The sequence below is a fragment of the Microbacterium saccharophilum genome, assembly GCF_007992455.1.
GTDB lineage: Bacteria > Actinomycetota > Actinomycetes > Actinomycetales > Microbacteriaceae > Microbacterium > Microbacterium saccharophilum.
Genome location: NZ_BKAH01000009.1, coordinates 1 through 54,125 on the forward strand (window position 1 = coordinate 1; position 54,125 = coordinate 54,125).

Sequence of the window (54,125 nt, forward strand, 5' to 3'; positions counted from 1 at the left end):
CGGCGCGGGCGAACGGCGGCGCCCCGGCTCGCGCCCACGCCACCGCCACGCCGCCGCCGCGCCACCGCGCCACCGCGCCACCGCGACAAACGGCAGGGATGACGAAGCCCCGCCCGATCGTGACCGGGCGGGGCTTCGTGACGTACGTCAGATGCGGGCGGGTTCGCCCTGCGGGTTGGCGTCCGTGGCGGGCGCGGGCGCCGTCGCGGCGACCGGCGCCGCTGCGACGGCATCCGTCGTCTCGTCGTCGTCGCCGGAGTCGTCCGCGAACGGCTCACCGTCGCGCGGGGCGTTGTACAGGTCCTGGTTCAGGATGCCTTCGCGCTTGGCCACGATCGCCGGGACGAGCGCCTGCCCGGCGACGTTGACCGCGGTGCGGCCCATGTCGAGGATCGGGTCGATCGCGAGCAGCAGGCCGACGCCCTCCAGCGGCAGGCCCAGGGTGGACAGGGTGAGCGTCAGCATGACCGTCGCACCCGTGGTGCCGGCGGTCGCCGCCGACCCGACGACGGAGACGAGCGCGATGAGCAGGTACTGCACGAGCGAGAGCTCGATGCCGAAGAACTGCGCGACGAAGATCGCGGCGATGGCGGGGTAGATCGCGGCGCAGCCGTCCATCTTGGTCGTCGAGCCGAGGGGCACCGCGAACGAGGCGTACTCGCGGGGCACGCCGAGGTTCCGCTCGGTGACGCGCTGCGTGAGCGGCAGGGTGCCGATCGAGGACCGCGAGACGAACGCGAGCTGCACGGCCGGCCACACGCCGGAGAAGTACTGGCGGATGGAGAGGCCGTTGGTCTTCAGCAGCACGGGGTACACGACGAAGAGGACGAGTGCGAGCCCGAGGTAGATCGCGACGGCGAACCACAGCAGGGTCGTGAGCTTCTCCCAGCCGTAGGTGACGACGGCGGACCCGATGAGGCCGAGCGTGCCGATCGGCGCGATGCGGATGATCCACCACAGCACCCGCTGGATGACCTTGAGGAACGATTCGGTGAACGCGACGAACGGCTCGGCGCGCGTGCCGAGCTTGAGCGCGGCGATGCCGACGGCGACCGCGATCACGATGACCTGCAGCACGTTGAAGCCGACCGTCGAGGTGATGGCGCCGGCCGGGTCGGCGGAGCTGGAGACGGTGAGGCCGAGGAAGTTCTGCGGGATGAGTCCCTTGAGGAAGTTCCACCACGTGCCGACGGTGTACGGGTCGCCGGTCGCGAGCTGCGACTGGTCGACGCGGTTGCCCGGCTGCACGGTGACGCCGAGGACGATGCCGATCGTCACCGCGATGAGCGCCGTGATGCCGAACCAGAGGAGAGTCTGGCCGGCGAGGCGGGCGGCGTTGGTGACCTTGCGGAGCTGGGTGATGCTCGCGACGATCGCGGTGAAGATGAGCGGGACGACCGCGACCTTCAGCAGCGTGACGTAGGCGCTGCCGATGGTGGAGAGCGTCGCCGCGAGGCCGTTGGGGTTGCCGTCGGCGTCCGGCCCGAGTTGGCGGGCGAGCAGGCCGAGAGCGATGCCCGCGATGAGCGCGATCGTGATCTGGAACCCGAATGACCGGTAGAACGGCTTCTTCGGCTTGACGGTGCGCGCGCCGACGGGCGCGGTGGGGCGTGTGGAAGTCACGGGAGGGTCTCCTGGGGGGATGGCGATCGCCGGATGGTTCGTGTGCGCCGCAGCGCGTGTGTCGACGGTAGACGCGGGGATGGATGCCGCGGGCCGATGTGACCTCGTGTGACAACGGCCCGTGGGGCGGGATTTGTTCCCACCGCCTCGAGATTCCTTCCGCGAGCCGGTGGGGAACCCGGGCGGAAACGCCGATGAGCGCCGCCCCTCGGTGGGGACGACGCTCATCTGGTGGCGGAAGTGACAGGATTTGAACCTGCGAGGCGAGTTACCCCGCCTACATGGATTCCAGCCATGCTCCTTAGGCCGCTCGGACACACTTCCAACGGACGATCCTACCAGAGCGGCACCGGCGCGCTTCTCGCCCGTCCCCTTCATGCTGCACGCCTCATGCCTCATGCCTCGCGCCTCCCGCCGCGCGCCTCATGCCGCGCGCCAGCCACCGCGGTCCGGCGGCGGATCCCACGCCCAGCGCACCGGCGACTTCGAGCGGAGGGCGACGGTCTCCCCCGACCCGCCGGGCGGATGGAGGACGAACGGCCCGGTGCCGTCGCGGCTGATCTTCCAGCCCTGGTTGTGCAGCAGCAGGTGATGGAAGCGGCAGAGAAGAACGCCGCGGTCGATGTCGGTGCAGCCGTGGTCTTCCTCCCAGTGATCCGCGTGGTGCGCTTCGCAGTACGACGGCGGACGGTCGCACCCCGGCCAGAGGCATCCGCCGTCGCGGACGGCGAGCGCCATGCGCTGCTTCCCGGAGAAGAGTCGCTGCTCCCGTCCGACGTCGAGCGGGTTTCCGCCTCGGTCGACCGTCACGGTCACCGACCCGGTGTCGCACAGGGCGCGGTCGAGCACGGCGCCGGGAAGGGCCTCGCCGCCGTCTTCGAGGTTTCCGACGGCGAGCAAGCGCCCGAACGGATCGCGCGGGCCCACGGCATCCTTGACGACGACGAGCCGGACGCCCGGCTGCCGCGCACCGAACACATCCTCCGCGGAAGCCAGGGCGCCCGCGCGCAGGACGTCCATCATCAGGTCGTACGCGAGCTGCTCGTTCGTGCGCGGATCCCGCACGAGCTCGTCTGCCTGCGCCCTCTCGAGGTCGGTCATGAAGCGCGGGCCGCCGCGGCGGGGCCGCAGGGCGGCATCCGTGATGGACTGCACCCACGCGAAGGTCTCGTCGTCGAAGTCGATGCGGGCGTGGTGGACGCCGTCGGCATCCGTCCATGTCCGGAAGGCGCGGCCCGCGTATCGCTGCGCGAAGCGCTCCCCGGCACCCACCGGGTCGAGGGCGTCGCGCACGGCGCGGGCGCGCTTCCCCAGCTCCTCGACGGGCATGCCGGGCGCCTCGCCCACGAGCTGCTGCGCGGCGATCGCCCAGACCTCCGCGGCGCCGTCGCACTCTGCGGGATCGCCGAGGCCGCGCCGGATCGCGTCATGCTGCGCCGCCGTCACCGCCCCGCCCAGCATCGCGTCGCGGAGCCCGGCGTGCCACACGAACACCGGCGTAGCCGGCTCCGCATCCGGATGGGGATCGGGCGCAGACGGCGGACCCTCCAGAAGCGCGGCACCCACTCGGACCGTGCGGCTCGCCTCGCCCCTGGATCCGCCCGTGATCTCCTGCACGAGCGTCACCGGCGAGCGATGCCCGAGCGTGCCCGCCAGTCCCCCATGCGGGGCGGCCGATCGCTCCGCGACCACCCCCGCGGCCGCGACTTTCAGCCGCTCTGCGCAGCCGATGAGCGCAGACGCCTCCTCGAGGAGCGCGACGACCGCGTCATCCGGCATCCTCCGCAGCACCGCCGGCAGCGACGCCGGCTCGACATCGAGAGCATCATGGGCGGCCACGGCCCGTGCTCTCGAGGCGACCTCGGCGAGGAATGTCATACCTGCATTCTGCTCCCACCCTCGGACATTTGTTCGAACGCGCGGATCATCCTGTGGACGACATTCCGCCGGTCCCGCTCGTGGAGGAGGCGGCGTGCGGGAGCACGCGCCACGCCGCCGACCCAGCCGAACTAGGCTCGACCCGTGACCTCCGCAACGCCCCTGGTCCTCGTGGCCAACGCCGGTGACGGCTCCATCAGCACGTTCCGCCTCGCCGACGGCGCGCTCGAGCGTCTCGCCGTGACCGACGGCCTCCCGGGCACCTCGACATTCGTCGTCGACGCCACGCGCGACCTCGTCTACGCCGCCGTCAAGGGCGACGTCCCCGGCATCCGGACCCTGGCCCTCGACCGAGAGTCGGGCCGCCTCACTCCGCGCAGCACGACCGACCTCCCCCGCGGCGGCATGAACTACCTCGCGCTCACCCGTGACGGGACCGCCCTGCTCGGCGCGTCGTACGGCGGCGGGTACGGCATCCTCGCCCCCATCGTCGACGGCGTCGTCGGCGAACCGGTCAGCACGATCGCCTACCCGCGACTGCACTCCGTGCTCCCCAGCGCCGACGGACGCTTCGCGTACTTCGTCTCGCTCGGGGCCGACCTGGTCGCGCAGTACGCGATCGGCGACGACCTCACCCTCACCCCGCTCGACCCTCCGACCGTCGCATGCCCCGCCGGCAGCGGCCCGCGCCACCTCGTCCTGAACGACGCGCAGGATGCCGTCTACGTCCTCACCGAGTTCACCGCCGAGGTCCTGCACTTCGCGCGGAACACCGAGGACGGCACGCTGACCCCGCTCGACAAAGCCACCGCCTACGACACGACGAAGGGCCTCCAGCGCAGCGTCATCGATGAGGACCCGCTCGCGCACCACTACATCTGGGGCGCGGACCTCCACATCGGTGAGGACGGGCGCCGGCTCTGGGCGTCCGAGCGCACCGAGAGCACGCTCGGGGCGGTCGGGGTCGCCGCGAGCGGGTCGGTTCTCGCCGCCGACCGTTTCACCGTCACCGAGACGCAGCCCCGCGGCTTCGCGGTGAGCCGCGACGGCGCGTACCTGGTCGCCGCGGGCGAGAAGTCGACGACCGTCTCCCTCTACCGCGCGGATGCCGACCGGCTCGAGCTCCTGCAGCAGGCCGAGACCGGCACGGGCGCGAACTGGGTCCGCTTCGTCGACTGAGGCCTCGCCCGAGGTGCGTCGCCCACCGTGCGTCGCCCGTCAGCGCCGGCCCGCGTCAGTGCCCTGCGCCGCCGGGACGCCGCTGCAACCGGGTCTCCTCCTGGTCGAGCATGACCTGGGCCTCCGCGAGGATGCGCGAGGGGTAGACGCCCGCGGCGCGAAGCTCGAGCATCTTCTCGCGCTCCGCGGCGACGATGGTGAGGCGCAGCTCGCGGTAGATGCGGTGCGGGGTCTCGCTGTCGGCCCCACCACGGCCGGCGCGTTCCCACGCCGCTTCCGTGTTGAGGAAGGAGGCCTGCCGCGCACGCTCCACGACCTCGGGGTCGAGGGAGTCTCCGCGCGCGGAGATCTCCTCGTCGAGCGCGTCCAGCCCCGCGCCGCTGAGCGTCTCGAGCAGTTGGGCGAAGTCCTTGCGGTCCTCCCTCGCGTCGATGCCCTGCACGCCCAGCAGCTTGATGAGCCACGGCAGGGTGCCGCCCTGCAGCAGGATGCTGACGACCGCGACGGTGAACGCGATGAGGATGAGCTGCGGGCGGTACGGCGTCTCCTCCGGGAGGGACTGGGCGGCGGCGAGCGTCACCACGCCCCGCATCCCCGACCAGCCCAGCACGACGCCCCCGCGCCAGTCGATGTGCTCCTGCCGCTGCGTCTCGAGGTCCGCGCGTCGACGCGTGTAGTCCCGCTCCAGCCGGTTGCGCGCGAGCGCCTGACGCCGCGACTTCATCGGATGGCTCCGGAAGTAGTAGAGCGCCAGCAGCGAGCGGTACGTCTGCTTCTCGGCGTGCCGCGCGCGGCGGCCGAGCGCGTAGACGAGAGGCCCGATCCACAGATACCGGATGACGACGAGCGCCACGGTCGCGAGCAGTCCGATCCCGATGGAGTCCCACACCCCGAGCACGGTCGGGTCGACGTCGCCGATGAGGGTGCGGATCTCCAGCCCGATGAGCAGGAAGACGCCGTTCTCCAGCAGGAACTGGATGGTGCGCCAGTTGATGCGATCGCTGATCCGCGACTGCGGCGAGAACTTCGCCGGTGCCGCGTGCCCCGTGTAGAGTCCGGCGACGACGACGGCGAGGACGCCGGAGGCGTGCAGCTGCTCGGCGGGCACGAACGCGATGAAGGGCACGGCGATCGACAGGGCGGTGTCGAGCACGGGGTCGGACAGCTTCGACCGGACCCAGACGGTCACCCAGCCCGTGACCAGCCCGATGACGATCGCGACCGCGACGGCGTAGAAGAAGTCCGCCACGCCCGCCCAGGGCGAGGCGAGTCCGCCCGCCGCGGCCGCGACCGCGGAGCGGAGGAGGACCAGGGCGGTCGCGTCGTTGACGAGACCCTCGCCCTCGAGCACGGTGAGCAGGCGGGGCGGCAGGCCGAGGCGCCGCCCGATGGAGGTCGCGGCGACGGCATCCGGCGGGCTGATGATGGCACCCAGCGCGACGGCGGCGGCGAAGTTGAGGTCGGGGAGCAGAAGGTACAGGAGCCCGCCCGTGGCGAAAGCGGTGACGATGACGAGCACGACGGAGAGGCTCGCGATCGGCGCGAGGTTCCGGCGGAAGTCGATGATCGGGACGCTGATGGCGGCCGCGTAGAGGATGGGCGGCAGGAGGCCGTCGAGGATGATCTCGTGCGGCACCTCGATCTCGGGCACACCCGGCAGATACGACAGGGCGACGCCGGCGACGACGAGGACGATGGGGGCGGCGACACCGAGCTTCTTGGAGAACGCGGCCACGCCGACGATGATGGCGACTGCCACCACCGCATACACCCCGAGTTCCATCGATGCAAGACTATCGGGCGGCGGTGTCAGGCCCCGCGGGCCTACCTCGCCGCGACGGCATCCGATCGAGGACAATGCCCCTCATGAAGCCCCCGTGGACGCCGCTGTCGATCGCCTACCTCGTGCTCGCGCTCCTCGGGCTGATCGGCACGTTCCTCTTGAATGTGTGGTCGGTCGTGCTGATGCGGAACTATCTCGGCGACCTGTTCACGTCAGGCCCCGCGGTCGGGTCGATCGGCGTCGACCTGCTCGTCGTCGCGATCGCAGGATGCATCCTCATCGTCGCGGAGGCGCGCCGGCTCGGGATGCGCCGCGCCTGGCTGTACATCCTCCTCTCCGGCGTGACCGCGTTCGCGTTCACGTTCCCGCTGTTCCTCGCGATGCGGGAACGCCGCCTCCATTCCGCCCCGGCCCGGTCTGCAGGATGATCGTCTCAGGAGGTACGCCATGCTGACGATCGATCCCGCCGCGCTCGAGCAGGCTGCGGCGAAGCGGGCGTTCACCGGGATCGCCACGGTGGATGCCGGAGACGAACGCACGCTGGCACGGGCCTTCGGATTCGCGCACCGCGCCTTCGCCGTGCCGAACACGCCCGACACGCGGTTCGCGATCGCGAGCGGCAGCAAGACGTTCACGGCGCTGGCCGTCATGCGGCTCGTCGAAGAGGGAGCGCTGCGGCTGGAACAGCCCGTCCGCGAGATCCTCGGCGCCGACCTGCCGCTCATCGACGACGCCGTGACGGTCGAGCATCTCCTCACCCACACGTCCGGGATCGGCGACTACCTCGACGAGGATGCGGACTGGGAGGCGTCCGACTACGTGCTGACCGCCCCGGTCCACACACTGACGACAGCCGAGGCGTTCCTGCCGCTCGTCGACGGGTTGCCGCAGTCCTTCCCGCCGGGCGACCGCTTCGCCTACTGCAACGGCGGGTACATCGTGCTCGCGATCGTCCTCGAGCGCCTGACCGGCGAGACGTATCATGACGTCGTGCGGCGAAGCGTGTTCACTCCGGCCGTCCTCACGCAGACCGACTTCCTCCGCTCCGACGAGCTGCCGGGGACCGCGGCGCTCGGCTACCTCTTCGAAGACGGGGACCGCGTCAACACGCTGCACCTCCCGGTGCTCGGCAACGGCGACGGCGGCGCATACACGACCGCGGCCGACCTGCACCGCTTCTGGCGCGCCCTCTACGGCGGCCGCATCGTGTCGCCGGCGACCGTGGCGGCCATGACGATCCCGCGGCACGATGTGCCGGACGAGGGGATGCGGTACGGCATGGGGTTCTGGCTGCACCGCACCGCTCCCGCCGCCGTGCTGGAGGGATACGACGCCGGGGTGTCGTTCCGGTCGACGCACATCCCGGCATCCGACACGACGGTGAGCATCCTCGGCAACAGTTCGGAGGGCGCATGGCCTGTCATCGGCGTCGCAGCAGAGGCCGTCGACGCGTGGCTGGTCAGACGGTGACGGGCAGTTCGCGCGTCCCGTCCCACGGTTCCGTCCAGCCGAGGCGGTCGAACAGGCCGTCCAGCACGATCGCGGTGAACCCCCAGACGAGGTGGATGCCCGTGGCGTGCGGCACATGGAAGGCCGGTCCGCGGAACTCCTGACCTTCCCGCCGGATCACGGTGACACCGCGGTTCGCCGGGTCGAGGAGGTCGGCGACCGGGGCGCGGAAGACGGCAGCCGACTCCGCCTCGTCGACGACGCGGACGGGCGTCGGATGCCGCCACCAGGCGAGCACCGGGGTGACGAGGTGCTGCGAGAAGGCGAGCGGGAGCGTCTCGAGGGTGCCGAGCACGTCGACCCCGGCCGGGTCGAGGCCGGTCTCCTCCTCGGCCTCGCGCAGCGCGGCGGCGATGGGCTCTTCGCCGCCGTCGAGACGGCCGCCCGGGAAGGCGACCTGGCCGGGGTGCGAGCGCAGCGTCGCCGCGCGGGCGAGGAGCAGCACGTCGAGATCGCGCGAGACGGCGTCCGCCGCGTGGACGCTCCGCACGCCGTCGAGGACGCCGAACAGGATGAGCACGGCGGCGGCGCGGGGGGCGGTGGGGACCGGAGCTCCGCGCAGCGCCGAGAAGCCGCGCCCGGCGGAGCCCGCGGCGACGGCGGCGGTCAGCGCCTCCAGCTGCGCTCGGGCGCTGAGCGGAGCACGTTCGGCAGGCACCCGTTCAGGCTACGCCGGTTGTCGAGCGCGTATCCGTGCTGTTGAGCGCGTATTCGCTGCGTCGAGCGCGTATTCGGGAGGGTGAGTGCGCATCCACGTCGAATACGCAGTCAACCCGTTGAATACGCGCTCGATGTCAAGGGGCTGGGCTGCGCGCGGTGTTCGGGGTGAGGGTGCGGGGGAACGCGCATCTGCGCATGAGAGGAGCACGCCATGAGCACCGCCTTCCCCGACGCCCCCGGCGAGACGCCCGGCCCCGCCGGCCCACCGGATCCGGGACTGCCCGGCGCCCCGGAGGAGCCGCTGGCACCGTATCCGTCTGAGCCGCTCGCGCCGAACCCCACGGAGCCGTTCGCGCCGAACCCGGAGGAGCCGCTCACCGACCCGGACGGGCCGAACCGCTTCTGACCCGACGTCAGGTGGACGGGCGCGCCGGGTCCTCCGAGACCTGCGCGTCCTCCTCCTGCCGCCGGCCCGCACCGAGCGAGAACGTCGCGGCGAGGCCGACGAGAAGGAACCCCGCGGCGGTGAACGCCGACGCGCGCGTGCCGTCCGAGAAGGCCGCCTCGGCGGCGGCTCCGAACGCCTCGGTCTCGGGGTTCGCCGACAAGCCGGCGATCGCGCCGCCGGCCGAGTCGACGACGGCGCTCACGACCGTGTCGGCCTGCGCGGCGGGAACGCCCGCGTCATCGAGGGATGCGCTGAGCGCCGCGCCGGTCGTCGTGAAGAGGACCGTGCCGAGGATCGCCACGCCGAGCGCCGAGCCGACCTGACGCGACGTGGACTGCGTGCCCGATCCCTGACCCGACAGCTGCACGGGCACGTCCTGGAGGATGACGCCGGTGAGTTGCGCCGTGGCGAGCCCGACCCCGAAGCCGTAGACGAACAGGGCGGGGACGAGCCATCCCCAGGCCGCGTCCGGCGCGATGATGAACCCGACCCACGCGACGCCGATGATCTCCGCGACGATGCCGAGACGGACGATGACGACGGGCGACCTTGCCGCTGAAGGCCCCCGCCGCGCCGCTGGCGAAGAACGAGCCGAGGGCGAGCGCGAGCAGCAGGAAGCCGGTCTGCAGGGCGTCGAATCCGAGCACGAACTGCAGCCACAGGGGCAGCGAGAGGATGATGCCGAACTCGCCGAGCGAGACCACGAGAGCGGCGACGTTGCCGTTGCGGAAGGACGGGATGCGGAAGAGAGAGAACTCCAGGAGCGTGCCCTTGCCCTGCTTCGCGCGCGCCAGTCCCCACCAGATGAAGCCGACGAGCGCGACGACGGCGATCGCGAACGCGACGGGGATGGGCGACAGCTCGAACGGCCAGGTGAACGAGCCGATCGTGAAGTCCTGCTCGAGCGTCCACCAGCCATAGGTGCGGCCCTCGATGAGCCCGAAGACGAGCGAGCCGAACAGGAGGACGGACAGCACGGAGCCGACGATGTCGAGGCGGCCGCGGCGGGGCTCCTTCGACTCGGCGACCGTCAGCAGCACGCCGATGATGATGATGATGCCGAGCGGGACGTTGATGCCGAACGCCCAGCGCCACGAGAACGCCGTCGTCAGCCAGCCGCCGAGGAGCGGGCCGACCGCGGCCATGCCGCCGATGGTCGAGCCCCACACCGCGAACGCGATGCCCCGCTCCTTGCCGCGGAAGGTCGCGTTGATGAGCGAGAGGGTCGTCGGCAGGATCATCGCGCCGCCGACGCCCTGGACGAGGCGGGAGAGGATCAGGATGCCGCCGTCGGGTGCGAGCGCCGCGAACACCGACGAGGCCGCGAAGAGCACGACGCCGAGCAGCATGACGCGGCGGCGACCGAAGCGGTCGGCAAGGCTGCCGAAGAGCAGGAGGAGCGCGGCGAAGACGAGCGTGTAGGCCTCCTGGACCCACTGGACCTCGGTCGAGGTGATGCCGAGCTCGTCGACGATCGACGGCACCGCCACGTTCACGATCGTCGAGTCGACGATGATGAGCGACACGGCGATGCTGATGAAGACCAGCCCTATCCAGCGCTTCCGAGCGGCAGCTTCCACAATTTATCTCGCTTATCTAGTAATACAGTTGGCGAGATTACTCCTTCCAGCCTGAATCAGCACATCCGGCGCGGATGAGGATCAGCGGAAGAGGTCGTCGTACTCCGCGACCGGGACGATGCCGTCTGCGGCGGCGGCGAGGGCGTCATCCGCCGCGATGAGCGCATCGGCCTGCAGCGTCGCGACAGCGAGGTACTCGGCCTGTGCCGTGTCCTCCCACCCGAGCCGAGACGCGATCCTCCACGCCGTCGCCCGCGACACCCGGTCGCCGAGGAGCCGGATCTTCAAGGCCGCGATGCCCTCCAGCCGTGCGCGGCCCTCCTTCTCCGGGAGGGTGCCCTCGCGTACGGCCCGGTACAGGGCGGAAAGCGCATGGGAGCGCAGCACGGCCGGGCCGACCAGCGCGTGGGCCGGGCTCACCGCACGCCCCTCTTCCACGAGCCGCAGGGCCGTTCCGGAGTCGATCGCGTACCGGGTCATGCCGCGATCATCCCACCGGGCGGGGACACTCCACAGCGCGCACGGCGTCGAGGCTCCGCGCCGCCGCCGCCACGCGTGTGCGCCGCTCGATGGCGAGGTTCAGCACCCCGAGCGCCACGACGATCGCCGCCGCCAGCAACGGGATGACCATGGCGCTCCGGGCCCCGAACGCCTCCGCCAGGGCGCCCGTCCCGGCGGCCGCGAGCGACTGCGACAGAGCCATCGCCGACCCCAGCACCGTCATGAGCGTCGCCGACCGGCCGACCGGACTGCGCTGGCCGCCGAGGCTGTAGAGGGTCACGAGCGTCGGCCCGATGCCGAGGCCCATGAGCGCGAGCATCAGCGTCACAGCCGACACCGAGTCGCTCAGCGTGAAACCGAGGGTGGATGCCGCGAGCACGCTCGCGAACAGCATCCATCGCCAGCGCAGCGCGAACCGGGTGGGCAGCAGCGCCACGGCGAGGGCGAGGACGGCAGACCCGATCCCCATGACCCCGTACAGCAGCGAGGCCGTGTCGACGTCGTTCCGCTCGGCCATGAACGCCGTCAGGGAGGTGAGTGTCGCGCCGAAGAACATCCCGACGGCGAAGGTGGCGGCCACGAGCACGAGCACGGGGGCGCGCAGCAGCTCCCGGGCCGGCGCCAGCTCGACGTCCGCGTCCCCGTGCGCCGGCGACACACGCGCGGTGGGGTGCAGCGCGAACGCCGTCACGAAGACGAGGCTCAGGACGGCCGCGGCGGCGATCGGCATCCACGGGGCGATGAACGAGGCGAGCACGCCGACGACCACGGGGCCGATGACGAACGCGGTCTCATCCGCCGCCGACTCGTACGCCATCGAGCGGGAGAACGTGCGGATGCGGCGGTGCGGCGAGAGCCGGTCGCGGATGATCGTGATCATCCGGCTCCGCGACATGGCCGCCGCCTGCGGGGCGGACAGGCCGATCAGGAACGCCGAGGCCAGCAGCATCCCGTCGAACAGGTCCGACGATGCAACGAAGGGGAACGCGATGAGCAGCGCCCCGTTGACGAGGCCGAGCGGGACGAGCACCCGGCGCTGGCCGAGCCGGTCGACGGCATCGCCGACGACGGGGCCGGCGATGACGGTGCCGATGCCGACAGCGGCCGAGGTCAGTCCGCCGAGGGCGACGGAGCCGCGGACCGAGACGACGAGGGTGAGCACGCCGACGACCATCATGGCGAACGGGAGGCGCGCGAGGAACGCGATCGGGAAGTACCAGAACCCGGTGTGCGAGATCAGGGAACGATCATCGACGGCGGTCGCGGTCATGGTGGAGCACCTCGGTTCGGCTGGCGGTCGGAGTGTGCCGCCTTGCCTTCCCAGCAGGTAGATGCACCGTACGGGCGCCGCGGAATGCGGACGCCTCGGGTCCAGGGTAGCGCGTGCCGGTGGGAACGCGCTGGGTGGATCGAAGGGATGCCGGGCGGCTACCAGCCCATCGAGCCCGGGACGCCCTTGAACGGGCCGACGATGGCGGAGGTGACCCATCCGCCGTAGAACCCGCCGGGCTGCGGCGTGACGGTCTCGCCGTCCACCGTGCACCGGTCCATCTCACGCGCGTACACGGCGACGCGGTCGGCGAGCACCTCGTAGCCGGGCAGCGGATGCGGGTAGCCCCACCCTGCGCGCGGGCGCACGAGGCCGCCCCCGGCGACGTCGAAGTAGCGCGCCGCCCCCTTGAACTCGCAGACCGACGATCCCGTCGTCGGCGCGAGGGACCCGTCGGCGAACGCCCCGATCGGCAGGTAGTAGACCGGCGGATGGCTCGTCTCGAGCACGCGTACGACGTCATCGGTGTCGACGATCACCTGGCCCCCGAGCACGATCGACACACGGGAGGCGACCGGCTCGACGCGGGGCGGACGGGGGTAGTCCCAGACCGACTCCTGGCCGGGAGCGACGGGATCGGCGTGCGGGCGCGGCATCCCCTCACTGTACGTCCGCTGAAGGTCGACCCGGGCCGCCGCAGGCGATGTTTGACTGGTGCCATGAGCGCCGTGCCGATGTTCCCCCTCGGGTCCGTGCTGTTCCCGTACACCCCGCTCCCGCTGCGCGTCTTCGAGCCGCGGTACCTCACGATGCTGGGGCGGCTCCTGGACGCCGAGGAGCCGATGTTCGGCGTGGTCCTCATCGAGCGGGGACACGAGGCCGGCGGCGGGGATCAGCGCAGCAGCATCGGGACCCTGGCGCGCCTGCTCGAGGTCTCCACCGGCGACGACGACATGTACGCCCTGGCCGTCGGCACCGAGCGGATCACCGTGGACCGGTGGCTCGACGACGACCCGCACCCGCAGGCCGAGGTGTCGCCGGTCCCGCCGCTGGAGTGGAACGAGGCGCTGACACCGCTGCGGAACGAGGCGGAGGCGCTGGTGCGCCGGATGCTGGCGCGCAGCGCCGTCGTCGGTGAGGCGCAGTGGGATCCGAACGTCGAGCTGTCCGACGATCCCGTCGCCTCGGCGTGGCAGCTCGCCGCGATCGCGCCGCTCGGCGAGTACGACCGGTTCACGCTGCTGCAGTCGACGACGACGGGCGGCCTGCTGCGCCAGATCATCGACCTGACGCTGGAGATCGAGCCGCTCCTCGGGCTGCCGGACTGAACGCCGCTCAGCTGCCGGATTGAACGCCGCTCAGTTGAGCGCGCGGGTGGACGGCGGGATGACGCCGTCGGCGTACAGGCTCTTCGCGACGTCCTGCAACGCCGTGAGGGCGACGCGTTGCGTCGTCGGCCCGTACGAGATGCGGGCGACGCCGAGCGCCTCGTACTCCGCGGCCGTGAGCGCGCCGGGCAGGCCGATGACACTGACCTTCCGCTCCCCGATCCCCTCGACGAGCCGCCGCGTGACGTCGGCGTTCAGCACGCCGGGGACGAACACGATGTCGGCGCCTGCGTCGAGGTAGGCGCGGCCGCGCTCGATGGCATCCGCGATCGACTCGTCGAGCGGACGGTCGCCGCCGCGGACGATGGCGTCGGTGCGGGCGTTGAGCGCGAAGGGCACGCCCTCGGCCACGCCGGCACGCACGATCGCCTCGACGGCGGCCACCGACTCCGCGAGCGGCTTCAGGCGATCCTCGACGTTGGCGCCGACGATGCCCACGCCGATCGCACGGCGGGCGGTCTCGCCCGCGTTGCCGAAGCCGGCATCCAGATCGGCCGAGACGGGCACGTCACCGGCAACGGACACGATGCGGCCGACCATGTCGAGCACCAGCTCGAGCGGGATGTTCTCGCCGTCGGGGTAGCCGAAGGTCGCGGCGATCGAGTGACCGGCGGTGGCGAGCGCCTTCGTCTCGGGCAGATCGAGGATCGCCTTGGCGGATACGACATCCCACACGTTGACGACGCGGAGGATCTCCGGCGCGGCGTGGAGGGCGGACAGGGTCTGGGCGCGTTCTGCCTGAGAAGTCATGTCCTCCTGGCTATCGGTCCCCGTCGCCGGTGTCAACGCCCCCGGGCCTCTTCGTCCGATGGGCTAGCGTGGCCGGACAGCCGCCTGAGGAGTCGACGTGACTGCACGCCCCGAGGGATCGCCGACGATCTCCGTCGTGATCCCCGTGAAGGATGACGCCCGCGAGCTGCGCCGGTGCCTGCGCGCCCTGCAGCTGCAGACCCGGGAGCCCGACGAGATCGTCGTCGTCGACAACGGGTCCGCGGATGCCTCCGCGGAGGTCGCGCGCGACGCCGGCGTGCGGGTCATCCGATGCGATCGCCCCGGCATCCCCGCAGCGAGCTCCGCCGGGTACGACGCCGCGACCCAGGACGTGATCGTGCGACTGGACGCCGACTGCCTTCCGGCGCAGACCTGGATCGAGACCGTCGAGAGGGCGTTCGTGCGCCGGCCGGACGTGTCGGTGTTCACGGGCGGGGCGCGCTTCATCGACGGGCCGCGGGCGCTGCGCACGTGGCTCGCCGCCTGCTACCTCGGCGCGTACGTCGTGGTCACCGCGCCGGCGCTCGGCCATCTGCCGGTCTTCGGCTCGAACCTCGCGTTCCGCCGGTCGGCGTGGCAGCGCATCCGCGGCCACGTGCATCGGCAGGATGCCGAACTGCACGACGACCTGGACCTCGCGTTCCACCTGGGCGAGCGGCACCGCATCCGCTACCTGCACGGCGCGGCGATGGGCATCTCCATGCGGCCGTTCGCCGCCGGTGCGGGGTTCGGGCAGCGACTCCTGCGCGGCGTCCGCACGGTCCTCGTGCACTGGCCGGCGGATTTCCCCCCGGTGCGATGGGTGCGGCTGCTGCTTCGGCGGGGGCTGCACCGGCTCGGCGTGCCGGTCCCGCGACGCCGGGCTCCCCGATGAGCGTCACGCCGCTCATCGGGCCGGTCGAGGCGCCTGATCTCCATGTCGTGAGCTACAACATCCGGCGCCGGTTCACCGGACCGCTCGTGCGCCCGGCCGACCGGTGGCGACTGCGCCGCCCGCGCCTGACTGCGCTGCTCCAAGCCGAGCGCCCCACTCTCCTGGGCGCGCAGGAGGCCATGCCCGACCAGGCCACGGCGGTACGGGATGCACTCGGTCCGCGGTACCGGTTCGTCGGGCACGGCCGGGACGCGAACGGGCGGGGCGAGGGGTGCCCGCTGTTCTTCGACGGGGAGCGCCTCGAACTGCTCGACTGGCGGCAGACGGCGCTCTCCACCCAGCCGGACGTCCCCGGCTCCCGGTCGTGGGGCGCGATGCTCCCCCGCGTGCTCGTCACCGCCTCGTTCCGCGACCGCGCGACCGACGTGCGCTTCATCGCGCTCAACACCCACCTGGACGTCTTCTCGCCGCGGGCCCGCGCCGCCGGCGCGCGGCACATCCGCGAACTCGTCGAGGACCAGGAGCTTCCGGCGATCGTCACGGGAGACTTCAACGCGCGCCCGGGGTCGGCGCCGCTCCTCGAGCTGTTCGGCGGCGATGACCTCGTCGATGCGTGGGATGCCGCCGCGGAACGCGAGACACCGGAGTGGGACACGTACGCCGGTTACCGTCGCCCGCACGTGCGCCGAGGCCGGATCGACTGGATCGGGGTGTCGCCGGACGTGCGCGTGCTGCGCGCGGCCATCGACCCCCGGCCGGTCGGCGGCGGCTGGCCGTCGGATCACCTGCCGGTGCATGCCGTCGTGCGGATGGGGGGCCGCGGCGCATGATCGAGAACTTCCTCCGCCGCCCGCGCGGCGTTGCCGAGATCCTCGCCGACGCCGTGCGCGTCGCAGGGGTGCTGAGCATCCTGGTCGCGGCGATCTGGTGGACCGGGACGGATGCCGGCATCCTCTCGCTCGCACTGCCGGCACTGCTCGCCCCGCGGTTCGTCGGCGTGCGGCCGGGGTTCGACATCGCGTACGGGGTCACGGTGCTCATCGCATCGTGGAGCAACGTGCTCGACCTGTACCGCACCATCACCGGATGGGACCTCGTCGTGCACACCGTCTGCACGGGCCTCATCGCCGCGATCGCGTATCTGGCGCTCGTTCGCTGGGGCATCGCGCCGCCGCCTCGAGAGGCTCGCCGGGCGGCCGTGATCTTCACCGCGGCGCTCGGCCTCGCGGCGAGCGCCGTCTGGGAGATCATCGAGTGGATCGGCAAGACGTTCGTCACGGATGAGATCTTCGTCACCTACACCGACACGATCGGCGACATGGCCGTCGGCGCCCTGGGGTCGATCGCCGCCGGCTTCCTCGTGGCGAGGGTGCGCCTGCTGCGGGACTGACGGCGTTTGCGGCGGGCGCGACGCGGGCGCTGCTGCGGAGGCGACGTGGAGGTTCCTGCACCGCGAGTTCGACCTGGCACCGTTCTGACGGCATCCGGCGAGCACACGGCGACCGTCGCCATCGGCCCGCGGCGTCCGTAGAGTGGCGCCATGTCTCCTGGCAAAGGCGATGCCGTCACGCTCGAGATCGGCGGGCGCGAGGTCCGTGTGAGCAGTCCGGGGAAGATCGTCTTCCCGGATGCGGGGCTCACGAAGCTCGACATCGTCGAGTACTACCTCACCGTCGCCGACGGGGCCCTCCGCGGCGCCGCCGACCGCCCGATGGTGCTCAAGCGCTTCGTGAAGGGCATCGACAAGGAGGCCTTCTTCCAGAAACGCGTCCCCGAGAACCACCCCGACTGGATCCGGACCGCGACGCTGCAGTACGCCTCGGGCACGAGCGCCGAAGAGACCGTCATCCAGGATGCCGCGGGCCTCGCATGGGTCGTCAACCTCGGCTGCCTCGACCTGAACCCGCACCCCGTGCGTGCCGGCGACCTCGACCACCCGGACGAGCTCCGCATCGACCTCGACCCGATGCCCGGCGTCGACTGGTCGCAGATCGTCGACGTCGCCTTCGTCGCCCGCGATGTCCTCGACGACCTGGGCCTCGTCGGCTGGCCGAAGACCTCGGGCTCCCGGGGCATCCACATCCTCATCCGCATCCACCCGCACTGGGACTACAAGGACGTGAGACTCGCGGCGCAGACCTTCGCACGCGAGGTCGAGAACCGCGCGCCGGGACTCGCCACGGCGCACTGGTGGAAGGAGGAGCGCGGGGAAAGCGTCTTCGTCGACTTCAACCAGAACGCGAAAGACCGCACCGTCGCCTCCGCCTACTCCGTGCGGCCCCGCCCCGACGCCCGGGTCTCCACACCGCTCAGCTGGGACGAGCTGCGCGTGCGGCGCCCCGAGGAGTTCACCGTCCGCACGGTGCCCGCCCGCTTCGCGGAGATCGGGGACCCGCACGCGGGCATCGACGATGCCCCCGGGTCGCTCGAGGCGCTCCTCGCCCTCGCGAAGGACCTCGGACCCGCCGAGCGCGCACCGCGCGCCGCCGACGGGTCGGGCCGGCGCCAGTCGACGATGCCGCTCATCGAGATCGCGCGTGCCAGGACGAAGGACGAAGCCCTCGCCGCGCTCGAGACCTGGAAAGCGCGTCATCCGGGCGTCGTCGCCCAGCTCTCCCCCGCCGATATCCTCGTCGACGGGATGCGCGGGTCGAGCTCGCTCTGGTACCGCATCCGCGTCAACCTGCAGCACGTGGCCGAGCCCGATCGCCCCGGCCAGGAGCCCCTCGAGGTCGACTACGACCCCTGGGCAGGCAGGACGGACCCCCGCGCCTGACCTCAGAGGGTCTGCAGCTCGACGTCCCGCAGCACACCGTCGTCCACGACGGCGGTCATCATCGTGTGGTGGGGCTGGCGCCGCCGGTCGGTGGGCGATCCCGGGTTGAGCAGGCGCCTGCCGCGGGGCGTCATCGTGTCCCACGGGATGTGGCTGTGCCCGAAGACCAGCACATCGACGTCGGAGTACGCGGCGTCCATCCGCTCCTCGCGGTTGCGCGCCGGACCGGTCTCGTGGGCGACCCCGAAGCGCACGCCCTCGATCTGCCGGCGCGCGACCTCGGGCAGCCGCGCGCGCAGATCCGGGCCGTCGTTGTTGCCGAAGACGCCCAGCACGTCGCCGTGGGCGGCGAGCTCGTCCAGAACGGATGCCGTCACCCAGTCACCGGCGTGGACGATGAGGTCCGCGTCATCCGCCGCCCGCAGCACGGCGGCCGGCAGCACACGCGCCCGCCCGGGGATGTGCGTGTCGGAGATGAGGAGGAGCCGCGTCGTCATCCGACGAGTCTGCGGGGCGGGGGCATCCCTGTCGAACGGGTGCGCGGGGCCCCCGACACCTGGTAAAGGACGCCCGGTCGCCTTTGATAGCGTCGAACAGTGACCAAGACCGCCGGTTTCGCGTTGACCGCCCTCGCCGCGCTCCTCCTCGCCGGGTGCTCCGCGACCCCCGCCCCCTCGGAGTCGGACACACCCGCTGCGGCGCCGACCGCGAGCGCCTCCCCGACGGCATCCGCGACGCCGACGCCGGAGCCGGCCGCCTGGTCGGCACCGGAGGAGTGCACGGCGATCGACGTGAGCCCCGGCGCCACCGTGACCGGCGACGAGCTGGGTGCGTGCATCCAGACGGCGCTCTCCTCATTCGGCACGGGCAAGGAGACGATCAGCGGCGCGGAGCTCGGCGGCGAGATCCGCTTCCAGTACACGCCCGAATTCGAGTTCCAGGGCTCACTGGAGACCGGTGACGGGCCCATCGAGATCACGTTCCTCGACGGCATCATGTGGATCGACAGCGGCGACGGCCCGGTCAAGGGCGATCCCGAGTCCACCGACCCCGACGAGCAGATGGCCGGGATCACCGGCGAGCTGTACCGCGTCTTCTCCGACCCCTCCTTCGCGGGCGACCTCATCGCAGCGAGCCCCAGCTGGACGGTCGCCTCCGCGCCGGACTCGATCACGCTGGCGAACGGCGACACCGTGTCGGCGACCCGCATCACGAGTGACGCCCCGTTCAGCTGGTACGACCTGCCGGTGCAGAGCTACGTCGTCTGGTTCGCCGACAACTGGACCCCGGTCGGTTCGGAGGGCACCGCATCCTTCTTCGGCGCATCGAGCACCATCACCCAGCACTACTACGACCTCGGCGAGCCCGTCGAGATCACGCCCGCCGGCTGAGCGGGGGGTCCGTCACTCCCGGAAGTCCTCCGGGTCGACGTGCTCGAGGAACTCCTTGAACTCCTCGAGGTTCTCCTCCGGGTCGCCCCCGGCCTCATCCTCCGTCACGACGTCGATCACGCCGGCCTCGGCGAGCACATCGTCGGCGACCCAGATCGGCGCCGCGGTGCGCGAGGCGAGCGCGATGGCATCCGACGGTCGCGCATCCACGAGATGGATGCCGGCGGCAGAGGTGATCGTCACCTCCGCGTAGAAGGTGCCCTCCTCGATCCGCGTCACCTCGACGCGGTCCACGGTGGCGCCGAGCTCGTCCAGGAGGGACCGCATGAGGTCGTGCGCGAGCGGGCGTGGCGGGATGGCCCCCTCGACGGCGATGAGGATGGAGGTCGCCTCCTGCGTGCCGATCCAGATCGGCAGGATGCGGCCCTCTCCCGGAAGGGAATCCAGCGGCTTCAGCAGGATGACGTGCTGCCCGGCCGCATCCAGAGCCACCCCGGCCACTCTCACCTGGACCATGGCCCCTCCCCTCGATGGATGCCGTCGGCGCTGCTTCCATCGTAGGCACGTGCCCCGGGATGCGGACCTGGACGCGTACCCGGGGCGGGAGGACCCCCCTCCTCCCGCCCCGTTCCGCTGTCGCCGGGCCCCACCCGGCGAAGCCTCGCTCAGACCGGATGCGCTGCGGCGAACACACCCGCCGGGTCGTACCGGTGCTTGAGCTCACGGAGTCGCTCCCCCGCGGCGCCGAATCCGGCCGCCCGCGGCACGCCTCCCCCGTCGATGAACGTCAGCGCGAGCGCGTCGCCGTGCCATGGCCCGAGCGCGGCGACCATCGCCTGCACGGCCGCGGTGGCGGGGCCGACCGCCTCCGGCACGGGCGCGACGGCGATCCCGTCCACGAGGTACTCGCCCTCGATCGCCGAGACGGCACCGCCGTCCGGGCGCGGCCGCGCGAACGCGCCGCCTAGGTGTCGCAGCTCGGCGACGAAGAGGGCCGGGGAGCCGGCCGCGGCGAGGAAGTGATCGACGGCGTCGCGGGGAAGCGCGTCCAGCACGGCGTGCGCCGTGATCGACGGCGTCGGCTCGGGCGGGTCCATGTGCACGCCCACGAGATCCGCGGCCGGGATCCGTCCGAACGTATCCATCTCGGGCTGCAGGGCGCGCAGCGGCGCGAGGAGCTCGGCCGCCACGGCATCCGTCTCCAGGATCGCCCCGTCGATCACGACGAGGGATCGTCCGGACAGGAACGGCGGGAAATCGGGGAGGGGCGGGATGTGCAGCACCCGCAGCGTCGTGGTGGCGCTCTCCGGCGCCGCAGCGGTCCACGACGCCCACGCGTGCGCCACCGCGGGCGCGTGCGCGGCATCCCACAGCATCATCCCGGCGTGCACGTCGGCGTACGGCAGCAGGTCGATCTCGAGCGAGACGACGACGCCGAACGCGCCGCTGCCGCCGCGCACGGCCCAGAAGAGCTCAGCGTGCTCGTCGGCGCTCGCGCGCAGCAGATCGCCGCCTGCCGTGACCAGCTGCACCTCGCGCACGCTGTGCACGGCCATGCCGTGCGCACGCCCGTAGAAGGAGATGCCGCCGCTGAGCGCATAGCCGACGACGGACACATCGCCGGCACTGCCGTGCAGGGCGGTGAGCCCGTGCGGCGCGGCCGCGGCGATCACGTCGTTCCACTGCGACCCGCCGAGCACCCGCGCCGTCCGGGCGAGAGGGTCGACGGTCACGCCACGGAGGCCGGCGAGGCTGAGGAGGACGACGTCCGACACGTCGGTGTCGGCGAGGGCCGCGGCGGCGTGACCCGTCGACTGCGGCGCCACCCGGAGACCGGCCGCCACCGCTGCCCGGACGGCGTCGACGACGTCTTCGGCCGTCTCCGGACGCACGACCGCGAACGGTCGCTGGTCGACCACGACGTTCCACGGGAGCCGCGCGGCGTCGAAGCCCGCGTCGCCGGGGAAGAGCACGCGGTCGCCCAGCGCATCGCGGAGCCGCCGGACGCGGGAGTCGATGGTGAGGTCGGGAGTGGTCATGCGGGTCCGAATCGTCGAGGGATGGTGCGGCAGCAGTCTGCCCGCAGGTTCGGCGAGGCCACCATCCCAGATCACGGGGGTCCTGCGCCCTCCCAGATTCCTGGGGTGGTGTGCGGGCGCGCGGAGGAGCACACTCTTCCCATGACCTCGGGGGTGGCGGTCGGTCGTGCGCGCAGCGACCTGGACGTCATCTCGCGCGCCGGGCTGCCGCTCGTGCGCTTCATGGATGAGGCCGCGGCGGCGATGGCCGCGGTCGTGCCGTTCGTCGCCGGGTGCTTCTCGACGGTCGACCCCGCCACCGCCATGATCTCCAGCACGCTCAAGCTCGGCGACATCCGGGGACGGAACGAATCCGATGTGCACTGGGCGCAGATCGAATACGGCGGCGACGATCCGACCGCGTTCAGCGCCATGCTCGCGGCCGGCCGCGTGGCCGTCGGAGTCGCGCACGAGACGTCGGGCGACATCGAGCGGTCGGTGCGCATGTCGGACCTGCTGATCCCCCGCTTCGGCTATCACGACGAGGCGCGGGTGCTGCTCAGCGACCGCAGCGGCGCGTGGGGCAGCCTCAGCGTGTTCCGCGGCGGCGACGATCCGACCTTCGCGGCCGACGAGCTCGCCTTCCTCGAGACGGTCGCGCCGGCGCTCACCCGCGGCATCCGTGCGGGGCTGCTCACCCAGCTGGGTTCGGCGACCATGGTGGCGGACACCGGTCCGGCGGTCATCGTCGTCGATGCGCACGACCGCATCGTCCAATCGAGTCCGGGAGCGCAGACGCATCTGCGGCGCATGACGGAGGTGCCGCACGCCGCCGACCCGCTCCTCATCGTCCAGGCCCTCGTCGCCGGTGCCCGGCGGTTCGCGCGGGGCGAGGCCGACCGGATGCCGCGCGTGCGGGCGCGCACGACCGACGGCGTCTGGCTCGTGCTGCACGCCGCGCCGCTCGGCGGGGCGGGCGACCGCGCCGGCGACGTCGTCGTGACGATCGAGGAGGCCCGCCCGCAGGAGGTCATCGACCTCGTCGCCGCCGCGTTCGGGCTGACGGCGCGGGAGCGCGATGTCGTCGAGGTGCTGCTGACCGGCGCGGACACCCGCGAGATCGCTTCCGCGCTGCACGTGTCGCCGTACACCGTGCAGGACCATCTCAAATCCATCTTCGACAAGGCCGGTGTCGCGAGCCGCCGAGAGCTCGTCGCGCGCGTCTACTTCGACCAGTACGTGACGCGGATCGGCGCACCCCTGGGGACGAACGGGGCACCGCTCGTCTGACGAGCGGACCTGACGGAGCCGATACTCAGCGCGGCGCGCGCCACACCGTCGTCTCGGCCGGCACGACACCGTCCGGCGGCAGGCCGACCGCGCTGGAGAGGAGCACGTCGCCGCCGCCGTCGACGGGGAACGGATCGGCGCCGAAGTTGGCGATGACCTCCCAGCCGTTCGGCCGCGTGAAGTGCAGCACGTCGTCGCGCTCCGTCTCGATCCAGGTGAGGCGTTCCGCCGCCTGCAGCCGGTGGCGCAGCGCGAGCGCGCGCCGGTAGAGCGCGAGAGTGGACTCCCCATCACGCTCCTGCACGTCGACGGCCGCGTCGCCGAACCAGTCCGGCTGCGGCAGGTGCGACCCGCCGGCGCCGAACCCGAACGACGACCCCGCGCGCGTCCACGGCAGCGGCACGCGGCACCCGTCCCGCCCGTAGTCGGCACCGTCGCCGCGGAAGAAGGTCGGGTCCTGGCGCTCGGCGTCGGGGATCTCCGCGACCTCGTGCAGGCCCAGCTCCTCCCCCTGGTAGAGGTAGCTCGATCCGGGCAGCGCGAGCATCAGCAAGGTCGCGGCGCGGGCCCTGCGGAGGCCCTGCGCGCGGTCGAGACGAGGCTCGATGCCGCCGCTGCGCACCCAGTCGGTGCCCTGCTTGACGGCCCCGGGGCCGCGCGCCTCCGCTCCCAGGGGCGGCAGGCCGTACCGGGTGGCGTGACGGACGACGTCGTGGTTGGAGAGCACCCACGTGCTCGACGAGCCGGACTCGGCCGCGAGGCGCAGGTTGTCGGTGATGACGCGGCGGAACTCCGACGCGTCATAGTCCGCCTGCAGCAGGTCGAAGTTGAACGCCTGTCCGAGGCCCTCCGGGCTCGCGTACCGCGGCACCCGCGACGAGTCCACCCACGCTTCCGCGACCGCCGTGCGCGGCGGGTCGTAGGAGTTGAACACGGCGCGCCATTCCGCGTAGATCTCGTGCACGTCGTCCCGGTCGATGAGGGGATGGTTGCCGTCGAACGGCAGCGCGGCCAGTTCGAGCTTCGAGGGCAGCGGTTCGGCCAGATCCTTCGTCAGCATGTGCGCGACGTCGATGCGGAACCCGTCGACGCCACGGTCGGACCAGAACCGCAGCGTGCGGACGAAGTCGTCCCGCACCTCGCGGCTCCGCCAGTTCAGGTCGGGCTGCTCGACGGCGAAGGTGTGCAGGTACCACTGCCCGTCGCCCGCCGGCTCCCAGGCCGATCCGCCGAACGCCGAGTCCCAGTCGGTCGGCGGTGCCGCGAGATCGGGCCCGGTCCCGTCGCGGAAGATGTACCGGTCGCGTGCGGCGGAGCCGCGCGGCGCCGCGAGGGCCTCCTGGAACCAGGCGTGCCGGTTCGAGGTGTGGTTGGGGACGATGTCGACGACGACCCGGATGTCACGGGCGTGCAGTGCCGTGACGAGCTCGTCGAAGTCGGCGAGCGTACCGAGCCGGGGATCGACGTCACGGTAGTCGGCGACGTCGTACCCGCCGTCGGCGAGCTCGGACGGGTAGAACGGGCTCAGCCAGACGGCGTCGATCCCGAGCTCGGCGAGGTAGTCGGCGCGCGACGTCACCCCTCGGAGGTCGCCGATGCCGTCTGCGTCGCTGTCCGCGAAGCTGCGGGGGTAGATCTGGTACACGGCGGCCTGGCGCCACCAGCCCGCGTCGGCCGCACGCGCGGCCCCCGCATCCGCCGGTACGGTCATACGGCACCAACCCAGCGGTTCAGCGCGCGTTGCGCGAGGAACGTGACCCATTTCGAGGGCTCGCCGGGATCGACGTCCAGCGGGAACCAGACCCGCCCCGGGTACACATGCCCCTGGAGCCAGCGTCCGTCGTCCTGGCGGGCCGCGCGGACGCGCTCGACCGTCTCGCCGATGCGCGGGTCGGGGCGGATGCCGTTGTGCTCCGCCGCCTCCGTGAAGTAGTCGATCGCCTTCAGCGCCGTGAACGGCCAGCGATACGGGTAGACGATCCGGTCCGTCCACGGCCCCACCTGCTCGCCCGTGGAGAGCCGGTAGCGCAGCCGGCGCTCGAGCAGGTACTCCTCGCCGCCGTGGCGTGCGGCGCGCAGCTCCGGCGTTCCCCCGGTGAGCTTCTCGTAGGCGAGGATGCCGCGCAGGGCGTTGATCGTGGAGTGGAACGAGGACCGCGTCGACCCCTCCACCCACTCGCAGTCCCAGCCGCCGTCGGGGAGCCGATGCTCCGGCAGCCACGCGGCGATGGCCGACACGTCGGCGCCGAGCCACGCGCCGTTGGCGAGGGTCATCGCGTTGATGCACACGTCGACCTCGCCACCCCAGTACGGGAGGTCGTCATACTCCCACCGGGAACTCTCGGCGAGCTTCTCCGCCGTCCCGGCCAGGACCGCCGGGTCGAGGCCCCATTCGCGCAGGGTCGTGAGGGTCCAGGTCGTCGCGGTCCACGGCTGCCCTTCCTCGTCGCGGGAGGCGTCGGCGGGGAAGTACGCGCCGCCCGCCCACTGCCCGTCCGGATCCTGACGGGCCAGGAGTGCAGCACCGTCACCCTCGGTCGCGATGCGCTCCCGCGTGCGCTGCCAGACCTCGTCGGGCTCGCCGGCGAGGTCGCGCTGCACCTGCCAGCGCAGCGTGGGGTCGGAGTCGAGCAGCCAGTCCTGGACGGCGGTGTCGGTCATGTCGGCAGGATAGGCCGCCGGTCCGACACGCGTCAGGGGCTGAGGGCTCGCGGTGCGGCGTCAGGCGCCGACGAGGGCGCCGCCGCGCGTGCGGATGAGCCCGGCGCGGAGGAGCAGCAGGTAGATCTGGCAGCCCAGGCAGAACGCGAACACGGCGTTGAGGAACGCCGCGATGAACGCGGCGGCACCCGCGACCGGCAGCGCCCACGGCACCCCGACGACGTGCAGGACGATCCCGATCGTGACGACGACGAATCCGACGATCTGGGCGAAACGCGGCGGGCGCGGGTCTTCCAGCTCGCTCGGCGGCGCCAGGCGCGGGCGGACTGCGGTGCGGAAGAGCACGCCCCAGGGTGCGGTGTGCGGCGACGCGAAGCCCCAGACGAAGAGCAGGTCGACGGCGAGGAGGACGAGGAACCCCGGATCGGCGATCCGCTCGGCGAGTGTCGTGCCCGTGCGGACGGCGGGGCCGAGGAGCGCCAGGAAGGTGCCGAGGAGGATGAGCACCGCCGTGATCGCGGCGGCGAAGCGGGGACCGCGCGGATCGATGCCCGCGGGGCGGGGTGCGCTGCTCTGCTGTGCCAACGTCGTCTGCCTTCCCTGTCGATGAGGTCTTCCGCGAGCGTAGACGCGGCGGCCATCGGCCGGCGCGCGTCCGTCACACGACGTAGCACCCATCCGCGATGCCTATTGATATTCGATCAGTATCTATCGATAATCGAGAGATGACTCGTCTCGTGATCGCCGCGCTCCGCGCGCTCATCGTCGTCATCGTGCTCGCGGGACTGTTCGCGCAGGTCCGCATCGTCCCGTTCATCGCGCGAGGGCTCGCCTCGGATGCGGAGCGCCCGGAGATCGTCGTGCCGTACGCGTTCTGCGGCATCCTGGCGATCGCGTGCGGCCAGCTGGTCCTCGTGGCGATCTGGGCCCTGCTGTCGAAGGTGCGCCGCGACGCGATCTTCAGCGAGAGCGCCTACCGCTGGGTGGATGTCATCCTCGCGGCGGGCATCACCGCGACCGCGACCCTCCTCGCCCTCGCCCTCCATGTCGCGCTCGTCGTGGAGCCCCCGCTCGACGCCCCCGGCCTGACGGCCTTCGCGCTCGGCGGCGTGATCTGCGCGGCGGCGTTCGTCCTGCTGATGATCGTCATGCGAGGTCTGCTCCGCAGCGCGACGGGTCTCCGCAGCGAACTGGCGGAGGTGGTCTGATGGCGATCACGGTGGAGATCGACGTGCAGCTGGCGCAGCGGAAGATGTCGGTCGCGGAGTTCGCCGACGCCATCGGCATCAGTCCGGCCAACGTCGCCGTGCTCAAGAACGGACGCGCGAAGGCCGTGCGGTTCACGACGCTCGACGCGATCTGCCGCGTGCTGGACTGCCAGCCGGGCGACATCCTGCGCTACCGCGCAGAGTGATGCCCGGCGCGGAGACGAGACTCAGCGCAGGAACTGGGCGGGGTCGAACTCCGCGATCGGGATGACGCGGACGCGCGGCAGCTGCGCGTCGAACGCCTGCACGTCGAACTCCAGGTCGAAGAACTGCAGTCCGGGCAGCGCGGCGAACTCCGAGCTGCGGAACTCCTCGAACGCCAGCAGGCCGACGCGGCGCGATCCGTCGATCAGGGCGGAGACGTCCTCCACGAAGTCGCGGTCGTGGCTGACGAGGACGACGTCGCCCTCCCGCTCGCGCAGCGCCCGGAGCGTCCGCTGGATGGCGATGTCGACGACCTTCTCGTCGGCATTCCCGGACAGCGGCACCGGCTGGTAGTTCATCGCCAGGAGCGCCTGCACGAACGACATCGGCAGGCTCGTCGAGGCGTTGAGGAAGAACAGGCCGCGGGCCTGCTGGTTCCAGCGCCCGGCGACGAACGACAGGATGCGGTCCCACCGCGGGCGCTCCTCCGGCTGCGGGCGTCTGCCCAGGATGGAATTGCCCAGCGTCGCGTCGATGTTCTCGCCGTCGATCAGCACCCAGGTCGTGCGATCCGTCTCGTGCACGGTGTCCTCTCCCGAGCGCATCCGCGCGCTCGTCTCATCCTAGGGCGGGGAAGGACGAGGTCCGAAGGAGCCTCAGCCCCGGAAGAACACCTCGGCGACGCGCGTGAGGTCCCAGAGGTCGCTGACGCCGGCGAGCTCCCGCGCCGAGTGCATCGACAGGATCGGGATGCCGACGTCCACCGTGCGCATGCCGAGCCGCGTCGCGGTGATGGGGCCGATCGTCGACCCGCACGGAACGGCATTGTTCGACACGAACTCCTGGCCGGCGACCCCCGCGCCGGCGCACCAGCCGGCCCAGGCCGCCGCGCCCACGGCATCCGTCGCATAGCGCTGGTTCGCGTTGATCTTGAGGATCGGGCCGCTGCCGAGCCGGGGCTGCACGACCGGGTCGTGACGCTCCGCGTAGTTCGGGTGCACGGCGTGACCGACGTCGCTCGAGACGCACCAGCTGCCCGCAAGGGAGCGCAGCTGCTGCTCGCGATCCGCGCCGAGCGAGAGCCACACCCGCTCGAGCACGTCGGAGAGGAACGGCCCGGCCGCGCCGGAGCGCGTGCCCGACCCGACCTCCTCGTGGTCGAACACGGCGAGCATCGCGATGTGGTCGCCGTCGGTCCCGGTCTTCGCGAGCGCGGCGACCCCGGCGTGGACGGATGCCAGGTCGTCGAGGCGTCCGGCGGCGAAGAAGACGTCCTCGTGCCCGAACGTGCGGCCCGGGGCCGCGTCGGCGGTGACGAGGTCGTACCCGCGGATGCGCGCGGCATCCACCCCCGCCGCCCGCGCGACCTCGCCCAGAAGGTCCGCGGAGTCGGCTTCGCCGAGCCCCCACACCGGCTGGGTCTGGGACTGCTTGTCCAGCGCGAGGCGGTCGTTGACCTCGCGGTCGAGGTGGATGGCGAGCTGCGGGAGCCGCAGGAGGGGCCCCGTCGCCGCGAGCACCGACGTGCCGTCATCGAGGACGAGGCGCCCCGCGAGGCGCAGCTCCCGGTCGAGCCACGAGTTCAGCAGCGGGCCGCCGTAGATCTCGACGCCGGCCTGCAGCCAGCCGAGCTTGCCCGTCGTGGGCCTGGGCTTGAGCTTGAAGCCGGGGGAATCGCTGTGCGCCCCGAAGACGCGCACCGCCGTCGCCGCCGTCGCGCCGTCCGGGACGACCCAGGCGATGACGGCGCCATCACGGACCACGACGAACCGGCCGCCGGACGGCGAACCCCACGGCTCGTTCTCCTCCAGCCGGGTGAACCCGGCGTCGACGAGCCGCTGCGCCACGTGGGCTGCGGCATGGTGGCTGGACGGGGACGCGGCGATGAATGCCGCGAGATCGTCGGCGTGGGCGAGCGCGTCGGCGGGCACGGGAGACCTCCTGGTGGGCGGGCGGTCCTTCGATCGTATGCCGCGACGGGCGGGCAGCCCTCCGCGGTCGCGGCTCCCTCACGGGTACCGTCGAGTCATGCCCGCTCCGCAGACCCGACGCGCCCGTGCCGCGCGTCGGCGCGTGAAGCGGGTCGCGGCGAGCGGCAGCGACCTCACCGCCGCGCAGTGGTCCGCGATCCTCGACGCGTGGGCGCGGTGCGCGTACTGCGGCGCCGACGGCGTGGCGCTGCAGCGCGACTGCGTGCTGCCCATCTCGCGTGGCGGGCGGTACACGGTGGACAACGTCGTGCCCGCCTGCCGCTCCTGCAACGCCAGCAAGTGCAACGACGAGGTGACGTCGTGGATGCGGCGGCGGCGCCTCGACGAGCCCGCGTTCCTGCTGCGCTGGTACGAGGTCGTCGCGGCGCTGCGGTCGGCCTAGAGACCGGTCACCGGCACGCCGAGCCACTCCCCGAGCTCGCGGATCTCCGCGTGCACCATCTCGGTCTCCTCCTCGTCGAAGGGCACGAGTTCGTGGAGCGCGTTGACGACGAGCGTCTCGCGCTTCCTGTCGAGCTCGGCGTCGAGAAGACCGATGAACCGGTCGCCGACGAGGACCGGGTGCGCGAAATAGCCGTAGCGGCGTTGCGCCTTGGGTTTGAACTGCTCGAGGACGTACGTGAAATCGAAGAGCTCCTGCAGGCGGGGGCGGTCGTACAGCATCCCGTCGTACGGGTTGAGGATGGCGACCCGCCCGCCCGGGTCGGTGTCCATGGCGGCGAGGGCCTCCGGGTCGACGCGCCACTTCCAGGCGCTCCCCTCCACTTCGGCGGCCTCCCCGGCCTCGCCCACGGGCGTCCAGGGCGAGCGTCGCCGTGCGATGCCCGCGGCCTGGAGGCGGCGCTCCTCGAGCCGGCGGCCCGCGTCCTCATAGGAGATGTCGGGGAGGTCGGACGGGTAGACCCGCTCGGCGATGTCCCAGCGGCGCGACCTCCCGACCCGCCCGACGATCGCGACCTCGCCGATCAGCATGAGGATCTCCAGCATCCGCGGCACGGCGTTCGTGCCGTACCAGCCGCCCTCCGATGCGGCGGCGACGGCGCTCGTGTCCGGGATGTCGGCGGCGAGCAGCGGCCCGTCGGCCCGGAGGCGCGCGAGCACGTCGCGGCGGAACGCGTCATTGGCCCGCATCCACTGCACGGTGGCGTCCCGCAGCTTCCGCTGCCGCATCCGGGGAACGAGGACCGGCAGCAGCGAGGACGGATGGAATCCGCCGTCGAACTCGAACAGGAGGCGGTCGGTCTCGACGGCCTTCGTCAGCTGGGGCTGTTCGAACGACCAGCCGATGCGCGACCACAGGATGCTCTGCTCGGCCGGCGCGATCGTGGCGGTCGGGTCGATCTTGATGGTGCCGATCTGCTCGGCGACCTCCACGACGTCGCCCGGCCGGTCGGCATCCAGCAGCTGCGCCCGCACCGCGATGCGGCGCGCCTCGTCCCGCGTCAGCCGGTGCATGGCACGAGCGTAGCGGGGCCGCCCGACACGGGCATGCGCCGTCTCCGCGCACGGGTTGCCCCGGGGCCCGGCCAATTTCACGGCCCGCGAGCCCACGGGGACGGCCGGAGGAGGGTTGTCTGGGAGCATGGCCCCCTCCGCTCGTGCCCGTGTCTCCGTCGTCCTCGTGCTCGTCACGGCTCTCACCGGATTGACGGCTTGCGCCGCTTCCGCCCCCGCCGCCTCGGCTCCTGCCCGTATCACGGCGTCCGACATCGCTGCGATGGCACCCGTGGAGGTGGTCGACACGCTCGAGGCTCTCCCGGTGGACGAGCGGCCGAGCGATGTCACCGTGTCCGTGCGTCCCGACCGCCTCGTGATCACGGCGGACGGTGCGGAGACCGAACGTCCGCTGCCGGAGGACCTCTTCTACCTCTCCCTGGCGCCGTACGTCGACCAGACGCACGACTGCTTCTTCCACAGCCTCACGACCTGTCTGGGCGAGCTCGGCGGCGCGGTCCTCGACGTGACCGTCACCGACGCGTCCGGCGTCACGCTCGTCGACGAGACGGTGACCGCCGCCGACAACGGCTTCGTGGGACTCTGGCTGCCCCGGGGCATCGACGCGACGCTCGAGGTCGCGTACGACGGCGCACGCGCGACGACGCCGATCAGCACGGGCGCAGAAGACCCCACCTGTCTCACGGGCCTGCACCTGAGCTGATCGGCGTCGCGATCGGATGCCGTCAGTGGGCGTCCGGCGGCTCCCCGGCCGCCCCGCTCTCGACGGCTTCCGCGGCTTCGTCATCGTCGGCGCCGGCGACCCCGGGACCGGGGCCGGGGCGGACGACGGCATCCTCGGCGATGTCGATGCGGGTGTTGCCATCGTGCTCGCTCACCTCGATGCGCGGCGCGGCATCGCGCTCGGTGGAACCTTCGGCGCGCAGCAGCTGGTCGCGCCGCTTCTCCTCGTCGGTCATGCCGTCCGTGTCACTCATCTCGGCCCCTACGAGACGTCGCCGCGCCAGGCGCCGGTCTCGGTGCCGCGACCCTCGATGAACTCCTTGAAGTTGTCCAGGTCCTTCTTCACCGCGTGGTCGTCCACGCCGACGAGGGCGCCGACCGTCTCCACGAGCCCCTTCGGCTCCCACTCGAGCTGCACCGTCACGCGGGTGGTGTTCTCGTCGAGCTTGTGGAAGGTGACGACGCCGGCGTGGTCGGCGTCGCCGTCGATGCTGTTCCAGGCGACGCGCTCATCGGGGTGCTGCTCGGTGATCTTGGCGGTGAATTCGCGCTGCACGCCGCCGATCGTCACCTTCCACCGGTTGGTGGTCTCGTCGATCTGCGTGATCGAGTCGACGAAGCTCAGGAACTGCGGGAACGACTCGAACTGCGTCCACTGGTTGTACGCCGTCGAGACGGGGACGTCGACGTCGATGCTCTTCGTGATGCTTGCCATGGGTGTTCTCCTTCTCTTCGTGGGTCTGGGGCTGGGTTGTGCGACGCGTCAGGGGGTGGGCATTCCGCCGTTGACGTTCAGGGTCTCGCCGAGCACATAGCTCGATTCGGCCGACGCCAGGAAGACGTACGCCGGGGCGAGCTCCGCCGGCTGCCCCATGCGTCCGAGCGGCGTGTCCTCACCGAACTTCTCGAGCTTCTCCGGCGGCTGGCCGTCCGTCGGCTGCAAGGGCGTCCAGATCGGCCCCGGGGCGACCGCGTTCACCCGGATGCCCTTGGGCGCGAGCTGCTGCGCGAGACCCTTCGTGAACGCGTTGATGGTCGCCTTCGTCGAGGCGTAGTCGACGAGGATGTCCGACGGCGAGTACGCCTGGATCGAGGTCGTGTTGATGATGGTCGCGCCTGCGGGCAAGTGCTTCAGCGCCGCCTTCGTGATCCAGAACATCGCGTACACGTTCGTCTTGAAGGTGTCGTCGAACTGCTCGTCGGTGATGTCCTCCAGGGACTCCTGGTAGATCTGCTTGCCGCCGTTGTTGACGAGGATGTCGAGGCCGCCCAGGGCCGCGACGGCGTCCTCCACGAGCGACCGGCAGTATGCGGCATCCCGCAGATCGCCCGGCAGCGTCGCGACGGTCGCGCCGGCGTCGCGCAGGATGCCGGCGATCCGCTGCGCGTCCTCCTCCTCGCTCGGCAGGTACGACAGCGCGACGTCGGCGCCTTCACGGGCGAACGCGATGGCGGTCGCCGCCCCGATGCCGGAGTCGCCGCCGGTGATGAGCGCCTTGCGTCCGGTCAGGCGACCCGTGCCCCGGTAGCTCTCTTCGCCGAGATCCGCACGCGGAGTGAGGTCGGCGTCGAGGCCGGGCTCGGCCATCTCCTGCTTCTCCGGCTCGATGTCCGCGTACAGCGTCGCGGGGTCCGTGAACGTGTATTGATCACGCGTCATGCGTCCTCCTCGGGTGTCGGTGATTCGGTCAGCGGTCATGGAGCTTCTCCTCCGGGACGAGTTCGCGGATGGTGAGGGCCGCGCTGAGGAACGCCAGGTGACTGAGCGCCTGGGGAGTGTTGCCCCACGCCGAGCCGTCGTCGGCGTCGATCATCTCGGCGTAGATCCCGACGTCGTTCGCGCGCGTGACGAGGTCGTCCATGAGGTCGAGCGCCTCGTCGTGGCGGCCGACGCAGGCCAGCGCGTGCGCGCGCCAGAACGCGCAGGCCACGAAGGTCTTCTCCTCGCGGTGCACGCCGCTGTACCGGTACATCAGCGGGCCGGCGCCGAGCTCCGCGGTGAGGGCGTCGATCGTGCGCGACATCCGCTCGGACCGGTCGAACCCGCTGAACGCGTGGAGCAGGACGGACGCGTCGAGATCATCGGTCCCGGGGTGGGCGAGGTAGGCGCCTCGCTCCTCGGACCAGCAGTTCTCGTCGATCCACTCCCGGATGCGGTCGCGTTCGGCCCGCCACCGTTCGGCGCTGCCCGGGATCGCGCCCTGTTCGGCGAGGTACGCGGCGTCGTCGAGGGCCTTCCAGCATCCCATCTTCGAGGAGGTGTAGTGCTGGCGCTGCGGGAGCTCCCACATGCCTGCGTCGGGGTTGCGCCAGAGATCGCAGGCGCGGTTCGCCGTCTCCGCGAGCACGCGGCCCGTCTCGTCGTCCAAGACGTTGCCCGCGTCGGCATAGGTGCGGCACACGGCGATGAGATCGCCGTAGACCCCGAGCTGCAGCTGGTGGGTGGCGCGATTGCCCGTCACGACCGGACCGATCCCCTGCCATCCGCGCACCGCGTACGCGCTGGGCTCTTCGACGAGGTCGCCGTCCAGTGTGTACATGACGTGCAGATCGGGACCGTGCCGGCGGATCGTCCGCAGGAGCCAGGACAGCGCCGCGTGGGTCTCCTCGCGCAGGCCGAAGCGCTCCAGCGCGTGCACGGTGTAGGCGAGGTCGCGCACCCACGCGTAGCGGTAGTCCCAGTTCTTACCTCCGTTCTCGCTCTCCGGCAGCGAGGTGGTCGCGGCCGCCGCGATCGCGCCCGTGGGGCTGTACACGAGGAGCTTCAGGGCGAGCGCGCTGCGCTGCACCTGGTGGGCCCAGGGTCCGTCGTAGGAGAACACCTCCGACCAGTACCGCCAGCTCGCGATCGTGCGGTCGATGCCCGCGTCGACGTTGCGCGGGCGCGGAACGTGCAGCGGCTCGTCGTGGGTGGCCGCCAGCACCAGCAGGTGACGGGAGCCGGGGTCGGTCGTGAACGCACCGGTCTGCCGGGGACCCGTCGGCGTCGCTTCCGGCTCCTGCGGGCCGTGGTCGAGGCCCGTGACGACGAACGCCGTCGCCCCGCACCGGACGACGGCCCCCTGGGGCGTCGTCTCGAGCCACGGAGAGCCGGTGCGCAGCGACGTCCCGGCCTGCACGGACCAGCGCATCCGCACCCGACCGGTCACCCCGTCGACCCGCCGGGCGAGTTCCGCCCACGGGAGTCGGCCCGCGACACCGGAGACGAGGGCATCGGTGACCTGCACCGTCCCGTCCGCCGTCGTGAAGGTGGTCTCGAGGACGTTGGTGCCGGGGACGTACCGGCGGACGCTCGTGAACTCCGCTTCGGGGGAGAGCGTCAGCTCGCCGCCGGTCTCGTCGTCGAGGATCTCGGCGAACAGCGGCGCGGCGGAGACAGCGGGCAGCGGAAGCCAGCCGACGCGTCCATCCCGCCCGATCAGCGCGACGGTGCGGCCGTCGCCGATCGGCGCGTAGGACTCGATCGGTGCAAACGTCACACGGCCTCCTGCGTCTCGGGAGTGCCAGTGTCGCCCATCGCCGGAGATGATGCCCGAGGGTTGACAAGCTCCGGCGCGCATGGGAAGAGCGCGCGGGTCGCGCCGGTTCAGGCGCGGGCGAGCTCCGCCAAGGACGTGCCGGTGAGGCGCTGCGTCGTCCACTCCGCGAGCGGATCCGCGCCGATCGCGCGGTAGAAGCCGATCGCGGGCGCATTCCAGTCCAGCACCGTCCATTCGAAGCGGCGGTAGCCCCGCTCGACGCACTCGGCGGCGAGGGCCGACATGAGCGCGCGTCCGTAGCCGCGGCCGCGGTGCGCGTCGTCGACGTACAGATCCTCGAGCCAGATGCCGTGGGTTCCCGTCCAGGTCGAGTACGTCACGAACCACACCGCGATCCCGACGATGACGTCGTCGCGCGCGACGACGTGCGCGAACGCGCGGGGCTGGGCGCCGAACAGGGTCGCCTCGAGCATCTCGGCGGAGTTCTCCACGGCATCCGGTTCGCGCTCGTAGAGGGCGAGCGCGTGGATGAGGGCGAGGATGCCGGGCTCGTCGCCGGGGCGGGCGGCGCGCAGCACGGCGCCGTCGGGCAGGTCGCGGGAGGTCACCCTCCGAGCCTAGGCGGAGGGTCCGGGCCGATCCGTGCGACGCCGCAGCACGAGGCGGGCGATCAGGCGCCACCCGACGAGGGCGGCGAGGAGGACGAGCGTCGCGACGACGATGAACGGCACGGCGGTGCCCTGCCCGGAGAGCGCGCGCAGCACCATCCCGCCGGCGACGCTCACGAGGGCGAGCGGGATGCCGGTCCGCGCCGGCGCCGTGGGCGCGCGCCACGCGAGGGTCACGCCCCAGCCGACGGCGAGCGCGAGGAGGAACGGCCAGGCCGTGCTCCAGAGGCCGAGCACCGGGTCTTCGGCGTGAGTCGTGCGCCCCGTGAGCGCGAACCCCGTCACGAGGACCGCATCGGCGACGAGCGCCCCGGCGATGTGCGCGCCGGTCAGGCGGTTCACTGCTCGCACCGCTCGCCGTGGGCCGCCGGCGCGGGGGTCAGGGCGGGGGTCAGGGCGGGGGTCAGGGCGGGAGTCAGGGACTCGCGGCCGTCGAAGACGAAGCAGTCGCCGCGGAAGTGGGCGGCGCCGGCGTGCGCGAAGTACCCGAGGATGCCGCCGTCGAGCTGATACGCGTCGATGCCGCTCTCGCGCAGGTGGATCGCGGCCTTCTCGCAGCGGATGCCGCCGGTGCAGAAGCTCACGACGGTCTTGCCGGCGAGCTGCGCCCCGTGCTCCTCCGCCGCGGCGGGGAACTGCGTGAAGCGGTCGATGCGCCAGTCGAGCGCGCCCTCGAAGGTCCCGTAGTCGACCTCGAACGCATTGCGGGTATCGAGCACGACGACCTCCCGCCCCGCGTCGTCGTGTCCCTGATCGAGCCAGCGCCGGAGGGTCTCCGGGGCGACGGCCGGCGCGCGACCGGCGCCGGGACGGACGGTCGGGCGGTCCATCCGGATGATCTCGCGCTTGTGCTTGACCAGCATCCGGGCGAACGGCTGCTCCGCGGACCAGCTCTCCTTCGCCGTCAGTGCGGCGAAGCGCTCGTCGGCGCGCAGGTCATCGAGGAACCCGCGCACGTCGGCGGCCGCCCCGGCGAGGAAGAGGTTGATCCCCTCCTCGGCGAGGATGATCGTGCCCTTGAGCCGCGCCGCGACCGCGCGTTCCCGCAGCGCGGGGCGGAGAGTCGCCGGATCGTCGATCTGCGTGAAGAGGTACGCCGAGACGTTCAGGACGGATGCCACCCCTCCAGCCTACGAAGGCCGGCGCCCCGCCGGCGCCGCGGCGGACCGGGTCAGCCGCGGATGGCGTCCGCGATCGGCACGTCGCCGGCGTTGAAGCGGAGCGTGCGGCGCACCGTGGAATCGTCGGCGAGCACGGCGGCGATGACGGCGGCCACGTCGCCGCGCGCGACGGTGCCGGATTCCGCGGCATCCACGTCGATCCGGCCCGTGGGCTGGTCGAGGGTGAGAGAGCTCGGGGCGACGATCGTCCAGTCCAGCCCGCTCGCGCGGAGGTGCGCGTCGGCGGCGGCTTTGGCCTCGGCGTACGCGAAGAACCCGTTCTCCGGCGGCACGCCGTGGTCCGGGCGTGCCCCGAAGTACGACACCATCACGTACCGGCGCACATCCGCGGCCACTGCCGCGTCGATCGTGCGGATCGCGGCATCCCGATCGACGGCGTAGGTGCGCTCGGGGCTGCCGCCGCCGGCGCCCGCCGACCAGACGACGGCGTCGTTGGCGCTCAGGAGATTCGCGAGCTGCTCGGTGTCGAGCCGCTCGATGTCGGCGACGACGGGCGTGGCGCCGGTCGCGGCGACCTCCGCCTCGTGGTCGGCGTTGCGGATGACGGCCGTCACGTGGTCGCCGCGGGAGACGAGGAGGGGCTCGAGGAGCAGGGCGACCTTGCCGTGTCCGCCGATGAGCAGGATGCGGGCCATGAGAAGGCTCCTTCCGGTTGGGCCTTCGAGACTACGCCGCGCACGACGGAGGGCGCCCGGCGGATGCCGGACGCCCTCCGGGGTGGGCAGCGGTGCTTACTGCACCGACCACCCGCCGTCGCTCGGCAGGATCGCGCCGTTGATGTTCACACCGTCGTCGGACAGCAGGAACGTGATGGACGCGGCCAGCTGCTCCGCCGTCGCGAGCGTCGGGATCGCGGACTGGAACGGCTGCAGGCGGGCCTGGCCGGTCTCCGACACGTGCGGTGGGAACGGGATGCCGGTGGCGACGCCGCCGGGGGCGACGAGGTTCACGCGGATGCCCTGCGGGCCGTACATGAACGCGGCGCTGCGGGTCATGCCCGCGACGGCGTGCTTGCTCGTCGTGTACGCGTTGCCGGACGCGTTGCCGCGCAGGCCCGCCTCGGAGCCGACGTTGACGATCGAGCCCTTGCCGGCGGCGAGCATCGCCGGCAGCACGGCGCGGGTGAGCTTGAAGGCGCCCGTGACGTTGACCGCCATGACGCGGTCCCACATCTCGTCGGTGGTCTCGCCGAGCGGCGAGAAGTCGTCGTTGATGCCGGCGACGTTGGCGAGCGCGTCGATCTTCTCGCCGGCGGCGGCGACGATGGCATCCACGGACTCCGTCTTCGTGATGTCGCCGACGACCGTGGTGATGTCGGCGTCGGCGAGGGAGCCGCGGAACTCCTGCAGGCGCTCGGCGGACATGTCCACGGCGATCACGCGCCCGCCCTCGCGGGCGATGCGCGACGCGGTGGCGCGGCCGATGCCGGACGCGGCCCCGGTGACGACGACGGTCTTGCCGGTGAAACGACCGGGCGTGATCCGCTCGGTCCAGCCGGTGGCTTCGGTCTCGGGCATGACCCCACCGTTGGCCTTCAGAACGAGGTCGTCGATGACCGACTGCGGCATCTGTCCCTGGCTGAGCGGCACGAGCTGCTGCAGCGGGAGTCCGCGGACGGGTGCGAGCGATTCCTCCGATGCCCCCGACGCGGCGAGAAGACCACGGACGAGCTGCCCGCCGACCTCGCTGTCGAGCCATGCGCCGATCGTGCTGTCGGCGGTGAGCACCTTCTCTGACATGTGATTCCCCTTCGCTTCCGACCCGATCGAAGCTGATCGGGCCCGGCGGGCGATAATTCCCGTCCGGGAAATACTAAACTCGCGCATGCCGCGGATCAAGAGGAGGCGCCATGGTCAACCCGCAACGCCGAGGACGAGGATCGCGCGCGGGGCTCGACCTCGACCGCATCATCGACGCCGCGCGCGGCATGGACCCGGAGCGGCTGACGATGCAGGCGCTGGCCGACGAGCTGGGTGTGGACCGGAAGGCCCTCAACCACCATGTCACCGACCGCGAAGGGCTTCTCGAGCTGCTCGCGATCGACGCGTTCCGGCGCCGGTTCGCCGCGGAGGACGTCGACCTCGGAGCGACCTGGCAGGACGCCTGCCGCGCCTACGCGGACGCGATGCGCCAGAGTCTCGGGGACACGGGTGAATGGCTGGCGTTCTTCCGCTTCACGAATCCGCACGACCTCGCGATCGTGGGCCCCGCCGAGACGGTCGCGGAGCGGATGCTCGCCGCCGGGTTCGACGACGTGACGGTCAGCCGCGCCATGCATCTGCTCATGACCATCTGCAGCGGCTTCGCGCGGGATGCCGTCATCGGCCGGCGGGAAGGCGGGCACCCGCACATCGAGGCGCTCCGCTCCGCGCTGGCATCCGACGACGGCGGGTACACCGCCCTCCGCGACCTCGTCGACGCGCGGGTGGACAACTTCGGCGACGAGCAGTTCCGCTTCGACGTCGACGCGTTCATCGCCGCGATGGAACTGCGCCTCCCGCGCCGCGACGCCCCCTGAGCCTGCCGGTCAGGCCGTCGCGGGCGTCCACTCCGAGACGCGGTTGAGCTCGAACACCTCGTCGGCATCGAGGTCGGTGCGGGCGCCGTCGAGGAGGTCGGCGACCTGCGCCACCTGCGACGCCGACGCGATGGGCGCCGCGACGGAGGGCTGGGCGCGCAGCCAGGCGAGCGCCGTGGCCGCGATCGAGACGCCGTGCGCGTCGCCGATGCGCTCCAGGGCGTCGATGATCCGCAGGCCCGCCGGCGTGGCGTACTGCGCCGCGGCGGTCGCGCGCGGCGAACTCTGGCCCGTGACATCCGTCGTGCGGTACTTGCCGGTCAGGAACCCCTTCGCGAGCGCGAAGTACGGCACGAGGCTCAGCCCGTGCTCCTGCGCGACGGGGACGATGTGCTCTTCGACGTCGCCGCGGTGCACGAGGTTGTAGTGCGGCTGGACGGCGATGGGCTCGGCCACACCGAGGTTGCGGGCGATGCGGATCCACTCCTGGATGCGCTCGGCGGAGTAGTTCGAGACGGCGGTGTGCCGCACGAGCCCGTCGGCCACGAGCGCGCCGAACGCCGCGACGGTCTCCTCCAGGGGCACGGACTCGTCGTCGAAGTGCGCGTAGTACAGGTCGATCGCGTCGACACCGAGGCGGCGCAGCGACGCCTCGGCGGCGGCCCGCACAGTGGCGCCGGACAGCCCTTTGAACTCCGGATGCTGGCTGACCTTGGTCGCCACGACGACGCCGGCGGGCTTGCGCGAGGCCAGCCACTCGCCGATGATCGTCTCGCTCTCGCCGCCGGAGTTGCCGGGCTTCCAGGAGCTGTACGAGTCGGCGGTGTCGAGGAAGTCCCCGCCGCCTTCTCGGAACGCGTCCAGCACCGCGAACGACGTGTCGCGGTCGGCGGTCCAGCCGAAGACGTTGCCCCCGAGGGCGAGCGGGAAGATGTCGAGGTCGCTGTGTCCGATGCGGGTCATACCGAAGACCAAGGCGCCGCGGGTGCGCTCTATTCCGCCGGCGGCATCCATTCACCGGAATGCACGCCGGCGGCGTACGGTTGCACGCGTCATGGAACGCTTCGGAACCCTCTCCTTCGGCCACTACGGACCTCTCGGCGGAGGGCGCTCGCTCACCGCCGGCGATTCGCTGCGGCAGGCCGTCGATCTCGCCCAGGGGATGGACGATTTGGGCGTGAACGGCATCGCGTTCCGCGTGCACCACTTCGCCCGCCAGCAGTCCTCCCCCATGCCGCTGCTCGCCGCGATCGCCGCGACGACCGAGCGCATCGAGATGGGCACCGGCGTCATCGACATGCGGTACGAGAACCCGCTGTACCTCGCGGAGGAGGCGGCCGCCGTCGATCTGCTCTCCGACGGGCGGCTCGCGCTCGGCGTGAGCCGCGGGTCACCGGAGACCGTCGTCCGCGGCTACGAGGCCTTCGGCTACACCGGCGCCGAGGACCCGCGCGGGGCCGACCTCGCGCGGGCGCACTTCGACCTGTTCCTGCGCGCCATCGACGGGGAGGGGATCGCCGAGCGCGACCCGGACAGCCCGTTCGGCGGCGGCACCGGCCTCCAGCGCATCGAGCCGCACTCCCCCGGCCTGCGCTCCCGCGTGTGGTGGGGTGCCGGCTCACGGGACACCGCAGAGTGGGCCGGCCGCATCGGGGTGAACCTCATGTCATCGACGCTGCTCACGGAGGCCGACGGGCGGCCCTTCGACCTGCTCCAGGCCGACCAGATCGACGCGTTCCGCGCCGCGTGGCGCGAGGCGGGCCACCCCGGAACGCCCCGCGTGTCGGTGAGCCGCTCGATCTTCCCGATCACGACGGCGGAGGACGAGCTGTACTTCGGGCACAGTCAGAACGGCGACGGCATCGGCTACATCGACGGGTTCCGCTCGACCTTCGGGAAGACGTACGCCGCAGCGCCCGACGTGCTCGTCGAGCAGCTGCTGCAGGATGCCGCGATCCGCTCGGCCGACACGCTCATGCTCACGATCCCCAGCCAGCTCGGCGTCGAGTTCAACCTCCGCATCGTGGAGTCCTTCGCGACGCACGTCGCGCCCCATCTGGGGTGGAAGTCGACCCGCGCGTAGCCGGCGAGACATCCTCCGGACGGTGTGGTCGACAGCCGCGCCGACACCGTGAATAATAGAGGTATGACCACAGGACGCCCCGCCGGCTACAGCGCCATCTCGAGCTACTCCCGGGTGGAGCTCCTGCACCTGATCCAGCTCCAGCGGGAGCGTACGATCGCCGATCTCGTGACCTCCACGGGCCTGCACGCGAACACCGTCCGCGAGCACCTGCAGCGGCTCATCGACGACGGCTACGTCGTCGCGGAGAGCGAGCACCGCACGACGCGGGGCCGCCCGCGCGTGCTCTACAGCGCGGCCGACGGGGCGGGAGCCTCGAGCGCCGTGCAGCAGCGCAAGGTGAAGGCGGCGGCGGAGCGCGGCGACCTGCTCCGCCGGGTCATGCCCGGCCAGCAGAGCATCGAGCTGGACACCGCGGCACTGCACCAGGTGGACGCCGTCGTGGAAGACCTCATGGATGCCGGCTTCGACCCGCTCATCGATGAGGAGGCGCTGACGATCGACCTCACGCCCTGCGCGCACGCGGAGGCTCAGGCCGCGCACCGCGAGGTGCTGTGCAGCGTGCACCTCAGCCTCATGCAGAGCGTGCTGACCGAGGCCGGCGGCCCGCTGTCGGTGGACGGCATGCGGTCCTCCTGCGACCCCACCGAGTGCGTCGTGCAGCTACTCCACGCCGGCCACCGCCAGTAGGGAGAGCGCCGCCGCTCAGACCCGGATGCGGTCGGCCCGCGCGTAGGCGTTCATCGACGGGCCGCGAAGGAACCCGACGAGCGTGAGTCCGGACGCCGTCGCGAGTTCGACGGCGAGGGACGACGGCGCCGACACGGCGGCGAGGATCGGGATGCCGGCCATGACCGCCTTCTGCGCCAGCTCGAAGCTCGCTCGGCCGGACACCAGCAGCACGGTGCCGCGCAGCGGCAGGCGGTCGTGCAGCACGGCCCACCCGACGATCTTGTCCACCGCGTTGTGCCGCCCCACGTCCTCCCGCAGCACGAGGAGCTCCCCCGTCTCGGCGTCGAAGAGCCCGGCCGCGTGCAGCCCGCCGGTCTTGTCGAACGCCGCCTGCTGTGCGCGCAGCGCATCGGGGAGCGCGGTGAGCGTCGCAGCGGACACCGACGCGGCATCCGCGGCCACGTCGTACGTCGAGATCGTCTCGATGGCCTCGATCGACGCCTTCCCGCACATCCCGCACGAGCTCGTCGTGTAGAAGTTGCGGGCGAGGTCGGCGGACGGAGGGTGCACGCCCGGCGCGAGCGTGAGGTCGAGGACGTTGTACGTGTTGCCGTCGGTGCCGCCCGTGCCCGGACCGCCGCAGTGGATGGCGGAGGCGAACTGGTCGCCGCGGGAGAGCACACCCTCGGAGACGAGGAACCCCGCCGCGAGCTCGACGTCGTGGCCGGGCGTGCGCATCGTGACGGCGAGCGGGACACCCGCCACCCGGATCTCCAGCGGCTCCTCGACGGCGAGGGTGTCGGGGCGGCGCACGGCCTCGCCCCCGACGGTGATCTTCACGACGGGGCTCCGGGTGGTGATGCGTCCCACGTCAGCCGCCGATCGCGTTCATGCCGCGCGGCGGCTGCAGGAACGACGGGTCGTCGATGGCGTGGCCCGGAAGCTTGCCGTGCACGCACGCGCGCAGCATCCGCTCGACGTCGGCGTCGTCGCCGCTGGTGACAGCGCCGCCGCGCAGCACGGGAAGAAGGTTGTATTCGGTCGCGGAGAACAGGCAGTTGCGCAACTGGCCGTCGGCGGTGAGCCGCAGGCGATCGCAGTCGCCGCAGAACGGCGCTGTGACGCTCGCGATCACGCCGACCGAGTCCGGACCCCCGTCCAAGAGGAACCGCTCCGCGGGGGCGCCGCCACGGCCGGGCACCGGCGTGAGCTGCCAGTGCCGTCCGAGCGCGGCGAGGATCTCCGTCCGGGTCACCATGGCGCTCCGATCCCACGTGTGCCCGGCGTCGAGCGGCATCTGCTCGATGAACCGCATCTGCGCGCCGTGCGCGACGGCGAAGCGGACGAGGTCGGCGAGTTCGTCCTCGTTGACGCCGCGCATCGCGACGGCGTTCAGCTTGAGGGGACGGAGACCGGACTGTGCGGCGGCGGCGATGCCGGCGAGGACGTCGTCGAGACGGTCACGCCGGGTGAGGGCGTGGAACCGCTCGCGGTCGAGCGTGTCGATGGAGATGTTGAGGCGGTGCAGGCCCGCGGCGGCGAGGTCGGGGAGCATCTCCGGCAGCCGGATGCCGTTGGTCGTCATGGCGATCTGGACGGGAGCGCCGGCGGCCTCGATGCCGGCGAGCCGGCGGACGACGTCGACGATGTCGGGCCGCAGCAGCGGCTCCCCGCCGGTCAGCCGGAACGTCGTGATGCCCGCGGCGGCCGCGACCCGGGCGACCCGCACGATCTCGTCGGTCGTGAGGATGCCGGCGCGCGCGAGCCACTCGTTGCCCTGCTCCGGCATGCAGTACGTGCAGCGCAGCGAGCAGCGGTCGGTCAGGGAGATCCGGAGGTCGCGGTGCACGCGCCCGAACGTGTCCACGAGCGGGCCGCCGGCATCGACCGGCGCCGCCTGCGGCGCCCGGTGGGCGAGCGTGACGGGGACGGCGACCATGCTCCGAGGCTACCCGCGCGCGCGGTGCGCGGGGCGGGCGGATGGTTCGGCGTATTTTGCACGGCCGAACCCCTGACGCGTGCGGGTCGTCCTCGCTACCGTGACCTTCAGATACGGGGAAGGACCGGGGATGGATCTGCTCGACCCGCTGCTGCTTGCGCGCTGGCAATTCGGACTGACGACGCTGTACCACTTCCTGTTCGTGCCGCTGACGCTCGGCATGGCGCTCACGGTGGCGATCTTCCAGACGACGTGGTTCCGCACGGGGAACGTGAAGTGGCTGCACCTCACGCGCTTCTTCGGGAAGATCTTCCTCATCAACTTCGCGATGGGCGTCGTGACCGGCATCGTCCAGGAGTTCCAGTTCGGCATGAACTGGTCGTCGTACTCCCGCTTCGTCGGCGACGTCTTCGGCGCCCCGCTCGCGTTCGAGGGCCTCATGGCCTTCTTCTTCGAGGCGACCTTCATCGGCCTGTGGATCTTCGGCTGGGACAAGCTCCCCAAGGCACTGCACCTCGCCAGCATCTGGATCGCGACGATCGGCGCCTGGTTCTCGGCGTATTTCATCCTCGCCGCGAACGCCTTCATGCAGAACCCGGTCGGCTACCAGATGGCGCAGGACGGGGGCCGGGCCGAGATGACCGACTTCCTCGCCGTCCTCACCAACCCCGTCGCGCTCGCCGCGCTCCCGCACACCCTCTCCGCGGCCTTCATGATGACCGCCGGCGTCGTCATCTCGATCGCCGCGTGGCACCTCATGCGCGGTCAGAATCTGGAGATGATGCGCCCCGCGCTGAAGTACGGCCTGTGGGGGATGATCGTCTCGTTCGCCGCCGTCGCGCTCTCCGGCGACCAGCTGGGCCTCGTCATGGTGCAGACGCAGCCGATGAAGATGGCCGCCGCGGAGGCCATGTTCGACTCCGCGTGCGGGGCCGACGCCTCCTTCTCGATCTTCTCCATCGGCACCCCGGACGGCACCGGCGAGATCTGGTCGCTGCGTGTGCCGTACCTGCTGTCGTTCCTGTCGACCCACACCCTCGATGGCTGCGTCGAAGGCATCAACGACCTCAACGTGCAGTACACGACCGAGCTGTTCCCGCAGTTCGCCGACCAGGTGGAGGGCAACTTCGCCCCCATCCTGTGGATCACCTACTGGTCGTTCCGCTGGATGATGGGCCTCGGCGGCATCGCCGCGCTGACCGCCGTCGTGGGGCTGTGGCTCACCCGGAGCAAGGCGAAGCGCGACGTGCCGCAGTGGGCGTGGAAGCTCGCCGTGTGGGCGTGGCCGGCGTCGCTGGGCGCCATCCTCATCGGCTGGATCTTCACCGAGATGGGCCGTCAGCCGTGGATCGTGTTCGGGCTCATGCTCACCGAGGACGGCGTCTCCCCCTCCGTGCCCGGCTGGACCGTGCTGATCTCGCTGCTCGCGTTCACCGGGATCTACGCCGCGCTCGCGGTCGTGGAAGCCGGCCTCATCATCAAGACGGCCAAGGCCGGCCCCGAGCCGCTGCCCGGGCCTGACGACCCGGATCCCTCCGACATCCCGGTCGCAGACACCCCGACGACGGTCTACTAGGAGCACGTCATGGATCTCGCATACGTCTGGTTCTTCATCGTCGGCGTGCTGTTCGTCGGCTACTTCGTCCTCGACGGGTTCGACTTCGGGGTCGGGATGTCGCTGCCCTTCCTCGGCAAGGACGACGTCTCCCGCCGCCAGATCATCAACACGATCGGGCCCGTCTGGGACCTCAACGAGACGTGGGTCATCGTCGCCGGCGCCTGCCTGTTCGCGGCGTTCCCGGAGTGGTACGCGACGCTGTTCAGCGGCTTCTACCTCGCGCTCCTCGTCATCCTGCTCGCCCTCATCGCGCGCGGCGTCTCCTTCGAGTACCGCCACCAGCGTGACTCCCTGCGCTGGAAGCGGGGCTTCGACCGGATGATCGTCATCGGCTCCGCCCTCCCCGCGCTCCTGTGGGGCGTCGCCGTCGCCAACATCGTGCAGGGCGTGCCGATCGACCAGGACCACGAGTTCACCGGGTCGCTCCTGACCCTGCTGAACCCCTACGGCCTGTGGGTGGGGGTCACGACCCTGCTGCTGTTCTGGCTGCACGGCGTGTACTTCATCGCCCTGAAGACCGACGGTCAGGTGCAGCAGGATGCGCACGCGCTCGCCCGGCGCCTGGCGATCCCGACGGTCGTGTTCGCCGCCGGCACGGTCGTCTGGACCTACGTCATCGCGGCCGGCCGCGAAGCGCCGCTGCTGTGGGCCGTCATCGCGTGCGGCGTGATCGCGGCGCTCGCCCTCCTGGCTTCCGTCGTCGCCAACGCCGTCAAGCGCGACGGCTGGGCGTTCGCCGCCGGCGCCGGGACGATCGTCTTCGCCGTGCTCACGCTGTGGCTCGCCCTGTTCCCGTTCGTCATGCCGTCCTCGACCGACATCGCCTACAGCCTGACGATCGAGAACGCCTCGAGCACCGACTACACGCTGACGATCATGACGTGGGCCGCCGTGATCTTCCTGCCGCTCGTGCTGCTGTACCAGGGCTGGACGTACTGGATCTTCCGCAAGCGCGTCACCCGCTCGCGCATCGAGAAGGCCGCCGCCCTCGCCCACTGACCCGGCGCGGGCAGGCTGCTCGCGGATGGCAGGATCGAATCATGGCTTCATCGGGTGGGGAGGCTGCGCGCACGCGCAGCCGGCCCGTCGACCCCCGGCTCCTGCGCTATGCGCGCGCCTCGCGCGGGTTCTTCCTGGCGATCGGCGTCATCGCCGCCCTGCAGACCGTGACGATCATCGCGTTCGCGTGGCTCGTGACACGCGCGGTCGTCGACGCGATCGCCGGGGCTGAGCTCTCCGGCACGCTCCTCGCCCTCGCCGGCGTCGTCGCGGTCCGCGCGGCGCTGCTGTGGGCGCGTGAGATCGTCGCCGCGCGGGCGGCCGCGCGGGTGGAGGCCGAGCTCCGCTCCCGCCTCGTCGCCGCCGTGGGCCGGCTCGGGCCCGGCTGGCTCGCAGGTCGCAACTCCGCGCAGCTGGCCGTGACCGCCGGCCGCGGGCTCGAGGCGCTGGACGCGTACTTCGGCCGCTATCTGCCGCAGCTTGTCCAGACCGTCGTCGCGACCCCGGTCCTCATCCTCGTCATGTGGTGGGCCGACTGGATCTCGGGCCTCACCGTCGTCCTGACCATCCCGCTCATCCCGCTGTTCATGGTGCTCATCGGGCTCGCGACGCGCGCCGTGCAGCAGCGCCAGTGGGAGACGCTCGGGCGTCTCGCCGCGCGGTTCGCCGACACGGTGCGGGGCCTGTCCACCCTCAAGGTCTTCGGCCGGCAGCACCGCGCGGCGGATTCGATCCGGCGTCTCACAGCGATCTACCGCCGCGAGACGATGCGGGTCCTGCGGGTGTCGTTCCTGTCCGGGTTCGCCTTGGAGTTCCTGGCATCCATCTCGGTCGCGATCATCGCCGTCACGATCGGCTTCCGCCTCATCGACGGGTCGCTCACCCTCCTGGTGGGTCTGTTCGTCCTGCTGCTCGCGCCCGAGGCGTACCTGCCGTTGCGGCAGGTCGGGGTGCAGTTCCACGCGGCCGCGGAGGGCGTCGCCGCGACCGACGACGTCTTCGCGGTGCTGGATGCCGCGCGGGACGCGGCCGCGCCCGCCCGGGCGGCCGCGGTGCCGGGCGACGGTGCGCTCGTGCTCGACGGCCTGCGTGTGCGCCGCGGCGACCGCCTGCTGCCGCCGGTCTCGGTGACCGCGACACCCGGCACGGTGACGCTGCTGGAGGGACCGAGCGGCGCCGGCAAGACCAGCATCCTCGCCGCCCTGCGCGGCGCTGCGCACGGCGAGGGCATGGCGACGTACGGGGGCGCGGATGTCGGGGGGCTGGCGCCGTCGACGTGGCTCGCGTGGGCCGGGCAGGCGCCGGGACTCGTCGCGGGCACCGTCGCGGAGAACGTGACGCTCGGCGACGACGCGCCCGACGCCGACCTCGTCGGCCGCGCCCTGGGCCTCGCGGGGGCCGGCGCGCTGGACGCGGAGCGGGAACTCGGCGTGCAGGGCGCCGGTCTTTCCGGAGGTCAGGCGCAGCGGGTCGCGGTGGCCCGCGCCTTCTACCGACACCTCCGCGGGTTCGGCCCGGTCATCGCGCTCGATGAGCCGAGCGCGGCGCTCGACGCCGCCACGGAGGCGGACCTCTGGGCGTCGCTGCGGGCCTTGGCGGACGGCGGCGCGACGGTCGTGCTGGTCTCGCACCGCGAATCCGCCCGCGCGATCGCCGACCGGATCGTCCGCCTCGATGCCGCGGAGGTGACGGCATGACGACCGCCACCGACGTCCTCCGAGGCGCCATGCCGCCCGTCCGCCGGTTCTGGCCGGGCGCCGCGTCGGCGTTCGCGTCCGAGGCCTCCGCCGTCGCGCTCCTCGCCGTGAGCGCGTGGCTCATCGTGCGGGCGAGCGAACAGCCCCTCGTGATGTACATCTCCGCGGCCGTCGTCGGGGTGCGCGCGTTCGCGCTCGCCCGCGCCGCCTTCCGCTACACGGAGCGCCTCGCGAGCCACGACGCGGCGCTGCACCAGCTCGCCGTGACGCGCACCGATCTCGTGCGGCGGCTCATCCCGCTGGCCCCTGCGGGCCTGGACCGGAGCCGCCGCGGCTCCATGCTCGGCGCGCTCGTGGACGACGTCGACGAGCTGCAGAACCTCCCGCTCCGGGTCGTGCAGCCCCTCGTCTCCTCCGCCGCCGTCGCCCTCGGGGCGGTCGTCCTCGTGGCGTTCGTGTGGTGGCCGGCCGCCCTGACGCTCCTCGGCTGCCTCGTCGTCGCGGGACTCCTCGCGACCGCGTGGGGCTGGGCGTCCGGCGCACGGGCGGAACGCGCGATCGCGCCGCTGCGGGGTCGCCTCGCCGACGCCGTGCTCGACCACCTCGGCAGCCTCGACGTGCTGATCGCGTGCGGCGCCGAGCCTGAGAGCCGCGCCCGCATCGCCCGCGCCGACGCCGACCTGCGCCGCGCGGTCATCCGCCGCGCCGGCGCGCAGGCGGGCACCGCGGCGGCGGTCTCCCTGCTGGCCGGCGCCGCCTCGCTGCTGGCCGTCCTGACGGCGGCGCCGGCTGTCGCGGCCGGTGACCTCGGCGGGCCGTGGTTCGCCGTCGCGGTGCTGGTGCCGATGGCCGTGTTCGAGGTGTTCGCGGCGGTGCCGCTCGCGGCTTCCGCGTGGCGCCAGGTGCGGGCGGCCGCCGCGCGGATCGCGGATGCCGTGCCCGACACGATCCCGCCTGAGCTCGTCGCCGAGACGGATGCCGGCACCGGGGCCGCGCCCGACCTCGGAGACGGACTGACACTGCGCGGCGTCACCGCCCGATGGCCCGGCGCCGCCGAGCCCGCGCTCAGCGGCGTCGACCTCGACGTGCGACCGGGCGAGCGCATCCTCGTCGTCGGGTCCAGCGGCGCCGGCAAGACGACGCTCGCGCACGTCCTCGTGCGGTTCCTCGAGGTGGACGGGGACTACACGATCGGCGGGCGGTCGGTGCGCGGCCTCGCGCCGGACGACGTGCGGCGCACGGTCGGGCTGTGCGAGCAGCATCCGATGCTCTTCGACGAGGACATCCGGCAGAACCTGCTCTTCGCGCGGGACACCGCGACCGACGCCGAGCTGGAGGCGGTGCTGGAGCGCGTCGGCCTGGGCCCGTGGGTCCGCGACCGCGGGGGCCTGGACGCCCGCGTCGGCGAGCGGGGGGCACTCGTCTCCGGCGGCCAGGCGCAGCGGCTCGCCCTCGCGCGGGGCCTCCTCCGCGGCTTCCCCGTCCTCGTGCTCGACGAGCCGACGGCGGGCGTCGACCCGGCGGCATCCGACGCGCTGCTCACCGATCTCATGACGGCCGTGGGCGGCGACCGGGCCGTCGTGCTCATCTCGCACGTCGCGGTGCCGGAAGGCCTCGTCGACCGCACGGTGCGGCTCGCGGACGGCCGGATCGTCTAGGCCAGGTCGATGGCGAAGGCCTGCACGCCCTCGTGGGACGGGACCGGACGGAACCCGAGCCGGCGGTAGAACGCCAGCGCGCCGGCGTTCTCCGACGACGCGACGAGGTGCAGGCCCGTCACGCCCCGCTCGCGGAGGGCGGCGAGGAGCGTCTCGATGAGGCGGCGCCCCCAGCCCTGCCCCTGCACCTCGGGGAGCAGGTCGATGTGCAGGTGCGCAGGGTGCGTGTCGCCGTACGGCTCGGCGCCGGCGCGGCGGCCGTACGCGTAGATGAGCGTGCCGTCCTGCCGGGTGGCCTCGCTCTCCGGGCGTGGCCAGCGGTCGGCGAACCGCGGCCACCACTCCTGCGCGAACCAGTCCTCGAACGCGCGGGTGTCCGGCGTCCCGACGACGTAGCCGACCACACGTCCGTCGTCCGTCTCGAGCACGAACGCGAGATCGGGATGCCGGGCGACGTAGGGGAGCACGAAGACCTCGGCCCAGATGTCGTCGTCCGCGAAGATCCCCGTCGCGTCGGCTCCGGCGTCCCCGGTCTTCAGACAGATCTCGGCGAGCGCGGGTTCGTCGCCGGGACGGAACGGGCGGATGCGGGGCACCCCCGCATCCTGGCACGAAGCCGGGACGTTCGCCCAGCGGGCAGCGTCGGCACCGCACCTGCTCCCCCGCGTGACCCAACGGCGGAGATCCTCACGCACCCCCGCGGAATGGACGCCGGAAACCGGCGCCGCGCGCACGATCTCCGCCGTTAGGCACCGCGGTGCGGGGTCAGGCGGGCAGGAGGCGGACGGCGTCGACGTCCAGCCGCAGCCGGACGGGCCGGCCGGCGGCGAGGCCCAGCTCGGCGACGAGGTCCGCCGGCAGGTCGACGGCGACGGCCGGCTCCGCCGTGTGCACGCGGATGCCGGCGACCGTCTGCTCCAGCCGGGACACGCGGCCCACCCACTCCCCCGGCGCGGCGGCGAGGCGGAGCGCACCGGTCCCCGTGCCGTCCGGGAGCGTGTCGAGCCGCACCGCGCCGGGGCGGAAGAGCGCCACGGCGTCGCCGGCGGCCGCGCCCCGGGCGGGCAGGGCGAGGCCGCCAGCCCGCCACCATCCGTCCACGACCGCCCCCACGACCCGATTGAGCCCTGCGACCACGGCGCCGAACGCCGTCGCGGGGGCCGTGAGCACGTCCCGCACCGTGCCGCGCTGCGTGACGCGCCCGTCCTCGAGGAGCACGAGGGTCTCGGCGAGCGCGGCCGCGTCGACGGCGTCGTGCGTCACGAGCACGGTGGTCGTGTGCGCGGCCGGCAGCTGCTCGGCGAGCATCGCCCGCACGCCGCCGGCGGTCTCCGGGTCGAGCGCCGTGAGCGGCTCGTCGAGCAGCAGGACGGCGGGGCGCGTCGCGAGCGCGCGCGCCAGCCCCACGCGCTGCTGCTGCCCCCCGGACAGCTCCCCGGGCCGGTGCGGCCCGGACCCCGGAAGCCCGACCCGCCACAGCCATTCGTCGGCCTCCGCACCGGCATGCGCGCGGTCCAGGCCCCGCGCCCGCAGGCCGAACGCGATGTTGTCGCGGGCGCTGAGGTGCGGGAAGAGGTGCGGGTCCTGCCCGAGCAGCACGACGCCGCGGCGCTGCGGGGCGATGTGGCTCCGCCGGTCCGACACGATCCGCTCCCCGACGCGGACGTGCCCGCGCGGAAGGCGGAGGACACCGGCGATCGCCGCCAGCAGCGTGGACTTCCCGGCGCCGCTCGGGCCCATCACGGCGAGCGTCTCGCCGGGCCGCGCGGCGAGCGCGGCATCCAGCGTGAAACCGCGCCGCTCGAGGACGGCGTGCACGTCGAGGGCCGCGCCGCTCACCGCGCTGCCCCCGGCCGCCACGCGCGCACGAGCAGCAGCACCGCCACGGCGGTGACGAGCAGCAGCAACGACAGCGCGACCGCGGTGCCCTGCGAGACGCCGGCACCGTTGAAGGCGGTGTAGATCGCGAGGGGCATCGTCTGCGTGACGCCCGGCGCGTTCCCGGCGAAGAGCGCCGTGGCACCGAATTCCCCGACGGCGCGCGCGAAGCACAGCACGACGCCGGCGACGAGGCCGGGCGCGGCGAGCGGCAGAGTGACACGGGTGAGGATGCGCCACCGCCCGGCCCCGAGCGAAGCCGCCGCCTGCTCGTAGCCGACCCCGGTGGAGCGCAGCGACGCCTCGAGGGCGAGCACGAGGAACGGCAGCGCGACGAACATCTGCGCGAGGACGACCGCCGTCGTCGTGAACGGGATGCGGATGCCGACCTCCGCGAGCGCCGGGCCGAGCCAGCCCGACCTGCCGAACAGGAACAGCAGGGCGACGCCGCCGACCATCGGCGGGAGGACGAGGGGGACGGTCACGAGCGCGCGCAGCACGGCGGCCGTGCGGTTGCCCGCGCGGGCGATGAGGAGCGCGAGCGGCACGCCGAGGAGGATGCACAGCGCGGTGGCGACGAGGCCCGTGCGCATCGAGAGGGCCAGCGCCTCCAGCGCCGCCGGCGAGGTCACGTCCTGCCACAGGGTGTCCCACCGCACGCGGCCGACGAGCGCGGCGAGCGGGACGACGAGCAGCGCGAGCCCGAGGACGGCGGGGACGAGCAGCACCTGCGGCACGAAACCGCGGTCGGCGCGCGTCACGGCGCCCCGAAGCCGCGTGCGGCGAGCACCCGCTGGCCGGCCGGACCGCGGACGAATGCCACGAAGGCGGCGGCGGCGTCCGGCTCCGACGCCCCGGAGAGCGCGGCGATCGGGTAGCGGTTGACGACCGCGTCGGCGCCGGGCGTCGCGACGGTGTCGATGTCGCCGCGGCCGGCGGCATCCGTCACGTAGACCAGGCCCGCGTCCGCCTCGCCCGCCGCGACCTTCGTCAGCACGGCGGTGACGTTCTGCTCGTAGCTGTCCACGGCCGCGGTGATGCCCGCGCCGGCCAGCAGCCGGTCGGCGGCGGCGCCGCACGGCACCTCGTGCGCGCACTGCACGATGACCGGATCGGCGCGCGCGAAATCCGGCAGCCCGGTCACACCGGCGGGATTTCCGGCGGGCACGATGACGGTGAGGGTGTTCGTCGCGAAGACGGTCGCGGGCGCCGCGAGCCCGGCATCCACGACCTTCTGCATGTTCGGCTCGTCCGCCGACGCGAACACGTCGGCGGCGACTCCTTCGATGAGCTGCGTCGCGAGCGTCGACGAGCCGTCGTAACGGATCGCGTCCACCGCGACGCCCGGATGCTCCTCCTCGAACAGGTCGGCGATCTCCTCGAACGCGCCCTGCAGCGAGGCGGCCGCGAAGATCGTCAACCGGGTGTCCTCGCCGACCGTGGCGCGGGGCGTGGCCGCGCAGCCGGCGAGCGCGAGCGCGCACGCCGCCAGGAGAACCAGTCGCCGGCGCACCTCAGCCCCGCGGGGTCTCGACGATGACGTTCGTGGCCTTGACGACGGCGACCGCGAGCGATCCGGGCTCGAGCCCGAGCTCGGCGACCGCCTCGGCCGACAGCAGGGAGACGACCCTGTGGGGTCCGGCCTGGATGTCCACCTGCGCCATGACGCCGTCCACCTGCACGCGCGTCACGAGCCCGACGAACCGGTTCCGGGCGCTGGAGAGCGCGTCGGTGGGGTCCGATGCCGTCCGCGCGAGCTCGACCGCGTGCGCGGCGAGCGCGTCGCCGGGGATGCGAGCCGGCGACTCCCCCGTCGCCGGGAGCGTCCCCTGGTCGACCCAGCGGCGCACGGTGTCGTCGCTGACGCCGAGCAGGCGTGCGGCCTCGGAGATGCGGAACGCGTCCATGCGGCGACGTTATCACCGCACTCGCGGCGCTTGACAGGGTATTTCGCCGCATCTGCGGTCCCGCGCCGACACTGCGCGCCGGGATTACGCTGAAGGGATGCCGCTGCCCCCGCTCGTCGATCCCGTCCCGGCGCTGTCCGCGGGCGAGAGCGCGCGCACGGCACGGCACCGCGCCCTCGCCGGTCTCGGCGACATCGGCCAGCGGCGGCTCGCCGCGGCCCATATCGCGGTCATCGGCGCCGGAGGGATCGGGTCGCCCGCGATCCTCGCGCTCGTGGCCGCGGGGGTCGGGAGCGTCACGGTCATCGACGACGACATCGTCGAGCACACGAACCTGCAGCGACAGGTGCTGCACCGCCTCACCGACATCGGCGCCGCGAAGGTCGACTCCGCCGTCCGCGTGGCGGAGGATCTCTCCCCCGAGACCGTGGTGCACCCGGTCCGCGAGCGTCTCACGGCCGGCAACGCCGCGACGCTGCTGCGGGGCGCCCACCTCGTGATCGACGGCAGCGACACGTTCGAGACCCGCGCGGCCGTCGCCGGGGCGTGCGAGGAGCTCGGCATCCCGCTCGTCTGGGGGGTCGTGCAGGAGTTCCATGCGCAGGTCACCGTGTTCTGGTCCGCCCCGCCCGCCGGCACCGCCGCCG

General features: G+C 72.3%; 57 protein-coding genes, 1 tRNA gene and 1 pseudogene (1 of these 59 running past the window's edge). 23 read left to right on the forward strand and 36 right to left on the reverse strand.

Translation table 11 applies throughout. The features are described from left to right. Positions 1 to 147: 147 nt before the first annotated feature. From MSA03_RS09880 to MSA03_RS09890, 3 genes are all read right to left on the reverse strand, one after another. Complete coding sequence (locus tag MSA03_RS09880; RefSeq protein ID WP_147050828.1) at positions 148 to 1,623, reverse strand: dicarboxylate/amino acid:cation symporter; 1,476 nt, start codon at positions 1,621 to 1,623, stop codon at positions 148 to 150. Positions 1,624 to 1,855: 232 nt separating this feature from the next. Beyond that, positions 1,856 to 1,947, reverse strand: a tRNA-Ser gene (locus tag MSA03_RS09885). Between the two features lie 99 nt (positions 1,948 to 2,046). Further along, a complete protein-coding gene (locus tag MSA03_RS09890) occupies positions 2,047 to 3,501 on the reverse strand; it encodes an HNH endonuclease signature motif containing protein (RefSeq protein WP_147050830.1) in 1,455 nt (484 codons plus the stop codon). A 144-nt stretch (positions 3,502 to 3,645) separates the two neighbouring features. Here MSA03_RS09890 and MSA03_RS09895 point away from each other — a divergent pair, with 144 nt between their 5' ends. Then, positions 3,646 to 4,680 (forward strand): lactonase family protein, encoded by a 1,035-nt coding sequence (locus MSA03_RS09895; protein ID WP_147050832.1) that lies wholly within the window; start codon positions 3,646 to 3,648, stop codon positions 4,678 to 4,680. Between the two features lie 55 nt (positions 4,681 to 4,735). On the opposite strand, the gene MSA03_RS09900 is transcribed toward MSA03_RS09895, so the two are convergent. Then, positions 4,736 to 6,463, reverse strand: a complete 1,728-nt coding sequence (locus tag MSA03_RS09900; protein WP_147050834.1) for a cation:proton antiporter — start codon at positions 6,461 to 6,463, stop codon at positions 4,736 to 4,738. Positions 6,464 to 6,546: 83 nt separating this feature from the next. Between MSA03_RS09900 and MSA03_RS09905 the strand changes: the two genes are divergently transcribed. Together MSA03_RS09905 and MSA03_RS09910 are read left to right on the forward strand one after the other, a co-directional pair. Then, positions 6,547 to 6,891: a DUF2834 domain-containing protein gene (locus MSA03_RS09905; protein WP_147050836.1), complete on the forward strand. Its 345-nt coding sequence runs from the start codon at positions 6,547 to 6,549 to the stop codon at positions 6,889 to 6,891. Between the two features lie 19 nt (positions 6,892 to 6,910). Then, on the forward strand, positions 6,911 to 7,933 hold the full coding sequence (locus MSA03_RS09910) for a serine hydrolase domain-containing protein (protein WP_147050838.1): 1,023 nt from the start codon (positions 6,911 to 6,913) through the stop codon (positions 7,931 to 7,933). Here the strand turns inward: MSA03_RS09910 and MSA03_RS09915 are convergent. Next, on the reverse strand, positions 7,923 to 8,630 hold the full coding sequence (locus tag MSA03_RS09915) for an NUDIX hydrolase (RefSeq protein WP_028494917.1): 708 nt from the start codon (positions 8,628 to 8,630) through the stop codon (positions 7,923 to 7,925). The two genes, MSA03_RS09910 and MSA03_RS09915, sit on opposite strands and share 11 nt — an antisense overlap. 213 nt (positions 8,631 to 8,843) lie before the next feature. Between MSA03_RS09915 and MSA03_RS09920 the strand changes: the two genes are divergently transcribed. Further along, the gene (locus tag MSA03_RS09920) at positions 8,844 to 9,038 is read left to right on the forward strand and encodes a hypothetical protein (RefSeq protein WP_147050840.1); all 195 of its coding nucleotides are present in this window, start codon (positions 8,844 to 8,846) and stop codon (positions 9,036 to 9,038) included. 7 nt (positions 9,039 to 9,045) lie between these two features. Here MSA03_RS09920 and MSA03_RS09925 read toward each other — a convergent pair. From MSA03_RS09925 to MSA03_RS09940, 4 genes and pseudogenes are all read right to left on the reverse strand, one after another. Then, positions 9,046 to 10,660 (reverse strand): annotated as a pseudogene (locus tag MSA03_RS09925) (DHA2 family efflux MFS transporter permease subunit). 81 nt (positions 10,661 to 10,741) lie between these two features. Then, complete coding sequence (locus MSA03_RS09930; RefSeq protein ID WP_147050842.1) at positions 10,742 to 11,140, reverse strand: hypothetical protein; 399 nt, start codon at positions 11,138 to 11,140, stop codon at positions 10,742 to 10,744. Positions 11,141 to 11,147: 7 nt separating this feature from the next. After that, entirely contained in the window at positions 11,148 to 12,431 is a 1,284-nt protein-coding gene (locus MSA03_RS09935) for an MFS transporter (RefSeq protein WP_147050844.1), read from the reverse strand. Between the two features lie 158 nt (positions 12,432 to 12,589). Further along, positions 12,590 to 13,087, reverse strand: coding sequence for a DUF427 domain-containing protein (locus tag MSA03_RS09940; RefSeq protein WP_147050846.1), 498 nt, complete (start codon positions 13,085 to 13,087; stop codon positions 12,590 to 12,592). A gap of 63 nt (positions 13,088 to 13,150) precedes the next feature. On the opposite strand from MSA03_RS09940, the gene MSA03_RS09945 reads away from it, so the two are divergent. Beyond that, on the forward strand, positions 13,151 to 13,759 hold the full coding sequence (locus tag MSA03_RS09945; RefSeq protein WP_028494913.1) for an LON peptidase substrate-binding domain-containing protein: 609 nt from the start codon (positions 13,151 to 13,153) through the stop codon (positions 13,757 to 13,759). A gap of 30 nt (positions 13,760 to 13,789) precedes the next feature. On the opposite strand, the gene MSA03_RS09950 is transcribed toward MSA03_RS09945, so the two are convergent. Beyond that, a complete protein-coding gene (locus tag MSA03_RS09950; RefSeq protein ID WP_028494912.1) occupies positions 13,790 to 14,569 on the reverse strand; it encodes an isocitrate lyase/PEP mutase family protein in 780 nt (259 codons plus the stop codon). Positions 14,570 to 14,666: 97 nt separating this feature from the next. On the opposite strand from MSA03_RS09950, the gene MSA03_RS09955 reads away from it, so the two are divergent. The 4 genes from MSA03_RS09955 (at position 14,667) to ligD (ending at position 18,240) form a co-directional block, all read left to right on the forward strand. Then, the gene (locus MSA03_RS09955; RefSeq protein WP_147050848.1) at positions 14,667 to 15,464 is read left to right on the forward strand and encodes a glycosyltransferase family 2 protein; all 798 of its coding nucleotides are present in this window, start codon (positions 14,667 to 14,669) and stop codon (positions 15,462 to 15,464) included. Beyond that, the gene (locus MSA03_RS09960) at positions 15,461 to 16,294 is read left to right on the forward strand and encodes an endonuclease/exonuclease/phosphatase family protein (protein ID WP_147050850.1); all 834 of its coding nucleotides are present in this window, start codon (positions 15,461 to 15,463) and stop codon (positions 16,292 to 16,294) included. Before MSA03_RS09955 ends, MSA03_RS09960 begins: the two co-directional genes overlap by 4 nt. Next, on the forward strand, positions 16,291 to 16,854 hold the full coding sequence (locus MSA03_RS09965) for a DUF2238 domain-containing protein (protein WP_147050852.1): 564 nt from the start codon (positions 16,291 to 16,293) through the stop codon (positions 16,852 to 16,854). The genes MSA03_RS09960 and MSA03_RS09965 overlap by 4 nt, the downstream gene beginning before the upstream one ends. A 150-nt stretch (positions 16,855 to 17,004) precedes the next feature. Next, complete coding sequence (gene ligD, locus MSA03_RS09970; RefSeq protein WP_147050854.1) at positions 17,005 to 18,240, forward strand: non-homologous end-joining DNA ligase; 1,236 nt, start codon at positions 17,005 to 17,007, stop codon at positions 18,238 to 18,240. A gap of 2 nt (positions 18,241 to 18,242) precedes the next feature. Here the strand turns inward: ligD and MSA03_RS09975 are convergent, their stop codons facing one another. Next, positions 18,243 to 18,737: a metallophosphoesterase family protein gene (locus tag MSA03_RS09975; protein WP_147050856.1), complete on the reverse strand. Its 495-nt coding sequence runs from the start codon at positions 18,735 to 18,737 to the stop codon at positions 18,243 to 18,245. Between the two features lie 99 nt (positions 18,738 to 18,836). Here MSA03_RS09975 and MSA03_RS09980 point away from each other — a divergent pair, with 99 nt between their 5' ends. After that, on the forward strand, positions 18,837 to 19,631 hold the full coding sequence (locus MSA03_RS09980) for a hypothetical protein (RefSeq protein WP_147050858.1): 795 nt from the start codon (positions 18,837 to 18,839) through the stop codon (positions 19,629 to 19,631). Between the two features lie 12 nt (positions 19,632 to 19,643). On the opposite strand, the gene MSA03_RS09985 is transcribed toward MSA03_RS09980, so the two are convergent. After that, positions 19,644 to 20,147 (reverse strand): bifunctional nuclease family protein, encoded by a 504-nt coding sequence (locus MSA03_RS09985; RefSeq protein WP_147050860.1) that lies wholly within the window; start codon positions 20,145 to 20,147, stop codon positions 19,644 to 19,646. A gap of 149 nt (positions 20,148 to 20,296) precedes the next feature. Further along, positions 20,297 to 21,670: an FAD-binding oxidoreductase gene (locus MSA03_RS09990; protein WP_147050862.1), complete on the reverse strand. Its 1,374-nt coding sequence runs from the start codon at positions 21,668 to 21,670 to the stop codon at positions 20,297 to 20,299. 141 nt (positions 21,671 to 21,811) lie between these two features. On the opposite strand from MSA03_RS09990, the gene MSA03_RS09995 reads away from it, so the two are divergent. Next, positions 21,812 to 22,939, forward strand: coding sequence for a helix-turn-helix transcriptional regulator (locus tag MSA03_RS09995; RefSeq protein WP_147050864.1), 1,128 nt, complete (start codon positions 21,812 to 21,814; stop codon positions 22,937 to 22,939). 25 nt (positions 22,940 to 22,964) lie between these two features. On the opposite strand, the gene MSA03_RS10000 is transcribed toward MSA03_RS09995, so the two are convergent. Genes MSA03_RS10000 through MSA03_RS10010 form a run of 3 tightly spaced genes read right to left on the reverse strand, consistent with a single transcriptional unit; the run spans position 22,965 to position 26,185 of the window. After that, entirely contained in the window at positions 22,965 to 24,650 is a 1,686-nt protein-coding gene (locus MSA03_RS10000) for a glycoside hydrolase family 13 protein (protein ID WP_147050866.1), read from the reverse strand. Beyond that, complete coding sequence (locus MSA03_RS10005; RefSeq protein WP_147050868.1) at positions 24,647 to 25,600, reverse strand: squalene cyclase; 954 nt, start codon at positions 25,598 to 25,600, stop codon at positions 24,647 to 24,649. The genes MSA03_RS10000 and MSA03_RS10005 overlap by 4 nt, the downstream gene beginning before the upstream one ends. A gap of 60 nt (positions 25,601 to 25,660) precedes the next feature. Beyond that, a complete protein-coding gene (locus MSA03_RS10010; protein ID WP_244946394.1) occupies positions 25,661 to 26,185 on the reverse strand; it encodes a DUF4395 domain-containing protein in 525 nt (174 codons plus the stop codon). 140 nt (positions 26,186 to 26,325) lie between these two features. Between MSA03_RS10010 and MSA03_RS10015 the strand changes: the two genes are divergently transcribed. Continuing rightward, positions 26,326 to 26,808, forward strand: a complete 483-nt coding sequence (locus tag MSA03_RS10015) for a DUF2975 domain-containing protein (protein ID WP_170245484.1) — start codon at positions 26,326 to 26,328, stop codon at positions 26,806 to 26,808. Beyond that, positions 26,808 to 27,014 carry a helix-turn-helix domain-containing protein gene (locus MSA03_RS10020; RefSeq protein WP_147050874.1) on the forward strand — a complete coding sequence of 69 codons (207 nt, stop codon included), beginning with the start codon at positions 26,808 to 26,810 and terminating at the stop codon, positions 27,012 to 27,014. Before MSA03_RS10015 ends, MSA03_RS10020 begins: the two co-directional genes overlap by 1 nt. Before the next feature lie 21 nt (positions 27,015 to 27,035). On the opposite strand, the gene MSA03_RS10025 is transcribed toward MSA03_RS10020, so the two are convergent. Continuing rightward, positions 27,036 to 27,617 carry an NYN domain-containing protein gene (locus tag MSA03_RS10025; protein WP_147050875.1) on the reverse strand — a complete coding sequence of 194 codons (582 nt, stop codon included), beginning with the start codon at positions 27,615 to 27,617 and terminating at the stop codon, positions 27,036 to 27,038. Between the two features lie 51 nt (positions 27,618 to 27,668). Further along, positions 27,669 to 28,943, reverse strand: coding sequence for a M18 family aminopeptidase (locus MSA03_RS10030; RefSeq protein ID WP_147050876.1), 1,275 nt, complete (start codon positions 28,941 to 28,943; stop codon positions 27,669 to 27,671). Between the two features lie 97 nt (positions 28,944 to 29,040). Between MSA03_RS10030 and MSA03_RS10035 the strand changes: the two genes are divergently transcribed. Next, positions 29,041 to 29,385 carry an HNH endonuclease gene (locus MSA03_RS10035; RefSeq protein ID WP_147050877.1) on the forward strand — a complete coding sequence of 115 codons (345 nt, stop codon included), beginning with the start codon at positions 29,041 to 29,043 and terminating at the stop codon, positions 29,383 to 29,385. On the opposite strand, the gene MSA03_RS10040 is transcribed toward MSA03_RS10035, so the two are convergent. Further along, positions 29,382 to 30,458: a DNA glycosylase AlkZ-like family protein gene (locus tag MSA03_RS10040; RefSeq protein ID WP_147050878.1), complete on the reverse strand. Its 1,077-nt coding sequence runs from the start codon at positions 30,456 to 30,458 to the stop codon at positions 29,382 to 29,384. The two genes, MSA03_RS10035 and MSA03_RS10040, sit on opposite strands and share 4 nt — an antisense overlap. Positions 30,459 to 30,585: 127 nt before the next feature. Between MSA03_RS10040 and MSA03_RS10045 the strand changes: the two genes are divergently transcribed. Next, positions 30,586 to 31,161: a CueP family metal-binding protein gene (locus tag MSA03_RS10045; RefSeq protein WP_147050879.1), complete on the forward strand. Its 576-nt coding sequence runs from the start codon at positions 30,586 to 30,588 to the stop codon at positions 31,159 to 31,161. A 22-nt stretch (positions 31,162 to 31,183) separates the two neighbouring features. On the opposite strand, the gene MSA03_RS10050 is transcribed toward MSA03_RS10045, so the two are convergent. The 9 genes from MSA03_RS10050 to MSA03_RS10090 all read right to left on the reverse strand — a co-directional run bounded on the left by MSA03_RS10050 (position 31,184) and on the right by MSA03_RS10090 (position 38,248). Continuing rightward, entirely contained in the window at positions 31,184 to 31,435 is a 252-nt protein-coding gene (locus tag MSA03_RS10050; protein ID WP_147050880.1) for a multidrug transporter, read from the reverse strand. 8 nt (positions 31,436 to 31,443) lie between these two features. Further along, positions 31,444 to 31,896 (reverse strand): SRPBCC family protein, encoded by a 453-nt coding sequence (locus MSA03_RS10055; RefSeq protein ID WP_147050881.1) that lies wholly within the window; start codon positions 31,894 to 31,896, stop codon positions 31,444 to 31,446. Positions 31,897 to 31,944: 48 nt separating this feature from the next. After that, a complete protein-coding gene (locus tag MSA03_RS10060) occupies positions 31,945 to 32,841 on the reverse strand; it encodes an SDR family oxidoreductase (protein WP_028494891.1) in 897 nt (298 codons plus the stop codon). A gap of 28 nt (positions 32,842 to 32,869) precedes the next feature. Further along, positions 32,870 to 34,741 (reverse strand): glycoside hydrolase family 15 protein, encoded by a 1,872-nt coding sequence (locus tag MSA03_RS10065; RefSeq protein WP_147050882.1) that lies wholly within the window; start codon positions 34,739 to 34,741, stop codon positions 32,870 to 32,872. Positions 34,742 to 34,767: 26 nt separating this feature from the next. Further along, entirely contained in the window at positions 34,768 to 35,268 is a 501-nt protein-coding gene (locus MSA03_RS10070) for a GNAT family N-acetyltransferase (RefSeq protein WP_244946396.1), read from the reverse strand. A gap of 9 nt (positions 35,269 to 35,277) precedes the next feature. Beyond that, entirely contained in the window at positions 35,278 to 35,670 is a 393-nt protein-coding gene (locus MSA03_RS10075) for a DUF3054 domain-containing protein (RefSeq protein WP_147050883.1), read from the reverse strand. Then, entirely contained in the window at positions 35,667 to 36,449 is a 783-nt protein-coding gene (locus tag MSA03_RS10080) for a sulfurtransferase (protein ID WP_147050884.1), read from the reverse strand. Before MSA03_RS10080 ends, MSA03_RS10075 begins: the two co-directional genes overlap by 4 nt. Before the next feature lie 50 nt (positions 36,450 to 36,499). Then, positions 36,500 to 37,144 carry an NAD(P)H-binding protein gene (locus tag MSA03_RS10085; protein WP_147050885.1) on the reverse strand — a complete coding sequence of 215 codons (645 nt, stop codon included), beginning with the start codon at positions 37,142 to 37,144 and terminating at the stop codon, positions 36,500 to 36,502. Between the two features lie 96 nt (positions 37,145 to 37,240). Further along, positions 37,241 to 38,248, reverse strand: a complete 1,008-nt coding sequence (locus tag MSA03_RS10090) for an SDR family NAD(P)-dependent oxidoreductase (RefSeq protein ID WP_147050886.1) — start codon at positions 38,246 to 38,248, stop codon at positions 37,241 to 37,243. A 110-nt stretch (positions 38,249 to 38,358) separates the two neighbouring features. Here MSA03_RS10090 and MSA03_RS10095 point away from each other — a divergent pair, with 110 nt between their 5' ends. Next, positions 38,359 to 39,027: a TetR family transcriptional regulator gene (locus tag MSA03_RS10095; protein ID WP_051526104.1), complete on the forward strand. Its 669-nt coding sequence runs from the start codon at positions 38,359 to 38,361 to the stop codon at positions 39,025 to 39,027. 9 nt (positions 39,028 to 39,036) lie between these two features. Here MSA03_RS10095 and MSA03_RS10100 read toward each other — a convergent pair whose 3' ends face one another. Continuing rightward, positions 39,037 to 39,990 carry an aldo/keto reductase gene (locus MSA03_RS10100; protein ID WP_147050887.1) on the reverse strand — a complete coding sequence of 318 codons (954 nt, stop codon included), beginning with the start codon at positions 39,988 to 39,990 and terminating at the stop codon, positions 39,037 to 39,039. A 91-nt stretch (positions 39,991 to 40,081) separates the two neighbouring features. Between MSA03_RS10100 and MSA03_RS10105 the strand changes: the two genes are divergently transcribed. Both MSA03_RS10105 and MSA03_RS10110 read left to right on the forward strand, forming a co-directional pair. Then, positions 40,082 to 41,110, forward strand: coding sequence for an LLM class flavin-dependent oxidoreductase (locus MSA03_RS10105; protein WP_147050888.1), 1,029 nt, complete (start codon positions 40,082 to 40,084; stop codon positions 41,108 to 41,110). Positions 41,111 to 41,173: 63 nt separating this feature from the next. Then, positions 41,174 to 41,800, forward strand: coding sequence for an ArsR family transcriptional regulator (locus tag MSA03_RS10110; RefSeq protein WP_028494882.1), 627 nt, complete (start codon positions 41,174 to 41,176; stop codon positions 41,798 to 41,800). Positions 41,801 to 41,815: 15 nt separating this feature from the next. On the opposite strand, the gene fdhD is transcribed toward MSA03_RS10110, so the two are convergent. Further along, a complete protein-coding gene (fdhD, locus tag MSA03_RS10115) occupies positions 41,816 to 42,652 on the reverse strand; it encodes a formate dehydrogenase accessory sulfurtransferase FdhD (RefSeq protein WP_147050889.1) in 837 nt (278 codons plus the stop codon). 1 nt (position 42,653) lies between these two features. Next, positions 42,654 to 43,721 carry a GTP 3',8-cyclase MoaA gene (gene moaA, locus MSA03_RS10120; RefSeq protein WP_147050890.1) on the reverse strand — a complete coding sequence of 356 codons (1,068 nt, stop codon included), beginning with the start codon at positions 43,719 to 43,721 and terminating at the stop codon, positions 42,654 to 42,656. Positions 43,722 to 43,851: 130 nt separating this feature from the next. Between moaA and MSA03_RS10125 the strand changes: the two genes are divergently transcribed. The 4 genes from MSA03_RS10125 to cydC are packed head-to-tail and all read left to right on the forward strand — an operon-like array spanning position 43,852 to position 49,693. Further along, a complete protein-coding gene (locus MSA03_RS10125; RefSeq protein WP_147050891.1) occupies positions 43,852 to 45,297 on the forward strand; it encodes a cytochrome ubiquinol oxidase subunit I in 1,446 nt (481 codons plus the stop codon). A gap of 9 nt (positions 45,298 to 45,306) precedes the next feature. Further along, positions 45,307 to 46,338 (forward strand): cytochrome d ubiquinol oxidase subunit II, encoded by a 1,032-nt coding sequence (cydB, locus tag MSA03_RS10130; protein ID WP_147050892.1) that lies wholly within the window; start codon positions 45,307 to 45,309, stop codon positions 46,336 to 46,338. Positions 46,339 to 46,379: 41 nt separating this feature from the next. Beyond that, complete coding sequence (cydD, locus tag MSA03_RS10135; RefSeq protein WP_147050893.1) at positions 46,380 to 48,035, forward strand: thiol reductant ABC exporter subunit CydD; 1,656 nt, start codon at positions 46,380 to 46,382, stop codon at positions 48,033 to 48,035. Next, positions 48,032 to 49,693, forward strand: a complete 1,662-nt coding sequence (gene cydC, locus MSA03_RS10140; protein WP_147050894.1) for a thiol reductant ABC exporter subunit CydC — start codon at positions 48,032 to 48,034, stop codon at positions 49,691 to 49,693. The genes cydD and cydC overlap by 4 nt, the downstream gene beginning before the upstream one ends. On the opposite strand, the gene MSA03_RS10145 is transcribed toward cydC, so the two are convergent. From MSA03_RS10145 to MSA03_RS10165, 5 genes are all read right to left on the reverse strand, one after another. Beyond that, complete coding sequence (locus tag MSA03_RS10145; protein ID WP_147050895.1) at positions 49,690 to 50,289, reverse strand: GNAT family N-acetyltransferase; 600 nt, start codon at positions 50,287 to 50,289, stop codon at positions 49,690 to 49,692. The two genes, cydC and MSA03_RS10145, sit on opposite strands and share 4 nt — an antisense overlap. A 169-nt stretch (positions 50,290 to 50,458) precedes the next feature. Then, positions 50,459 to 51,532 carry a sulfate/molybdate ABC transporter ATP-binding protein gene (locus MSA03_RS10150; RefSeq protein WP_244946397.1) on the reverse strand — a complete coding sequence of 358 codons (1,074 nt, stop codon included), beginning with the start codon at positions 51,530 to 51,532 and terminating at the stop codon, positions 50,459 to 50,461. Beyond that, the gene (locus MSA03_RS10155; protein WP_147050897.1) at positions 51,529 to 52,332 is read right to left on the reverse strand and encodes an ABC transporter permease; all 804 of its coding nucleotides are present in this window, start codon (positions 52,330 to 52,332) and stop codon (positions 51,529 to 51,531) included. Before MSA03_RS10155 ends, MSA03_RS10150 begins: the two co-directional genes overlap by 4 nt. Next, positions 52,329 to 53,084: a molybdate ABC transporter substrate-binding protein gene (modA, locus tag MSA03_RS10160; RefSeq protein WP_147050898.1), complete on the reverse strand. Its 756-nt coding sequence runs from the start codon at positions 53,082 to 53,084 to the stop codon at positions 52,329 to 52,331. Before modA ends, MSA03_RS10155 begins: the two co-directional genes overlap by 4 nt. A gap of 1 nt (position 53,085) precedes the next feature. Beyond that, entirely contained in the window at positions 53,086 to 53,478 is a 393-nt protein-coding gene (locus MSA03_RS10165; protein ID WP_028494871.1) for a TOBE domain-containing protein, read from the reverse strand. Positions 53,479 to 53,575: 97 nt separating this feature from the next. Here MSA03_RS10165 and MSA03_RS10170 point away from each other — a divergent pair, with 97 nt between their 5' ends. Then, a protein-coding gene (locus MSA03_RS10170) for a ThiF family adenylyltransferase (RefSeq protein WP_147050899.1) crosses the window boundary here: on the forward strand, positions 53,576 to 54,125 show its beginning. The gene runs 551 nt beyond the window's last position; 550 of the gene's 1,101 nt are visible here — the first part of the coding sequence; the start codon lies at positions 53,576 to 53,578; the stop codon falls past the right edge of the window.

Bases quoted from the DNA above. Each gene is read 5' to 3' on its own strand.
- moaA (WP_147050890.1), bottom strand. From the start codon at position 43,721: ATGGTCGCCGTCCCCGTCACGCTCGCCCACCGGGCGCCGCAGGCGGCG.
- MSA03_RS10035 (WP_147050877.1), top strand. From the start codon at position 29,041: ATGCCCGCTCCGCAGACCCGACGCGCCCGTGCCGCGCGTCGGCGCGTG.
- MSA03_RS10090 (WP_147050886.1), bottom strand. From the start codon at position 38,248: ATGTCAGAGAAGGTGCTCACCGCCGACAGCACGATCGGCGCATGGCTC.
- MSA03_RS09935 (WP_147050844.1), bottom strand. From the start codon at position 12,431: ATGACCGCGACCGCCGTCGATGATCGTTCCCTGATCTCGCACACCGGG.
- MSA03_RS09940 (WP_147050846.1), bottom strand. From the start codon at position 13,087: ATGCCGCGCCCGCACGCCGATCCCGTCGCTCCCGGCCAGGAGTCGGTC.
- MSA03_RS10055 (WP_147050881.1), bottom strand. From the start codon at position 31,896: ATGGCAAGCATCACGAAGAGCATCGACGTCGACGTCCCCGTCTCGACG.
- MSA03_RS09965 (WP_147050852.1), top strand. From the start codon at position 16,291: ATGATCGAGAACTTCCTCCGCCGCCCGCGCGGCGTTGCCGAGATCCTC.
- MSA03_RS10000 (WP_147050866.1), bottom strand. From the start codon at position 24,650: ATGACCGTACCGGCGGATGCGGGGGCCGCGCGTGCGGCCGACGCGGGC.
- MSA03_RS10165 (WP_028494871.1), bottom strand. From the start codon at position 53,478: ATGGACGCGTTCCGCATCTCCGAGGCCGCACGCCTGCTCGGCGTCAGC.
- MSA03_RS09960 (WP_147050850.1), top strand. From the start codon at position 15,461: ATGAGCGTCACGCCGCTCATCGGGCCGGTCGAGGCGCCTGATCTCCAT.
- MSA03_RS09920 (WP_147050840.1), top strand. From the start codon at position 8,844: ATGAGCACCGCCTTCCCCGACGCCCCCGGCGAGACGCCCGGCCCCGCC.
- MSA03_RS10025 (WP_147050875.1), bottom strand. From the start codon at position 27,617: ATGCGCTCGGGAGAGGACACCGTGCACGAGACGGATCGCACGACCTGG.
- MSA03_RS10065 (WP_147050882.1), bottom strand. From the start codon at position 34,741: ATGCGCGCCGGAGCTTGTCAACCCTCGGGCATCATCTCCGGCGATGGG.
- ligD (WP_147050854.1), top strand. From the start codon at position 17,005: ATGTCTCCTGGCAAAGGCGATGCCGTCACGCTCGAGATCGGCGGGCGC.
- MSA03_RS09985 (WP_147050860.1), bottom strand. From the start codon at position 20,147: ATGGTCCAGGTGAGAGTGGCCGGGGTGGCTCTGGATGCGGCCGGGCAG.
- MSA03_RS10060 (WP_028494891.1), bottom strand. From the start codon at position 32,841: ATGACGCGTGATCAATACACGTTCACGGACCCCGCGACGCTGTACGCG.
- MSA03_RS10045 (WP_147050879.1), top strand. From the start codon at position 30,586: ATGGCCCCCTCCGCTCGTGCCCGTGTCTCCGTCGTCCTCGTGCTCGTC.
- MSA03_RS10095 (WP_051526104.1), top strand. From the start codon at position 38,359: ATGGTCAACCCGCAACGCCGAGGACGAGGATCGCGCGCGGGGCTCGAC.
- MSA03_RS10125 (WP_147050891.1), top strand. From the start codon at position 43,852: ATGGATCTGCTCGACCCGCTGCTGCTTGCGCGCTGGCAATTCGGACTG.
- MSA03_RS09975 (WP_147050856.1), bottom strand. From the start codon at position 18,737: ATGACGACGCGGCTCCTCCTCATCTCCGACACGCACATCCCCGGGCGG.
- cydD (WP_147050893.1), top strand. From the start codon at position 46,380: ATGGCTTCATCGGGTGGGGAGGCTGCGCGCACGCGCAGCCGGCCCGTC.
- MSA03_RS10100 (WP_147050887.1), bottom strand. From the start codon at position 39,990: ATGACCCGCATCGGACACAGCGACCTCGACATCTTCCCGCTCGCCCTC.
- MSA03_RS10015 (WP_170245484.1), top strand. From the start codon at position 26,326: ATGACTCGTCTCGTGATCGCCGCGCTCCGCGCGCTCATCGTCGTCATC.
- MSA03_RS09990 (WP_147050862.1), bottom strand. From the start codon at position 21,670: ATGACCACTCCCGACCTCACCATCGACTCCCGCGTCCGGCGGCTCCGC.
- MSA03_RS09890 (WP_147050830.1), bottom strand. From the start codon at position 3,501: ATGACATTCCTCGCCGAGGTCGCCTCGAGAGCACGGGCCGTGGCCGCC.
- MSA03_RS09995 (WP_147050864.1), top strand. From the start codon at position 21,812: ATGACCTCGGGGGTGGCGGTCGGTCGTGCGCGCAGCGACCTGGACGTC.
- MSA03_RS10050 (WP_147050880.1), bottom strand. From the start codon at position 31,435: ATGAGTGACACGGACGGCATGACCGACGAGGAGAAGCGGCGCGACCAG.
- MSA03_RS10085 (WP_147050885.1), bottom strand. From the start codon at position 37,144: ATGGCCCGCATCCTGCTCATCGGCGGACACGGCAAGGTCGCCCTGCTC.
- cydB (WP_147050892.1), top strand. From the start codon at position 45,307: ATGGATCTCGCATACGTCTGGTTCTTCATCGTCGGCGTGCTGTTCGTC.
- MSA03_RS09950 (WP_028494912.1), bottom strand. From the start codon at position 14,569: ATGACTTCTCAGGCAGAACGCGCCCAGACCCTGTCCGCCCTCCACGCC.
- MSA03_RS10105 (WP_147050888.1), top strand. From the start codon at position 40,082: ATGGAACGCTTCGGAACCCTCTCCTTCGGCCACTACGGACCTCTCGGC.
- MSA03_RS09905 (WP_147050836.1), top strand. From the start codon at position 6,547: ATGAAGCCCCCGTGGACGCCGCTGTCGATCGCCTACCTCGTGCTCGCG.
- MSA03_RS09910 (WP_147050838.1), top strand. From the start codon at position 6,911: ATGCTGACGATCGATCCCGCCGCGCTCGAGCAGGCTGCGGCGAAGCGG.
- MSA03_RS10005 (WP_147050868.1), bottom strand. From the start codon at position 25,600: ATGACCGACACCGCCGTCCAGGACTGGCTGCTCGACTCCGACCCCACG.
- MSA03_RS10040 (WP_147050878.1), bottom strand. From the start codon at position 30,458: ATGCACCGGCTGACGCGGGACGAGGCGCGCCGCATCGCGGTGCGGGCG.
- MSA03_RS10020 (WP_147050874.1), top strand. From the start codon at position 26,808: ATGGCGATCACGGTGGAGATCGACGTGCAGCTGGCGCAGCGGAAGATG.
- MSA03_RS09945 (WP_028494913.1), top strand. From the start codon at position 13,151: ATGAGCGCCGTGCCGATGTTCCCCCTCGGGTCCGTGCTGTTCCCGTAC.
- MSA03_RS09900 (WP_147050834.1), bottom strand. From the start codon at position 6,463: ATGGAACTCGGGGTGTATGCGGTGGTGGCAGTCGCCATCATCGTCGGC.
- cydC (WP_147050894.1), top strand. From the start codon at position 48,032: ATGACGACCGCCACCGACGTCCTCCGAGGCGCCATGCCGCCCGTCCGC.
- MSA03_RS10110 (WP_028494882.1), top strand. From the start codon at position 41,174: ATGACCACAGGACGCCCCGCCGGCTACAGCGCCATCTCGAGCTACTCC.
- MSA03_RS09930 (WP_147050842.1), bottom strand. From the start codon at position 11,140: ATGACCCGGTACGCGATCGACTCCGGAACGGCCCTGCGGCTCGTGGAA.